The sequence below is a fragment of the Pseudomonas sp. RL genome (assembly GCF_000647775.1).
In the GTDB taxonomy this organism is placed as follows: Bacteria; Pseudomonadota; Gammaproteobacteria; order Pseudomonadales; family Pseudomonadaceae; genus Serpens; species Serpens flexibilis.
This window is the reverse complement of sequence record NZ_JBOY01000040.1, coordinates 1-50110: the sequence shown is the minus strand read 5'-3', so window position 1 is coordinate 50110 and position 50110 is coordinate 1. Positions and strand designations below refer to the sequence as shown.

45 protein-coding genes and 1 tRNA gene are annotated in these 50110 nt (G+C 66.8%); 22 read left to right on the top strand and 24 right to left on the bottom strand.

The annotated features are described in order from the left end of the window. The 7 genes from AS93_RS18915 to AS93_RS18900 all read left to right on the top strand — a co-directional run. Positions 1-1212: chemotaxis protein CheA (locus AS93_RS18915; protein WP_343203269.1), on the top strand; the 1212-nt coding region annotated here is incomplete at its 5' end. 30 nt (positions 1213-1242) lie between these two features. After that, on the top strand, positions 1243-2853 hold the full coding sequence (locus tag AS93_RS0107635; protein ID WP_027590068.1) for a methyl-accepting chemotaxis protein: 1611 nt from the start codon (positions 1243-1245) through the stop codon (positions 2851-2853). Positions 2854-2864: 11 nt separating this feature from the next. Further along, a complete protein-coding gene (locus AS93_RS0107630; RefSeq protein WP_027590067.1) occupies positions 2865-3401 on the top strand; it encodes a chemotaxis protein CheW in 537 nt (178 codons plus the stop codon). A gap of 10 nt (positions 3402-3411) precedes the next feature. Further along, complete coding sequence (locus AS93_RS18910) at positions 3412-4260, top strand: protein-glutamate O-methyltransferase CheR (RefSeq protein WP_051587384.1); 849 nt, start codon at positions 3412-3414, stop codon at positions 4258-4260. Continuing rightward, positions 4260-5294 carry a chemotaxis response regulator protein-glutamate methylesterase gene (locus AS93_RS0107620; RefSeq protein ID WP_037008704.1) on the top strand — a complete coding sequence of 345 codons (1035 nt, stop codon included), beginning with the start codon at positions 4260-4262 and terminating at the stop codon, positions 5292-5294. Before AS93_RS18910 ends, AS93_RS0107620 begins: the two co-directional genes overlap by 1 nt. A 20-nt stretch (positions 5295-5314) precedes the next feature. Next, positions 5315-6571 (top strand): EAL domain-containing response regulator, encoded by a 1257-nt coding sequence (locus tag AS93_RS18905; protein WP_051587383.1) that lies wholly within the window; start codon positions 5315-5317, stop codon positions 6569-6571. Between the two features lie 105 nt (positions 6572-6676). Then, on the top strand, positions 6677-8809 hold the full coding sequence (locus AS93_RS18900) for a response regulator (RefSeq protein ID WP_027590065.1): 2133 nt from the start codon (positions 6677-6679) through the stop codon (positions 8807-8809). A 140-nt stretch (positions 8810-8949) separates the two neighbouring features. Here the strand turns inward: AS93_RS18900 and cysZ are convergent, their stop codons facing one another. The 4 genes from cysZ to AS93_RS0107590 all read right to left on the bottom strand — a co-directional run bounded on the left by cysZ (position 8950) and on the right by AS93_RS0107590 (position 12830). Beyond that, on the bottom strand, positions 8950-9681 hold the full coding sequence (cysZ, locus tag AS93_RS0107605; protein WP_175610507.1) for a sulfate transporter CysZ: 732 nt from the start codon (positions 9679-9681) through the stop codon (positions 8950-8952). A 136-nt stretch (positions 9682-9817) separates the two neighbouring features. Beyond that, a complete protein-coding gene (locus AS93_RS18895) occupies positions 9818-11671 on the bottom strand; it encodes a sensor domain-containing diguanylate cyclase (RefSeq protein ID WP_051587382.1) in 1854 nt (617 codons plus the stop codon). Positions 11672-11939: 268 nt separating this feature from the next. Beyond that, on the bottom strand, positions 11940-12551 hold the full coding sequence (locus AS93_RS0107595; protein WP_027590063.1) for an SOS response-associated peptidase: 612 nt from the start codon (positions 12549-12551) through the stop codon (positions 11940-11942). Between the two features lie 18 nt (positions 12552-12569). After that, positions 12570-12830: a DUF2007 domain-containing protein gene (locus AS93_RS0107590; RefSeq protein WP_027590062.1), complete on the bottom strand. Its 261-nt coding sequence runs from the start codon at positions 12828-12830 to the stop codon at positions 12570-12572. Positions 12831-12955: 125 nt separating this feature from the next. Here AS93_RS0107590 and AS93_RS0107585 point away from each other — a divergent pair, with 125 nt between their 5' ends. Next, positions 12956-14119 carry a 1-acyl-sn-glycerol-3-phosphate acyltransferase gene (locus tag AS93_RS0107585; protein WP_027590061.1) on the top strand — a complete coding sequence of 388 codons (1164 nt, stop codon included), beginning with the start codon at positions 12956-12958 and terminating at the stop codon, positions 14117-14119. Between the two features lie 138 nt (positions 14120-14257). Here AS93_RS0107585 and AS93_RS0107580 read toward each other — a convergent pair whose 3' ends face one another. Both AS93_RS0107580 and AS93_RS0107575 read right to left on the bottom strand, forming a co-directional pair. Further along, the gene (locus tag AS93_RS0107580; RefSeq protein ID WP_027590060.1) at positions 14258-14833 is read right to left on the bottom strand and encodes a hypothetical protein; all 576 of its coding nucleotides are present in this window, start codon (positions 14831-14833) and stop codon (positions 14258-14260) included. Between the two features lie 118 nt (positions 14834-14951). Further along, a complete protein-coding gene (locus AS93_RS0107575) occupies positions 14952-15893 on the bottom strand; it encodes an iron-sulfur-binding ferredoxin reductase (protein WP_027590059.1) in 942 nt (313 codons plus the stop codon). A 214-nt stretch (positions 15894-16107) separates the two neighbouring features. Here AS93_RS0107575 and AS93_RS0107570 point away from each other — a divergent pair, with 214 nt between their 5' ends. Continuing rightward, positions 16108-17631, top strand: a complete 1524-nt coding sequence (locus AS93_RS0107570) for a fumarate hydratase (RefSeq protein WP_027590058.1) — start codon at positions 16108-16110, stop codon at positions 17629-17631. A gap of 59 nt (positions 17632-17690) precedes the next feature. On the opposite strand, the gene AS93_RS0107565 is transcribed toward AS93_RS0107570, so the two are convergent. From AS93_RS0107565 to AS93_RS0107555, 3 genes are all read right to left on the bottom strand, one after another. Then, complete coding sequence (locus AS93_RS0107565) at positions 17691-18272, bottom strand: DJ-1/PfpI family protein (RefSeq protein ID WP_027590057.1); 582 nt, start codon at positions 18270-18272, stop codon at positions 17691-17693. Positions 18273-18367: 95 nt separating this feature from the next. After that, positions 18368-18970, bottom strand: a complete 603-nt coding sequence (locus AS93_RS0107560; protein WP_027590056.1) for a DUF2846 domain-containing protein — start codon at positions 18968-18970, stop codon at positions 18368-18370. 75 nt (positions 18971-19045) lie between these two features. Next, positions 19046-20209, bottom strand: coding sequence for a phosphatidylserine/phosphatidylglycerophosphate/cardiolipin synthase family protein (locus AS93_RS0107555; RefSeq protein ID WP_027590055.1), 1164 nt, complete (start codon positions 20207-20209; stop codon positions 19046-19048). A 258-nt stretch (positions 20210-20467) separates the two neighbouring features. On the opposite strand from AS93_RS0107555, the gene AS93_RS0107550 reads away from it, so the two are divergent. The 4 genes from AS93_RS0107550 to katG all read left to right on the top strand — a co-directional run bounded on the left by AS93_RS0107550 (position 20468) and on the right by katG (position 28118). Continuing rightward, positions 20468-23188, top strand: coding sequence for a cation-transporting P-type ATPase (locus AS93_RS0107550; RefSeq protein ID WP_027590054.1), 2721 nt, complete (start codon positions 20468-20470; stop codon positions 23186-23188). 63 nt (positions 23189-23251) lie between these two features. Next, a tRNA-Thr gene (locus tag AS93_RS0107545) sits at positions 23252-23327 on the top strand. A gap of 440 nt (positions 23328-23767) precedes the next feature. Next, the gene (locus AS93_RS0107540) at positions 23768-25402 is read left to right on the top strand and encodes a methyl-accepting chemotaxis protein (RefSeq protein ID WP_037008701.1); all 1635 of its coding nucleotides are present in this window, start codon (positions 23768-23770) and stop codon (positions 25400-25402) included. Positions 25403-25886: 484 nt separating this feature from the next. Continuing rightward, positions 25887-28118 carry a catalase/peroxidase HPI gene (gene katG, locus AS93_RS0107535; RefSeq protein ID WP_027590052.1) on the top strand — a complete coding sequence of 744 codons (2232 nt, stop codon included), beginning with the start codon at positions 25887-25889 and terminating at the stop codon, positions 28116-28118. A gap of 77 nt (positions 28119-28195) precedes the next feature. Here the strand turns inward: katG and AS93_RS0107530 are convergent, their stop codons facing one another. Continuing rightward, positions 28196-29389: an MFS transporter gene (locus tag AS93_RS0107530; protein WP_051587381.1), complete on the bottom strand. Its 1194-nt coding sequence runs from the start codon at positions 29387-29389 to the stop codon at positions 28196-28198. 95 nt (positions 29390-29484) lie between these two features. After that, positions 29485-29997, bottom strand: a complete 513-nt coding sequence (locus AS93_RS0107525) for an acyloxyacyl hydrolase (protein WP_027590050.1) — start codon at positions 29995-29997, stop codon at positions 29485-29487. A 188-nt stretch (positions 29998-30185) separates the two neighbouring features. Between AS93_RS0107525 and AS93_RS0107520 the strand changes: the two genes are divergently transcribed. Then, positions 30186-30929 carry an IclR family transcriptional regulator gene (locus tag AS93_RS0107520; RefSeq protein WP_027590049.1) on the top strand — a complete coding sequence of 248 codons (744 nt, stop codon included), beginning with the start codon at positions 30186-30188 and terminating at the stop codon, positions 30927-30929. 37 nt (positions 30930-30966) lie between these two features. On the opposite strand, the gene AS93_RS0107515 is transcribed toward AS93_RS0107520, so the two are convergent. The 5 genes from AS93_RS0107515 to AS93_RS0107495 form a co-directional block, all read right to left on the bottom strand. Further along, positions 30967-31206 (bottom strand): DUF2798 domain-containing protein, encoded by a 240-nt coding sequence (locus AS93_RS0107515; protein ID WP_037008699.1) that lies wholly within the window; start codon positions 31204-31206, stop codon positions 30967-30969. Positions 31207-31334: 128 nt separating this feature from the next. Beyond that, positions 31335-31766: an Hsp20/alpha crystallin family protein gene (locus AS93_RS0107510; protein WP_027590047.1), complete on the bottom strand. Its 432-nt coding sequence runs from the start codon at positions 31764-31766 to the stop codon at positions 31335-31337. A gap of 135 nt (positions 31767-31901) precedes the next feature. Further along, positions 31902-33233 (bottom strand): sigma-54 dependent transcriptional regulator, encoded by a 1332-nt coding sequence (locus AS93_RS0107505; RefSeq protein WP_027590046.1) that lies wholly within the window; start codon positions 33231-33233, stop codon positions 31902-31904. Next, on the bottom strand, positions 33230-34861 hold the full coding sequence (locus tag AS93_RS18890; RefSeq protein ID WP_051587380.1) for an ATP-binding protein: 1632 nt from the start codon (positions 34859-34861) through the stop codon (positions 33230-33232). Before AS93_RS18890 ends, AS93_RS0107505 begins: the two co-directional genes overlap by 4 nt. Continuing rightward, positions 34858-35097 carry a PP0621 family protein gene (locus AS93_RS0107495; RefSeq protein ID WP_027590045.1) on the bottom strand — a complete coding sequence of 80 codons (240 nt, stop codon included), beginning with the start codon at positions 35095-35097 and terminating at the stop codon, positions 34858-34860. The genes AS93_RS18890 and AS93_RS0107495 overlap by 4 nt, the downstream gene beginning before the upstream one ends. A gap of 160 nt (positions 35098-35257) precedes the next feature. Between AS93_RS0107495 and AS93_RS0107490 the strand changes: the two genes are divergently transcribed. Beyond that, entirely contained in the window at positions 35258-36895 is a 1638-nt protein-coding gene (locus AS93_RS0107490; protein ID WP_027590044.1) for an NAD+ synthase, read from the top strand. Between the two features lie 74 nt (positions 36896-36969). On the opposite strand, the gene AS93_RS0107485 is transcribed toward AS93_RS0107490, so the two are convergent. After that, complete coding sequence (locus AS93_RS0107485; RefSeq protein ID WP_027590043.1) at positions 36970-38040, bottom strand: LOG family protein; 1071 nt, start codon at positions 38038-38040, stop codon at positions 36970-36972. A gap of 33 nt (positions 38041-38073) precedes the next feature. After that, positions 38074-39477 (bottom strand): MBL fold metallo-hydrolase, encoded by a 1404-nt coding sequence (locus AS93_RS0107480; protein WP_027590042.1) that lies wholly within the window; start codon positions 39475-39477, stop codon positions 38074-38076. Between the two features lie 136 nt (positions 39478-39613). Between AS93_RS0107480 and AS93_RS0107475 the strand changes: the two genes are divergently transcribed. Then, on the top strand, positions 39614-42022 hold the full coding sequence (locus AS93_RS0107475) for a xylulose 5-phosphate 3-epimerase (RefSeq protein WP_027590041.1): 2409 nt from the start codon (positions 39614-39616) through the stop codon (positions 42020-42022). 48 nt (positions 42023-42070) lie between these two features. Here AS93_RS0107475 and AS93_RS0107470 read toward each other — a convergent pair whose 3' ends face one another. After that, on the bottom strand, positions 42071-42481 hold the full coding sequence (locus AS93_RS0107470; RefSeq protein ID WP_027590040.1) for a PA3611 family quorum-sensing-regulated virulence factor: 411 nt from the start codon (positions 42479-42481) through the stop codon (positions 42071-42073). Positions 42482-42592: 111 nt separating this feature from the next. On the opposite strand from AS93_RS0107470, the gene AS93_RS0107465 reads away from it, so the two are divergent. After that, positions 42593-43297 (top strand): tRNA-uridine aminocarboxypropyltransferase, encoded by a 705-nt coding sequence (locus AS93_RS0107465; protein ID WP_027590039.1) that lies wholly within the window; start codon positions 42593-42595, stop codon positions 43295-43297. On the opposite strand, the gene AS93_RS0107460 is transcribed toward AS93_RS0107465, so the two are convergent. Further along, entirely contained in the window at positions 43294-44214 is a 921-nt protein-coding gene (locus AS93_RS0107460; RefSeq protein WP_027590038.1) for a DMT family transporter, read from the bottom strand. The genes AS93_RS0107465 and AS93_RS0107460 overlap by 4 nt on opposite strands. Before the next feature lie 118 nt (positions 44215-44332). Between AS93_RS0107460 and erdR the strand changes: the two genes are divergently transcribed. Continuing rightward, positions 44333-44983, top strand: coding sequence for a response regulator transcription factor ErdR (gene erdR, locus AS93_RS0107455; protein ID WP_027590037.1), 651 nt, complete (start codon positions 44333-44335; stop codon positions 44981-44983). Positions 44984-45000: 17 nt separating this feature from the next. On the opposite strand, the gene AS93_RS0107450 is transcribed toward erdR, so the two are convergent. Beyond that, on the bottom strand, positions 45001-45927 hold the full coding sequence (locus AS93_RS0107450) for a LysR family transcriptional regulator (protein WP_027590036.1): 927 nt from the start codon (positions 45925-45927) through the stop codon (positions 45001-45003). Between the two features lie 115 nt (positions 45928-46042). Here AS93_RS0107450 and fpr point away from each other — a divergent pair, with 115 nt between their 5' ends. After that, positions 46043-46819: a ferredoxin-NADP reductase gene (gene fpr / locus AS93_RS0107445; protein ID WP_027590035.1), complete on the top strand. Its 777-nt coding sequence runs from the start codon at positions 46043-46045 to the stop codon at positions 46817-46819. Between the two features lie 38 nt (positions 46820-46857). Here fpr and AS93_RS0107440 read toward each other — a convergent pair whose 3' ends face one another. Genes AS93_RS0107440 through AS93_RS21075 form a run of 3 tightly spaced genes read right to left on the bottom strand, consistent with a single transcriptional unit; the run spans position 46858 to position 48236 of the window. After that, complete coding sequence (locus tag AS93_RS0107440; RefSeq protein WP_027590034.1) at positions 46858-47160, bottom strand: monooxygenase; 303 nt, start codon at positions 47158-47160, stop codon at positions 46858-46860. Positions 47161-47202: 42 nt separating this feature from the next. Beyond that, positions 47203-47898: a tRNA (N6-threonylcarbamoyladenosine(37)-N6)-methyltransferase TrmO gene (gene tsaA / locus AS93_RS0107435; RefSeq protein WP_027590033.1), complete on the bottom strand. Its 696-nt coding sequence runs from the start codon at positions 47896-47898 to the stop codon at positions 47203-47205. 8 nt (positions 47899-47906) lie between these two features. Further along, positions 47907-48236 (bottom strand): hypothetical protein, encoded by a 330-nt coding sequence (locus AS93_RS21075; RefSeq protein WP_256214719.1) that lies wholly within the window; start codon positions 48234-48236, stop codon positions 47907-47909. Positions 48237-48263: 27 nt separating this feature from the next. Here AS93_RS21075 and AS93_RS21070 point away from each other — a divergent pair, with 27 nt between their 5' ends. The 3 genes from AS93_RS21070 to AS93_RS0107415 all read left to right on the top strand — a co-directional run. Continuing rightward, on the top strand, positions 48264-48398 hold the full coding sequence (locus tag AS93_RS21070) for a hypothetical protein (protein WP_256214718.1): 135 nt from the start codon (positions 48264-48266) through the stop codon (positions 48396-48398). 64 nt (positions 48399-48462) lie between these two features. Then, the gene (locus AS93_RS0107420; RefSeq protein WP_027590031.1) at positions 48463-48690 is read left to right on the top strand and encodes a hypothetical protein; all 228 of its coding nucleotides are present in this window, start codon (positions 48463-48465) and stop codon (positions 48688-48690) included. Positions 48691-48760: 70 nt separating this feature from the next. Next, the coding region (locus AS93_RS0107415; RefSeq protein ID WP_027590030.1) for a cytochrome ubiquinol oxidase subunit I at positions 48761-50110 on the top strand (1350 nt) is incomplete at its 3' end.

Here is a 50110-nt window from a genome sequence, read left to right as displayed (position 1 = left end):
GCCGCCCCGGCAAGCTCCCCCGCGGCGCCGGCCGCCTCCGGGGAGCGCGCTGCGCGGCGCGACGAGCAGAGCATGATCAAGGTCGATGCCCGCAAGCTCGACCAGCTGATCGACGCGGTGGGCGAGCTAGTGACCCGCTCGGCGCGCTGCCGCACCCTCAGCCTCACGTCCGCCCGCGAGACGGTGGAAACCTTCGTCGAGGAAGTGGACGGCTTCATCGAACAACTGCGCGATCGCGCGCTGAAGCTGCGCATGGCGCCGATCAACGAAGTGTTCCAGCGCTTCCCGCGCGTGGTGCGCGACGTGGCGCGCGACCTCGGCAAGGAGGTCGAACTGCAGATCCGTGGCGCCGAGACCGAGCTGGACAAGACCATGCTCGACAAGCTCGCCGACCCGCTGCTGCACATCGTGCGCAATGCCCTGGACCACGGCATCGAGCCGGTCGAGGCGCGCCGCGCCGCCGGCAAGCCGGCCCGTGGTCGCCTGCTGCTCAACGCCTACCACGAGTCCGGCTCGGTGGTGCTCGAGATCAGCGATGACGGCCGTGGCCTGAACGCCGCGAAGATCCGCGCGCGGGCCATCGAGCGCGGCCTGATCGGCGCCGAGACGCTGCTCGACGAACAGGGCATCTTCGCGCTGATCTTCGAAGCCGGCTTCTCCACCGCCGAACAGGTCACCGACCTGTCCGGACGCGGCGTGGGCATGGATGTGGTGCGCCGCAGCATCGAGGCGCTGCGCGGCTCCATCGAGATCCAGTCGACGATGGGGCAGGGCACCTGCTTCCGCATCCGCCTGCCGCTGACCCTGTCGATCATCGACGGTTTCCAGGTGGTCGTCGGCGAAGCCCGCTTCGTCATTCCCCTGGAGCAGGTGGTCGAGTGCCTGGAGCTGCCGAAGAACGCCAGCGCCAACCAGGTGATGAGCCTGCGCGGCACGCCGCTCAGCTACCTGCGCCTGGCCGAACTGTTCGAGCTGCCCCGCGACCCCGCGGCCCGCGAGTGCCTGGTGGTGGTCCAGCACGGCCAGCAACGCACCGGCATCGTCGTCGACCGCTTCGCCGGCGAATTGCAGGCGGTGATCAAGCCGCTCAACCCCATGCTGCGCAACGTGCCGGGCCTGGGTGGCTCGACCATCCTGGGCGACGGCCGCGTGGCGCTGATTCTCGACATCAATTCCTTGCTGGCCACGCCGCGTCGCGTGGAGCACGCCTAATTCTGGTTAGCCTTACCTGGAGCACACCTCATGCAGTGGTATCTCAACCTCAAACTCATGCAGAAGCTGGTGATCGCCTTCTGCGTCGGCGCGCTGCTGACCCTCGCCGTCGGCGTTCTGGCCGTGCTGCGTCTGCAGCAGATGATCGACATCAACCAGGATATGTACGATAACCGCCTGGTAGCCATCGACGCGCTGGGCAAGGCCAATGCGCAGATGCTGACCCATGCGCGCGGCGTACTGATGCTGCCGCTGCTGAACCAGCGGGAGACGCTGGATATGATCCAGCGCCTGGAAGGTTTCCAAAAGCAGGCGGAGGCGCACGTGGGGGTATTTGCCGCCACCGAGATGTCCGGCCAGGAGCGTGAGCTGTTCGAGCGGACCCAGAAGCTCTATGGCGAGTATCTGACCGCCAGCCAGGAAGCTTTCGTCTACGCCCGTGACGAGGATGATGAACGCCTGCTCCGCCAGGCCATGGGTCCGGTGCGCACGGCCTCCTTTGCGCTGAACGCGGCCGTCGATGAACTGGCTGACTACAGTGCTAATGCGGCCGAGCAGGCCAACAAGGACGCACAGGCCACTGCTGCGCAGACCTTCTGGTTGCTGGTTATCGCCATCGCCGTCGCCGTGCTGCTGGCCATCGTCATGGGCCTGCTGCTGTCCCGCCATGTCACCCGCCAGCTGGGCGGCGAACCGGACTACGCCACCGCGATCGCCCAGAAGGTCGCCGCCGGCGACCTGACCGTCGAGGTGCAGATCAGCAACGACAACAGCCTGCTGGCCTCCATGAAGTCCATGGTCGAGCGCCTCACCCAGGTGATCGGCGAGGTGCGTTCCTCGGCCGACGCGCTGGCCTCCGCCTCCGAGCAGGTGTCCGCCGCCTCCACCACGCTGAGCCAGAACTCCACCGAGCAGGCCGCCAGCGTCGAGGAGACCAGCGCCGCCATCGAGCAGATTGCCGCCACTGTGGCGCAGAACGCCGAGAACGCCCAGGTCACCGACAACATGGCCACCAAGTCGGCCAATGAGGCCCGCGAAGGCGGTCGCACCGTGAAGGAAACCGTCAATGCGATGAAGGACATCGCCGAGAAGGTGAAGATCATCGACGCCATCGCTTACCAGACCAACCTGCTGGCGCTCAACGCTGCCATCGAGGCGGCCCGCGCCGGTGACCACGGCAAGGGCTTCGCGGTGGTCGCCGCCGAAGTGCGCAAGCTGGCCGAGCGCAGCCAGGTGGCCGCCCAGGAAATAGGTGAATTGGCCTCCTCCAGCGTGCAGCTGGCGGCCAACGCCGGCCAGGTGCTCGACCAGATGGTGCCGGCCATCGGCCAGACCGCTGACCTGGTCAAGGAAATCACCGCAGCTTCCCGTGAGCAGAGTGCCGGGCTGGAGCAGATCACCGCCGCTATCGGCCAACTCTCGCAAACCACCCAGACCAACGCCGCCGCGTCCGAGGAGCTGTCCGCCACCTCGGAAGAGATGAGCGCCCAGGCCACCCAGCTGCAGCAGATGATGACTTTCTTCCGCTTGCAGGCTGGCGAAACCGGCGCGGCGGCGCCGGTACAGGCCACTGCGGTGCGGCGCAGCGGTTTCAAGCGCAATGGCGGACACATCGATGAATCGGCTTTCACCGCATTCTGAGGAACTGGCCCATGAGTAACGAGCGCAACGTCGGCACGGCCCTGCAGGCCGGGCAGTACCTGATGTTTACCCTGGGCGAGGAAACCTTCGGCTGTCGCATCGCCTGCATTCGCGAAATCATCGAATGCCCGCCGATGACCGCCATTCCCCTGACCCCCGCGTTCCTGCGCGGGGTGATCAACCTGCGTGGCGCGGTGGTGCCGGTGATCGACCTGTCGGTGCGTTTCGAGCGCGGTCGCACCGCGCTCGCCGAGCGCACCTGCATCGTCATCGTCGAGGTCGCCGGCGCCGAGGGTCCGCAACTGCTCGGTGTGATCGTCGACGGGGTGACCGAGGTGCTGGAGGTGGACACCGCCGACCTGGAGATGCGCCCCAGCCTGGGCGGTGGCATTCGCGCCGATTTCGTCGCCGGCATGATCCGCCAGGGCGATCAGTTCGTACTCGCCCTGGATATGGACAAGGTCCTGTCCGGTGACGAGCTGGCGCGCCTGGTGGATATCCAGCAGCAGGCGCGCGGCGAGCAGGCGCGCGAAAGCGCAGTGAACTGACGGGGGCGGCATGTCGGGTGTCTACGGACTCAGCACGAGCGCTTTCCGGCACATTCGCGAGGCGTTCCACCGTGGCAGCGGTATCGACCTGCCGGAGAGCAAGCGCCAACTGGTGGCTGGCCGCTTGTACTGCCGCCTCAAGGCACTCGGCCTGCCGGACTTCGACGCCTACGTCGCGCTGCTCCAGCAGCCGGAGCAGGCGCTCGAGCGGCAGTGCATGGTCGACCTCCTGACCACCAACGAGACCTACTTCTTCCGCGAGCCGGAGCATTTCCGCTACCTGGCCGCGCAGATCCTGCCGACCCTGCGCCAGCGCCCGGTGCGGGTCTGGTGCGCGGCGGCATCCACCGGCGAGGAACCCTACAGTCTGGCGATGCTGCTGCAGGACAAGCTGGGCGACGGTGGCTGGTCGCTGCTGGCCAGCGACCTGTCGACCCGGGTGCTGGAGCGTGCGAGTCAGGGCCTGTACCCGCTGCAGCGCCTGGAGCTGCTGCCGCAGGAATACCTCAAGCGGTTCTGCCTGCGCGGCACCGGTGACTATGAAGGCCAGTTGCTTATTCGCCGCGAGTTGCGCGAGAAGGTGCGCTTCTGCCAGCACAATCTGTTAGATTCCGCCGCCGATTTAGGGCAATTTGACATCATCTTCTTGCGCAACGTACTGATCTATTTCAACGGCGCCACTCGCCATCAGGTGATCCAGCAGGTGCTACGTCAGTTGCGCCCCGGCGGCTGGCTGATCATCGGCCATTCCGAATCGCTGCAGGGCGTGCAGAGCCCCGTGCAACTGGTGCGTCCGTCCGTCTACCGGCTGCCGGCCTCGCTGGCCGCGGTGCGTGCCGACCTGCGCGGAGTCGCCTGATGATCAAGGTGATGATCGTCGATGATTCGGCGGTGGTGCGCTCGCTGCTCAAGGAAATGCTCTCCGGGCAGCCGGACATCCAGGTGATCGCCACGGCGCCCGATCCGCTGTTCGCGCAGCAGAAGATGCGCAGCGAGCGGCCGCACGTGCTGATCCTCGACATCGAGATGCCGCGCATGGATGGGCTGACCTTCCTGCGCCAGCTGATGGGCGAGGCGCCGATCGCCACCATCGTGTTCTCCTCGCTGGCCGAGCAGGGTTCGAGCACGGCCCTGGATGCCCTGGATGCCGGGGCGGTGGGCATCATGACCAAGCCGGCCGGTGGCATGAGCGAGTTCATCGCCGCCCACCAGCGGGACTTCCTGCAGATGATCCGCGACGCCGCCCAGGTGCGCCTGGCGCCGCGCCGGCCGGTTTCCGGTCGCCCACAGGCGGTGGTCGCGCCAGCGCGACCGCTGCAGCGCACCACCGACAGCGTGGTGGCGATCGGCACCTCGACCGGCGGCACCCAGGCGCTGGAACGGGTGCTCACCCGCCTGCCGGTCACCTGCCCGGGGCTGGTGATCGTCCAGCACATGCCGGCCAACTTCACCCGGCTGTTCGCCCAGCGCCTCAATGCCCTGTGCGAGATCGAGGTGCGCGAGGCGCGCAACAACGACCGGGTGCTCAGCGGGCAAGCGCTGATCGCCCCGGGTGGCCTGCACCTGCAGCTCAAGCGCAACGGCGCGCAATACGCGGTGGAGGTGCTGGACGGCCCCCAGGTGTCGCGCCACAAGCCCTCGGTGGACGTGCTGTTCCGCTCGGTGGCCCGCACGGCCGGACGCAACGCGCTGGGCGTGATCATGACTGGCATGGGCGACGACGGCGCCCGCGGTCTCAAGGAAATGCACGAGGCCGGGGCCACGACCCTGGCCCAGGACGAACAGAGCTGCGTGGTCTTCGGCATGCCCAAGGAGGCCATTCGTCACGGCGGGGTCAGCCGCGTCTGCGCCCTCGATGACATCCCCGAACTGATTGCCCGCTTTGGGCGTTGAATCTGCCTGGATACACCCTGATGCAGCTTGCCGAACTTCCCCTGTCCGTGCGCCAGACCCGGGTCCTGCTGGTGGACGACAGCGCCCTGCAACGCGAATGCGCCGCCGAGCTGCTCGAGACCCTCGGCCTGTCGCTGATTGCCCAGGCCGCCAGCGGCCGGGAGGCGCTGACGCTGCTGCGCCGTCTGGCCGAACAGCAACTGCCGCTGCCGCTGCTGATCCTCGACCTGGAAATGCCGGAAATGGACGGCATCGAGCTGCTGCTGCAACTGCATGAGGAGGACCTGTGTCCGCCGGTCGTGCTCTCCAGCGGCTGCGAGGAGGCCTTGGTGGCCACCGTGCTCGACATGATCCGTACCCTGCGCCTGCCCCTGCTGGGCAATCTGCCCAAGCCGCTGTCCGGCAAGGATCTGCACGGGCTGCTGCAGCACCTGCCGAACCTGGCGAGCCCGCCGGTCGAGGAGGCCGTCAGGCCGACCGTCAGCGTCACCGTTCCGAGCCTGCGCGAGGCCTTGCGCCAGGGCCATATGCGGCCCTACTACCAGCCGAAGATCGACCTCAAGAGTGGCCAGCTGCTGGGTTACGAGGTGCTGGCCCGCTGGCAGGATCCACGCCAGGGCATGCTCTACCCGGGTGATTTCATCGCCCTGGCCACGGAAAGCGGCCTGTTGCCGGAGCTGACGTTCCAACTCGTCGAACAGGTGTTGGCCGACGCGGCGCGCCTGCAGCAGCAGGGCTGGACGCCGAGCATGGCGGTGAACATCGATATCAGCATGCTGGCCAACCGCAACTTCGCCAATGAACTGATCGCCCGCGTTCAGGCCAGCGGCGCGCGCGCCGAGCAATTGATTCTGGAAGTCACCGAAAGCGCGCTGATGCACGACACCGCCGCCACCCTGGCTTCGGTAGGCCGCCTGCGTCTGGCCGGCTTCGGGCTGTCCATCGATGACTACGGCACCGGCTTCTCGACCCTGCAACAGCTGACCCGGTTACCGTTCACCGAACTGAAGATCGACCGAGCCTTCGTCACCAGCGCGCACCGTAACCGGCGCAGCCTGGCCATCCTGCAATCGGCCATCGACATGAGTGTGCGCCTGCGATTGCCGAGCATCGCCGAGGGCGTGGAGACCATCGACGAGGTGCGGCTGCTCTGCGGCCTGGGCTGCAGCGCCGCGCAGGGCTACCTGTTCGCCCGCCCGATGCCCGGCGAGGCGCTGCTGGACTGGCATGCCGCGCATGCCGGCAAGGCGTCACTGGAAGACTGGTTCCGGAGCTGAGCAGCTGGAACAGACTTTGCTGCATGGGCACCATTTACAGTCTCGTCAAAAAGCCATCACCGGGTGGGGTGGCTGACGACGCGGCGTCGCTGAAGGACTTCCATCGTGCAGAACCCTCGGCTTGCCCTGGCGCTTTTCATCGTCCTGGTCCTGGCGGTTGTCGTCGTTTTCTGGTGTCTGCTACGCCCGGAGACCCACCCGCTGCTGGCGAGCCTGCCGTTGGTGGTGCTGACCTTCCTGTTCACCCACCTGTGGCACCGGCGCCGGCGCCAGGCGCGCGAGACCCTTTACCAGCAGTTGTTGCGCCAGCTGCCGATTCGTCTGCGCATCCGCGACCGTCGTGGCCGGCTGTTGCTGGACAATCGCCCACACGAACAGGGTGGGCTGGTGTTGCAGGCGCATCTACCGCTGGAGCGCGCGGAACCCCCGGCCACGCTGTCGCCGATCAGTCGGCGCGCCTGGCAGGGATTGCGCGAGGTACTGGCCAGCGGCGAGCGCCAGGAGATGGGCATCGAACTGCCGGCCAGCGCCGAGCATGGCCCCCAGGCGTACCGACAGATTTTCTTCCCGGTTTTCGATGGCAGTCAGCGCATCACCGCGCTGGGCAGCCTGCTGATTGATGAAAGCGATCTGCGCAACACCGCCAACGCGCTGCGCGCGCTGACCGCGGACCTGGAGCACCAGGTGGACGCGCGCACCCGCGAGCTGCTCGAAGCCAAGGAGAACGCCGAGCGCCAGGCCGAACTGCAGGCCGAGTTCATGGCCCATCTCAGTCACGAGATTCGCTCGCCGCTCAGCGCGCTGATCGGTCTCTCCCATCTGGCCCGGCGCAGTTCCCGCGACGCCCGGCTGGACAGCTACCTGGATAAGCTGCGCAAGGCCGCCGAACACCTGCTGGAGATCGTCAACGACGTGCTCGACTTCAGCCGGCTGGATGCCGGCCGGCTGCCGATTGCCCAGGTGCCTTTCAGCCCGACCGAGCTGGTGTGGAACGTGGTGGACATGGTCAGCGAAGGCGCCCGCGAAAAGGGCCTGACGGTCGGCGTGGAGCTGGATGCACAGGTCCCGTCCAGCCTGCACGGTGACCCGCTGCGCGTCTCGCAGATCCTCATCAATCTGGCCAGTAATGCCGTCAAGTTCACCAGCCACGGGCGCATCGACTTCCGCATGCGACTGCTGGAAGGGGGGGCGGAGCGCGTGCGGCTGCGCTTCGAGGTCGAGGACAGCGGCGTGGGAATCGCCAACGAGCACCTGGGGCTGCTGTTCAAGCCGTTCAGCCAGCTGCCGGGCCATGCCGAACGCTCGTCGGGCACCGGGCTGGGTTTGGCGATCTCCGCCCGGCTGGCCAGCCTGATGGGCGGCACGCTGGGCGTCCATAGCGCGCCGGGGGAAGGCAGCCTGTTCTTTCTCGAGCTGGAGCTGAGCCGGATGTCCACCGCACCTGCCGAAGAAACTGCCGCGGCCGCCGGAGATACGGCACAGCGGCGCTTTGCCGGTCACACGGTGCTGCTGGTCGATGACGATCCGCTGATGCGCGAGGTGTCCGCCGAGCTGTTGCAGCTGCTCGGCCTGCAAGTCCGCATGGCTGCCGATGGCCAGCAGGCGCTGGACTGCCTGCGGGCCGAGGCGGACATCGCCCTGGTCTGCATGGATCTGCAGATGCCGGTGCTGGACGGCCTGGAAGCGACCCGCCGCCTGCGCCAGAGCTGGCCTGAGCTGCCGGTGATCGCCATGACCGGCAGCACCCGGGACAGCGACCGGCAGGCCTGCCGCGCGGTGGGCATGAACGACTTCCTGGCCAAGCCGGTGGCTTTGGATCAGCTGGCGGGGGTGCTGGAGCGCTGGCTGCCGGCCGCACCCGCCCCGGTGCCGGAGGCAATGCGGAGCTTGCCGCTCCCGGACATCCACGGACTCGACCAGGCTGCGGCCCTGGAGCGCATGCTCGACAATCAGCCCCTGTACCTGCGCCTGCTGCGGCGCTTCCTGGACGAGAACGCGCGGTTCCCCGAGCAGTTGGTCGAGCGGCTGGCCGCAGGGCAGAGGGCGGAAGCCGCCGATTTGATGCACCGCTTCAAATCCCTGGCGGCCACCCTGGGCGCCGTGGAATTGCAGGCGCAGAGCGGCCGGCTGGAAACGGTGCTGCAGGCGGGGGAGGATTCTGCCGAGGCGCTGGCTGCGTTCGAGGCGGAGTTCCGGCGTCTCTACCCGGCGCTGCGCCAGGCCCTGGAGCACGTGTAGCGGACGGAGCCGGGCGCCGCATCATACAGGTGGAGGCAGATGCTTTGGCCACCCAGCGCCGCGCCACAGCTCGCGAATCAATTCGCTCCCACGGGGGTAGCGCGTCGCTTTCCTCGGAGCGGATTCGTCCGTGAGCCTGCTTAGCCCCGGCCGCCTTCGCGCACCCAGAACACCGTGGCGCCGGCCACGGCGGCGGGCATCATCAGGATGTTCAGGCCGGGCACCAGTAGCGCCGCGTAGGTGATACCGCCAAAGCCCAGGCTCTGCCAGCGGCGGGCGCGTAGCCAGTCGAGCATCTCGTTCCACCCCAGCTTGTTGTTATCGGCCGGGTAGTCGATGTACTGCACCGCCATCATCCAGATGCCGAACAGCAGCCACAGCGGCGCAGCCAGCACGTTGAGGCCGGGGATCAGCGAGAGGATCAGCAGCGCCAGGACGCGTGGCAGGAAGTAGGCCAGCTTGCGCAGCTCGCGGCCCAGGGTGCGCGGCACCATGGCCGCCAGCTCGCCCCAGCTGAAGGCCGGGAAGGGGTCCTGGCCGCGAACCACCACTTCGACCTTCTCGGCGAGGAAGCCATTGAAGGGTGCGGCGATCAGGTTGGCCAGCAGGGTAAAGGTGAAGAATACGATCAGCAGCACCAGCGCCACGAACAGCGGCCAGAGCAGGTATTCGAGAAAGGCCAGCCAGTCGGGCAGGCTGGGCATGAAATAGTCGACCCACTGGCCGAACTGCTGCACGGCCAGGCCGATCAGCACGGCGAACAGGACCAGGTTGATCAGCAGGGGCAACAGGACGAACAGACGCAATCCCGGGCTGAGCACCAGGCTCAATCCTTGGCGCAGATACTGTGGGCCGCTCAGGACGGGTGGCATGGGAATCTCCTGCAAGGGGTGGCGCGCGACTTTACCAGAAGGTGTGCCAGGCATTGCAGCGCGCACTTTTGTAGGAGCGGCTTTAGCCGCGTTGCTTTGTGCGGTTCCCCCCAGAAGCTCGCGACTGAAGTCGCTCCTACAGTTCGTGCAGTGCGGCCTGTTCAGTGGGAGTGGCCTGGCTGACGCAGTGGCCCAGGCCGTCCAGCTTGGCCTGGTACATGGCCTCGTCGGCGGCATTGATCAGTGCGTCCGGGCTGCTGGCGTGCCTGGGATAGAGGGCGATGCCGATGCTGGGCAGTACGAAGTCGATACGCTGGCCGGACAGGCTGTAGGGCTGGGCCAGCGCAGCATGCAGGCGTTGGGCAATGAGCACGGCCTTGTCCGCATCGGCGTCCGGCACGAGCAGGGTGAATTCGTCGCCGCCCAATCGGTAGAGCAGATCGGGCTGGCGCACGGCGGTGCGCATGCGCTCGGCGATGGCGACCAGCAGGGCGTCGCCAGTGGCATGGCCGTAGCGGTCGTTGACTTCCTTGAAGCGGTCCAGGTCCAGATACAGCAGGGCCAGCGAGCGTCCCGTTCCGTGTGCCTCGTCGCAGCAATAGTGGAGCTGCTCGGTGAAGGCCATGCGGTTGCCCAGGCCGGTCAGCGGGTCGCGATGGGCCAGGTCATAGAGCTGCTCCTGGAAGGCGACCTGGTCGCCGATGTCATGCAGGATGCCGCGCAGGCCGCAGTAGCGGCCGCTGGCGTCGCGGATCAGCGAGATGCGGGTCTCGAAATAGCCGATAGCACCGTTACGGCGGCGGATCGGCACGACGAAGCGTGGCGCGACCCTGCCGCCGATGGTCTGTCGGAACTGCTGGCGTAGCCGCTGCAGTTCATCGACGCCGATGATTTCCGCCAGGTTGCGGCCTCGCAGCTCCTCGGCGGTGCAGCCCAGCTGCCGTTCCAGGCCGCGGCTGACCGTGAGGACGCGGCTTCCGGCGTCGATCTCGAAGTAGCCGTCGTCGATGGAATCGAGGATCGCCTGGTCGCGGGACTCGCTGCTGTCCAGGCGGTCGAGCATGCGGTTCAGGGCATGCCCCAGTTGGCCCAGCTCGTCCTGCCCGAGGCGCGTCAGGCGCGACGCATGGGCGTTCAGGCCGATGCTGGCGATCTCCCGGTGCATGAAGCGGATGCGGCGCAGCAGGCAGAACTCCACGCACAGCCCGGCCAGCAGCAGGGCGCCCGCACAGAGAAGCAGTATCCAGTCGATGAAGCAAGCCAGTTCCTGCATGCCTTGCAGGTAGGCCTGGCGAGGCAGGCTCAGCCGCAGGCGCAGGCCGTCCTGCGCTTGCGGGGTATGCAGGTGCAGCTCGGTGTGCAGCTGTGCCGCGGTGCTTTCCACGCCGGTGCCTCGCGCCAGAATCGCCGGGACAGGCGAAGACGCCGGCGATGTTCCGCTGGCCAGGGTTTCGTTGTCCGGCGGCAGCAGTTGCAACTCGGCCCCGGGCGCGATGTGCAGTTCGTCGAGCAGTCGCACCGGGTCGAGCCGCTGGCCGGCGAGCAGCCGGCCCTGTCCGTTCGGCAGCGGGAGGCCGAGCAGGATCAGCGGCTGTTCCTGCCACCAGGCCAGGCTGATGGTCGGCGGCTCGGCTGCGGCCAGGGGCGCATCGAGGGCAAGCTGCGCGAGATCCATGTCCAGTCGGGAAAACAGGCTGAGCGCGGGCTCGCCGTCATCGAGACGCAGGATGAAGTCCAGCTCGGCCGGCGCGGCCGGTACGTCTTCAGTCGCCGAGGCAAGCCGCACGGCGTAGCCGTCCAGGCGGCTGAGCAGATAGCGCCCCTGTTGTTCCAGCGCGTGCTGGACCTGCCCGGAGGCCTGGTGCAGGCGTAGCTGATCCTGTTGATCAAGGTAGGGCAGCAGCAGGCGCTCGCCGAGAACATTGACCGCCAGCAGCACCAGAAGCAACAAGAGAAGGAACAGCCAGGACAGGCGCTTGCGCAGGGTCATTGGTGGATGCGGACAAGGGAGGGTAAAAAGTGGCGCGGATTATGCCTGTTTTGTGATGCGCTTCAAAAATAGGGGTTGACTATGGAAGGCATTGAAACGGGCGATTTTTCCGATCAAGGGCGGTTCCGTACTCTTGCCGCCACGCCAGACAGGCACCTTTTCCCGGAGCCATCCCGTGTTTCGCTTCCCCCGTGTGGGGTGGTTCCGTTTTTATCCAACTCGTTCGCGATGCCAAACGTTCGCGAATGAATTCGCTCCCGCAGGTGGGTCAGGCCGGGGTCAGGCACTCCGGGCCATCCAGGTTCGGGTCGTTGACCAGCCCCGCCAGTGCCCGCTCGCGCAGAGGCGGTACGGGCGCCTGCAGCAGCGCCGTCAGCCGGGCTGCCGTAGTCTCGGCCGCCAGCCAGTCGCGCTGGCCCTCGGCATCCAGCAGCAGTGGCCGACGCAGATCGGCTGCCGGGCGAGTCACCAGCGCCAGACTCAGGTACTCGCGATCCCCGGCCGGATAGACCTCCCACAGAGCCGCGCAATACAGCAGGCCGCCCTCGGCCCCGACCCAGTAGGGCCGTTTGCGCACGCCTCGCCACTCGTAGAAGCCGTTCACCGGCACCAGGCCACGCCGCAGGCGAAACGCCTCGCGGAACATCGGCTGTTCGGCCAGGGTCTCGGCGCGGGCATGGGCGGGTGTACGGGACAGATCGGTCAGCCAGGCCGGGGTCAGTCCCCAGCGCGCCAGGTCGGCGCGCTGGGTCTCGTCATCTGCGCGCAACAGCAACAGCGACGCGCCAGGGGAAAGATTCCAGTGGGGTTGCAGCGCGGGGAAGCCGGGCAGCGCGGCGAGCGAGGCGGGCCAGCGGAACAGGGCAAGACGGCCACTCATGGATCAATCAGCCTTACATCAGCAGAGCAGTTCGCCGGGACCGCCAAGAGGCTCCTCGGCGGGCAGCGGTTCGGCAGCCGTGTAGGCAGCGATCAGCTCCCGGGCGCGTTCGGTGTGTTCATCCTCGACCAGTAGCGCGAGCAGCCCGCCGGCGGGCAGTTCGCCGACGGCGCCCATCAGGTGCTCACCTTGCAGGTAGGCGGCGATGCCCTCGCTGGCCAGCATGTCGCGCAGCAGGTTCGCTTCCAGCAGATCCCAGGGGCGGTGAATGCACTGCATGGGGAGGTATCCTCGCGACAAAACGCCTGACAGCGGGTTGGATGTGACTTGCGAGTATACTTGGCGATCTATTTTCCGCGCCCCTTTGGGTGCTGCATGTTTTTCTCCTCCCGAACGAGACCATGATGGGCACCTTCGACGCCATCCGCCCTTACGCCGACAGCGAGGTTTCCGCTGTGCTGGCGCGCCTGTGCAACGACACCGAATTCCTCGATACCCTGACCCGCTTCCGCCTGCCGAAACTGGCCGGGCTGTTTGGCTGGGCGCTGCGCCCGCTGGTGGCGCGCCGCCTGCGCCGCGAAGTGCAGGGCATCGACAGCGTGGCCAAGCTGCAGGCCCGCATCGAGCCCTATGTGGATCGCACCATCGAGCGGGCCACCGATGGCATCAGCTATTCCGGCCTGGAGCATCTGCACAAGGGTCGCCGCCACCTGTACCTGGCCAACCACCGTGACATCGTCATGGACCCGGCCTTCGTCAACTACGCGCTGTACCACGCCGGCCACCGCACACCGCGCATCGCGATCGGCGACAACCTGCTGCAGCGGCCTTTCGTCAGCGACCTGATGCGCCTGAACAAGAGCTTCATCGTGCACCGCTCGCTGACCGGACGGCGCGAGAAGCTGGCGGCCTTCCAGTTGCTGTCGGCCTACATCAACCAGTCGATCCTCCAGGATGACGAATCGATCTGGATCGCCCAGGCCGAGGGGCGGGCCAAGGACGGTGACGATCGCACCGACTCGGCGATCCTCAAGATGTTCCACATGAGCCGCAAGGACGAGGCATTCGGCCAGGTGATCGACGAGCTGTCGCTGGTGCCGGTGTCGATCAGCTACGAATACGACCCCTGCGACCTGGACAAGGCGCGCGAGCTGCATACCCGCGCCACCACCGGCAGCTACACCAAGGCGCCGGGCGAGGACGACCGCAGCATCGCTAAGGGCATCACCGGCTACAAGGGGCGCGTGCACATTGCCTTCGCCGCTCCGGTGCGCGGCGCCAGTGACGACGCCAAGCAGCTGGCGCAGGAAATCGACAAGTGCATCCTCGGCAACTACCGGCTGTTCCCGGTGCACTACCTGGCCTACGCCATGTGGGAAGGGCGCGAGCCCGAGCTGGCGGTGCCGGCCGCCAACGAACTGTTCGGCGCCGAGGAGCTGGCCAGGGCACAGGCGGAATGGGACCGGCGGCTGACCGCCTGCCCGGCCGAACACCGGCCTTGGCTGGTGGTGCAGTACGCCACTCCGGTGCGTAACCAGTACCGCGTTCGAAACGGTTTGCCGTTGTAAGCGCGCGGCTCCGGCGCAGCAGTCTTTGTGGCAGCGGACGGGGCCGCGAGTTTTTGGTGGAATGAATTTCCCCATCGTTCCTGTGCCGCCCCCGGCTTTTGTGGGAGCGGACTTGTTCGCGAGCGTTTCGGCAGCGGTTTATAAGTTGTTCAGAGCCTCCAGCTTCACCGCCTCGGCGTAGGCCAGCTTGTCGGCCTGTTCAGCGTCGCCTTCCACCGAGACCATGAAGCGGTTGTTGATGATCAGCATGATCTTGCCGTTCTCGTCCTGGATGCCGCGCTGTTTGCCGATCTTCACCGACTTGCCCATGCTGCCGGCCAGCACGGGGTTGGTCATGACCACCATCATCTGCGAGAGCATCGGCGAGTCGCCGACGATCTCCACTTCGATATAGTGGTCGTCCTTGTTGTAGGTGCGCGAAGCCTGCAGGCCGCCGCCGAACAGTGCCGCACCGGCGGAGGAGCTTTGTGCCTCGTCGGCTTCCCAGCCCGGCAGCGGGGCCGGCAAGGCCTTGGTCAGCGCATCGGCACTTTTCTCGTTGAGCAGTTGGGTGGCGTAGCCGAGATTTTCCTTGGTACCGCTCATGTCGCCCTGGTTATAGGCCTTGAGGGCTTCCTCGAGCGCTTCCTTGATGTCATCGGCCTGGGCCGTGCCGGCGCAGGCCAGCAGGGCGGCGAGTCCGAGGGAGGCGAGGGTGCGGGGTGTCCTGTGCATGGCGATCGTCCTTGTTGTCGGTGGATAGCAGGCAGCATATGACCTGTTCGGCCAACTGCAAGGCGCGGTTCGCCATCCTGGTGTTCGTCCGCTGCCAGCGTTGCGCCGGCCGCCTAGGTCACGCCCCGGCTGCCGTGATGTATGGCTCTCGATACAGCTGGCCGCGCGGCAGGCCGGCCAGGTAGAGGGCCCGCGCCAGCGCGTCCACCCGGGCCGGCGCGCCGCACAGCAGCGCCAGGGTGTCGCGGGACGGACGCTGGGCCTGCAGCCAGGCGCCGGCCTGCGAGTGTTCCAGCAACGTCACCTGCAGGTTCGTGTGCCGTTGCGCCAGCCCATCCAGGGCATCGGCGAGGTAATGCTCCGTCGACGAGCGTGCCAGGTGTAGCAGATGGATCGGGCCGGCGTGTCCCTGGCGCAGGGCTTCGCGCAGGATCGCCCACAGCGGCGCCAGGCCGGTGCCGGTGGCCAGCAGCCACAGCGGACGCTCCTGCCATTCCGGTTCATAGCGCAGCGCGCCGCCCTGCAGGCCGCTCAGGCGCAGGGGATCGCCCGGACGCAGCCGGCGCGCGTAGTCACAGAAGCCGCCCCTGCCCGCGCAGTCGATATGAAACTCCAGGAACGCATCCTCCCCCGGCAGGCTCGCCAGCGAGTAGGGGCGGGCAAGGCTGTGGTCATGCCACAGCAGCAGGTGTTGGCCGGCCTGGTAGCGCAGCGGGATCTCGGCTGCGAGACGCAGGCGCAGCACCTCGGGGGCCAGCCAGTCGTGGCCGACCACCTCGGCCGCCAGCGTCTGCTGGGCCGGATCGAACAGCTCGACGCCCAGGTCCTCGCTCACCCGGCACTGGCAGGCCAGTCGCCAGCCGGCGGCGCGCTCGCTGGCCGGCAGGGCGTCGGGCCGGGCGTCCAGCGGTTCGCCGTACAGACAGCGCACCCGGCAGGCGCCGCAACTGCCGGCGCGGCAGCTGTGCGCCACGGATTGGCCGGCCTCGAGCAGGGCATCAAGCAGGTTGCAACCGGGCTCTACCGACCAGTGCCGGTCGCCAACAGAGAGTTCGGGCATGACGTGGAAAGAGAGCTGAAGGAGCCGCGACTGTATGACGGTACGGTCCGTCGGCCAATCGATTCTGACTATCGGACCGAGCGACCAAGGTCGAGGCCGCGCGGCTGTCCGCACTTTCGTCGGCCGCGCTATACTGCCGCGCCTTTTTTGCTGGTGCGCCGGTCCTGGTCCGGCGCTTCCTTCGATGTTCCCGTCTTTAAAGAGGAGCGCACCCATGACCGTGATCAAACAGGATGACGTGATCCAGAGCGTCGCCGACGCCCTGCAGTACATCTCCTACTACCACCCCACCGACTTCATCCAGGCCATGCACGAGGCCTACCTGCGCGAAGCGTCGCCGGCCGCCCGTGACTCCATCGCCCAGATCCTGATCAACTCGCGCATGTGCGCCACCGGTCATCGTCCGATCTGCCAGGACACCGGCATCGTCACCGTGATTGCCAAGGTCGGCATGGACGTGCGCTGGGACGGCGCCACCATGAGCCTGGACGACATGATCAACGAGGGCGTGCGTCGCGCCTACACCCACCCGGACAACGTGCTGCGCGCTTCGGTGCTGGCCGACCCGGCCGGTGCCCGCAAGAACACCAAGGACAACACCCCGGCGGTGATCCACTACCAGGTGGTGCCGGGCAACACCGTGGAAATCCACGTGGCCGCCAAGGGCGGTGGCTCCGAGAACAAGTCCAAGATGGCCATGCTCAACCCGTCCGACTCGATCGTCGACTGGGTGCTGAAGACCGTGCCGGAAATGGGCGCCGGCTGGTGCCCGCCGGGCATGCTGGGCATCGGTATCGGCGGTACCGCCGAGAAGGCTGCGCTGATGGCCAAGGAAGTCCTGATGGACCCGATCGACATCCACGAACTGCAGGCCCGCGGCCCGCAGAACCGTATCGAGGAGCTGCGCCTGGAGCTGTTCGAGAAGGTCAACAAGCTGGGCATCGGCGCCCAGGGCCTGGGCGGTCTGACCACCGTGCTCGACGTGAAGATCATGGACTACCCGACCCATGCCGCCTCGCTGCCGGTGTGCATCATCCCCAACTGCGCCGCCACCCGTCACGCCCATTTCGTGCTGGACGGCTCCGGCCCGGCCAAGCTGGAAGCCCCGGACCTGGACGCCTACCCGGAAATCGTCTGGGAAGCCGGCCCGAGCGCCCGTCGCGTCAACCTGGACACCATCACCCCGGAAGAAGTGCAGAGCTGGAAGCCGGGCGAAACCCTGCTGCTCAACGGCAAGATGCTCACCGGCCGCGACGCCGCCCACAAGCGCATGGTCGACATGCTGAACAAGGGCGAACAACTGCCGGTGGACCTCAAGGGTCGCTTCATTTACTACGTCGGCCCGGTCGATCCGGTGCGTGACGAGGTGGTTGGCCCGGCCGGCCCGACTACCGCGACCCGCATGGACAAGTTCACCCGCCAGATCCTCGAGGCCACCGGCCTGCTGGGCATGATCGGCAAGTCCGAGCGCGGCCCGATCGCCATCGACGCCATCAAGGACCACAAGGCCGTGTACCTGATGGCCGTGGGCGGTGCCGCCTACCTGGTGGCCCAGGCCATCAAGGGCGCCAAGACCATCGCCTTCCCGGAACTGGGGATGGAAGCCATCTACGAGTTCGACGTGAAGGACATGCCGGTCACCGTGGCGGTCGACACCCAGGGCGAGTCAGTGCACATCACCGGCCCGGCGATCTGGCAGAAGAAGATCGCCGAAGCCCAGGTGGTGGAAGTGAAGTAAGCAGTCGTCTGCTGTTGCGAAGAAGCCCGGCCCTGTGCCGGGCTTTTTCGTTGGGGCGATCACAGCTCGATGCGCGTCCCCAGCACCTCGAGAAAACGCGCCAGCCAGGCGGGATGGGCCGGCCAGGCCGGCGCGGTGACCAGGTTGCCATCCACATGCACCGCGTCCACCGGCAGTTCGACATACTCGCCGCCGGCCAGACGGACCTCCGGGGCGCAGGCGGGATAGGCGCTGCAGGTCCGGCCCTTGAGCACGCCGGCGGCAGCCAGCACCTGGGCGCCATGGCAAACCGCGGCGATGGGCTTGTCGGCGTCGGCGAAGGCTTTCACCAGACGCAGCACTTCAGGGTTCAGGCGCAGGTACTCCGGCGCACGGCCGCCGGGGATCAGCAACGCGTCATAGGCCGCCGCCTCGACTTCGGCGAAATCGGCGTTGAGGGTGAAGTTGTGCCCGGGCTTCTCGCTGTAGGTCTGGTCGCCCTCGAAATCATGGATCGCGGTACGCACGGTCTCGCCGGCGACCTTGTCCGGGCATACGGCATGCACGATGTGTCCGACCATGCACAGCGCCTGGAAGGGCACCATGGTTTCGTAGTCTTCGGCGTAGTCGCCGACCAGCATGAGAATCTTCTTGGCGGCCATGAACGGTCCTCCTGACGGAAAATGGCTGGCGATCAGTCGCCGGCAGCTACAGCCTAGTGGCCGTTGTCAGGTTCCGCTGCGCGTGGAGGCGCGGGTCAGATGCCGATCTTGTCCAGCGCCTCGCCGACTCTCTGCCAGAAGCTGCGTTGCGGGCGTTCGTGCTCGGCGGTCAGCTGGATGTCCCGGTCGGGCTGGATGCGGTTGGTGAAGACGATTTCCTGGCGCGCCAGGCTTTCGCCCACCAGGCGCAGCGGGCCGTCGCCCTGCTCGGTCTGGTCCACGTGGTGGGCCGGCAGGTTGAGCTCGTCGTAGCGCAGGAAGTACTGCTTGCCGGGTTCCACCTCCAGGGTAAAGCTGGCGATGCGGTTGAAATCGAAGGGACCGTCGGCGAGCAGGGTCCAGTGCAGGCCGAACAGCGGGCGGCGCATTTCGATCTTGTAGCTGCCGGGCTGGGCCAGCAGGCTCATGTAGCTGTCGCTCGGCAGCCGGCCGATCCGCCGGTTGTCCAGAAACACGCCCGGCGCTTCCAGTTCCTGGCGGGCCCAGTCGCTGGCCGGGCGATAGACATGGATGAGGGCGAGGGTAGGGTCGCTGTCCCGCGACAGGTAGATGGGCCCGTTGGTGGGGCCGAAGAAGGCGCCCGGGGTCGAGCAGCCGGCCAGCAGCAGAAGCAGGGCAAGGGACAGGAAACGGCGCATGACGAGCCTCGTCGGAAAAGTCGCAGCGAGCATAGACGCCTGCCGGTGCGCTCCATCCCTGCCGAAAGGTGGGCCTCAGTCCCGGCGCTGGTCGAGCAGGTTGATGACGATGCGGTCCAGCCAGCCCCACAAGCGCTGGTAGAGGCGCAGGGGCAGCGGACGGTTCTGGAAATCGACGAGGGTGATCTCCTTGCTCTGTGCAAAGTCCTGCTCGAAGCACTGTGCCACCGCCTGGCACAGCGACGGATCGAACGCCTCCAGGTTGGCCTCCAGGTTCCAGCGCAGGTTCCAGTGGTCGAAATTGCACGAGCCGATGCTCACCCAGTCGTCCACCAGCACCATCTTGGCGTGCAAAAAGCGCGGCTCGTACTCGAAGATGCGTACTCCCGCGCGCAGCAGGCGCGGGTAGTAGCGGTGTCCGGCGTAGCGCACCGCCGGATGATCGGTGCGCTGCCCGGTGAGCAGCAGGCGCACGTCGATGCCGCGCCGCGCGGCGCGCATAAGCGCCCGGCGCACCTTGCGGGTCGGCAGGAAGTAGGGCGTGGCGAACAGCACCTGGCGGCGCGACTGCCCCAGGCTGCGCAGCAGCGCACGCAGGATGTCGCGGTGCTGGCGGGCGGCGGCATAGGCCAGTCGGCCCAACCCTCGGCGCTTGGCTGGCGGCGGCGGCAGGCGCGCCGGTTGCAGCGGTTCGACGGGGCGCCAGAAACGGCGCTCACCGCAGCAGCGCCACTGGTACTCGAACAGGCTGCGCCAGTCACCCAGCAGCGGCCCGTGCATTTCCACCATTACCTCGTGCCAGCTGTCCTGCGGCTGATCGGGGTTCCAGAACTCGTCGGTGGCGCCGGTGCCGCCCACATACCCCACCAGGTCGTCCACCAGCAGGATCTTGCGGTGATCGCGGAACAGGTTGCGCAGGCCGCGCCGCCAGCGCACCGGGTTGTACAGGCGCAGCTGCACGCCGGCGTCCACCAGCGCCTGGCGGTTGGCGGGGCTGAGCTTCAGACAGCCGAATGAATCGAACAGGCAGCGCACCTGTACCCCGCGGTGCGCCGCGTCGACCAGCGCGGTGCGCAGTTGGTCGAAGCACTTGCCGTCCTCGACCAGGTACAGCTCCAGCTCCACCTGCCGCTGTGCGGCAGCGATCGCGTCCAGCATGCGCGGGAAGAAGCGGGCGCCGTCCACCAGCAATTCGAAGCGGTTGTCGCCGCGCCAGGGGAAGACCGCGCCGCTACGCATCGCCACCGCTCCGCCAGGCGCCGGGCGCGGGGTGCGCGGCCGGGTCTCGGAAAAGGGCAAGGCGGGACGATGGGTACATGAAGAACTCTCAAGGCCAACGGTGGCGCAACGATAGCCGGGAGCTCTGCGCCGCTCAACCGGGGAAATCCCTTGAAACGGCTTGGCGGCTGGCCCTGCATCGCCCGTTTCATCCAGACTTGCCCGGCATGGATTCCCCGGGCCGGCCAAGTGGTCGCGGCCCCGCGCGCGAGGACGACGATGAGCGAGATGCCCCCCGCCTGGCATGCCCAGGATAGCGAGACCTGCTTCGCCCGCCTGCGGGCCGAGCGCTCAGGCCTGAGCAGCGCCGAAGCCGAAGCACGGTTGCGCCAGTATGGCCCCAACCGCCTGCCGGAGGGTCGCCGCCTCGGCCCGCTGATGCGCTTCCTGCGCCAGTTTCACAACCTGCTGCTCTACCTGATGCTGGGCGCGGCGGCGATCACCGCGCTGCTCGGCCATTGGGTCGATACCTGGGTGATCGTGGCGGCGGTGCTGATCAACGCGGTGATCGGCTTTATCCAGGAGGGCCGCGCCGAGAACGCCCTGGCCAGCATCCGTCAGCTGCTCACCGCCCACGCCACGGTCCTGCGCGATGGGCACGCCCGGGAAATCAGTGCCGAAGGGCTGGTGCCGGGGGATGTGGTGCTGCTCAATGCCGGCGACAAGGTGCCTGCCGACCTGCGCCTCGTGGAGGTGCGCAACCTGCGCATCGAGGAAGCGGCACTCACCGGCGAGTCCCTGCCGGTGGACAAGGATCCCGAGCCGGTGGTCGACCAGGCGCCGCTTGGCGACCGTTTCAGCATGGCCTGGTCGGGCACCCTGGTGGTCAACGGCCAGGGGCGCGGGCTGGTGGTGGCCACCGGCGCGCACACCCAGTTGGGCCACATCAACAGCCTGCTGGCGCGGGTGCAGCAGCTGTCCACGCCGCTGCTGCGGCAGATCGACCGCTTCGGGCGCTGGCTGGCGGTGGTCATCCTCGGCCTGGTGGCCGCCACCTTCGTGCTGGGCGTGCTGTGGCGCGGTCACCCGCCGGGCGACATGTTCATCATGGCGGTGGCGCTGACCGCCTCGGCGATTCCCGAGGGGTTGCCGGCGATCATGACGGTGATGCTGGCGCTCGGCGTGCAGCGCATGGCCCGGCGCAACGCCATTATCCGGCGCCTGCCGGCTGTCGAGGCGCTGGGTTCGGTGACGGTGATCTGCTCCGACAAGACTGGCACCCTGACCCGTAACGAGATGACCGTGCAGCGGGTGGTCAGCGCCGAGGCCGTGTATAGCGTCGAAGGTGTCGGCTATGCGCCGCTGGGTAGCTTCAGCCGTGACGGGGTTGCGCTGGAACCGCGCGCCGAGCCGGTGCTGCAGGCGGCGATTCGCTCCGGCCTGCTATGCAACCACGCCCGCTTGCTGGAGGTCGACGGCGACTGGCGCATCGAAGGCGATCCCACCGAGGGCGCGCTGCTGGTGCTGGCCGGCAAGGCCGGCCTGGACCTGGCCGAGGAGGCCGCCGCCACGCCGCGCAGCGACGCCATCCCGTTCGCCTCCGAGCACCGCTTCACCGCCAGCCTGCACCACGGCGCCGACGGCGCCAGCATCCACGTGGTGGGCGCGCCGGAGCGCATCCTGGAAATGTGCGACCGCCAGCGCGTGCGGGACGGCGAGCAGCCGCTCGACCCCGACTACTGGCGACGCATGTTCACCGACACCGCCGCCCACGGCCTGCGCATGCTGGTGATCGCCGAGAAGGCGGTGGACCCGACGCAACGCCAGCTCGGCTTCGAGGACATGGAGCGCGGCTTCACCCTGCTCGCGCTGGTTGGCATCATTGACCCGCCGCGCAGCGAGGCCATCGAGGCGGTCGCCGAATGCCAGCGCGCCGGCATCCGCGTCAAGATGATCACCGGCGACCATGCCGACACCGCGCGCACCATCGGCGCGCAGCTGGGCATCGGCGTCGGCCGGCCGGCGATGACCGGCGCCGAGCTGGAGATGCTCGACGACCAGGCGCTGCGCAAGATCGTGGGTGAGATCGACGTCTTCGCGCGCACCAGCCCGGCCCACAAGCTGCGCCTGGTGCAGGCCCTGCAGGCCAGCGGCGAGGTGGTGGCGATGACCGGCGACGGCGTCAATGACGCACCGGCGCTCAAGCGCGCCGACGTCGGCGTGGCCATGGGCCACAAGGGCACCGAGGCGGCCAAGGAAGCCGGTGATGTGGTGCTCGCCGACGACAACTTCGCCACCATCGTCAACGCCGTGCGCGAGGGGCGCGCCATCTACGAGAACCTGAAGAAGTTCATCCTCTTCATGCTGCCCACCAATGGCGGCGAAGCGCTGGTGGTGGTCGCCGCCATCCTCTTTCAGCTGGCGCTGCCGCTGACCGCGGCCCAGGTGCTGTGGATCAACATGGTCACCTCCTGCGCCCTGAGCCTGGCGCTGGCCGCCGAGCCGGCCGAACCCGGGCTGATGCGCCGCCCGCCACGCAGCCCGAGCGAGGCGCTGCTTTCCGGCCTGTTCGTCTGGCGGGTGATCATGGTCTCGGTGCTGATGATGATCGGCGCGCTGGGGCTGTTCCTCTGGGAACTGCAGCGCGGCAGCGAGCTGGAAGTGGCCCGCACCATGGCGGTCAACGTGGTGGTGGCCAGCGAAATGTTCTACCTGCTGTGCAGCCGCTCGCTGTTCGCCTCGGTACTCAACCGCCAGGGGCTGCTGGGCAACCCCTGGGTGCTGGTCAGCATCGCCGCCTGCGTGCCGTTGCAACTGCTGTACACCTACGCGCCGCCCCTGCAGAAGGTATTCGGCTCGGCCGCGCTGGATGCCGGCGAATGGGCACGGGTGATCGCCGCCGGCTCGCTGGTCCTGATCGGCTCCGAGCTGGAGAAATGGATACGCCGCCGGATCGACAATCGCCGCGAACGGCCGCATCCACAGACGGTGCACGGATGACCGCGCGCAGAGCCGCTGCGCTGGTTGCTTCGTCGCGACCGGAGTGCTAGCTTACGCGCCGCCGCCGGAATAGCTCAGTAGGTAGAGCAGCGCACTCGTAACGCGAAGGTCGCAGGTTCGATTCCTGTTTCCGGCACCAGAACCCTTCTCCCGCTTACCCCTGAGTAACCCCGGATAAGCGCGGAACCCCAGAGAAACCGGCCCTCGAGCCGGTTTTTTTGTGCGCGGACGTTTCTGCCGGCTCCACAGTTGCCCGTTGTTTCAGGTAGGCGTTTGGGTATATCCCGGTTCGATTCCGGGCGTGCCCATGGCCGCTGTCGGAAAAGCGCACCCTCACAAACCTCTACAACGCCCACCCGGCCTGGCTCGACAACGCCCACAAGGCTCTCGACCAGGCTGTGGCGTACGGCTGGGCGGACTCCACGCTGGCGATGGGTGACGAGTAGATCTCGCTGCCCGCTGGGCTCAGGGTCAATAGTTGTACAAAAATATTAGTCTGTATAGGATTCGCCCGGAGAGCACTCAATACCTGCCGAGGCTCCCGGCGAACGCAGCCCCGATGGGCAAGAGAGTCGATTCATGTCGCAACTGAGCATCGCGCAACGCCTGAGCCTTGGATTCGGGCTGGTTCTGTCGCTAATGGTCCTGATCACTTTTATCGGTGTGCAGCGCGTCGGCTTCATCGACGAGACCCTGACCTCGGTCAGCGAAGGGGCCACGCTCAAACAGCGCTATGCCATCAACTTCCGCGGCAGTGTGCATGACCGCGCCATCGCCATTCGCGATGCGGTTCTGGTGGATAGCGACGCGGCGCTGAACCGCCAGTTGGCGGAGATCCAGCGACTCAAGGACTTCTATCAGGATTCCGCCCAGGCCATGGACCGCCTGCTGCGTGCACAAGCGCCAACCGCCACCGAACAGCGCCTGTTGAACGCCATCCAGGAGATCGAGCGCGGCACCCTGGCCTTGACCGAGCAGGTGATCAGCCTGCGCCGCCAGGGCGATGCCGACTCGGCCAAGCGCCTGCTGATGGCACAGGCCTCGCCGGCCTACAGCGAATGGCTCAAGCGCATCAATGCCTTCATCGATCATCAGGAACAGGACATCGGCAAGGACATTGACGCCGTGCGCAACGCCGCTGGTGGCTTTGGCATGCTGATCCTTCTGGTCACCGCGGCGGCGGTGCTGCTGAGCGTTGGCGTCTCGCTGCTGATCATCAACAAGCTGAAATCCACCCTGGGCGCCGAACCGCATCAGGTGGCCGAGGTCATTCGCCGCCTGGCCGATGGCGAGCTGGGCCAGCGCATCCAGACGCGCTACCCGCACAGCGTCATGGGGGCCCTGCAGGACATGGTCAAGCGCCTGATCGATACCATCACCCAGGTACGCGGTGCCGCCGGTGAGCTGACCTCGGCCTCGGACCAGTTGCTGACCACCTCCGACCGCAACAACCATCAGATCCGCCTGCAGTCCAGCGAGGCCGAGCAGATCGCCACCGCCATCAATCAGATGGCCGCCACCGTCAATGAAGTGGCCAGTTATGCCACCCGTGCGGCGTCCGCCACGCGCAACGCCGATCACGAAGTGGCCACCGTCAACCAGGTCGTCAGCGAGACGGCAAGTGCGATCCAGAACCTGGCGCGTACGCTGGAACGCTCCGCCGAGAGTGTGCAGCAGGTGTCCAGCGACAGCGTGGGCATCGAGAAAATCATCGAGGTGATTACCGCCATCGCCGAGCAGACCAACCTGCTCGCACTCAACGCCGCCATCGAGGCCGCCAGGGCCGGTGAACATGGCCGTGGCTTTGCCGTGGTGGCCGACGAGGTTCGTTTGTTGGCCAACCGCACCCAGGATTCCACCCGTGAAATTCGCGGCATGATCGGCACGCTGCAGGAGAATGCCGGCAAAGCCGCCGAGGTGATGCACCATAGCCGTCAACTGGCGCAGCAGACCGTCGAACAGACCAATCAGGCTGAACAGGCGCTGAACAAGATCCGGAGCGAGGTGACCGCCATCAACGATATGAACGCCCATATCGCCAGTGCCGCAGAAGAACAGAGCGCGGTCGCCGAAGAGGTCAATCGGCATATAACGCATATACACAGCGCCACCCTGGAAACGTCGGCCGGCTCCGAACAGATGGCGGTCTCCAGCCATGAATTGGCGACCCTGGCCAATCGTCTGACCGACAAGGTGAGCTTCTTCAAGCTCTGACCGGGAGCAGCCGGTCAATGCATCGAGCCAGCAACGGATTTTCGCTTACGTCCCTGACGCATTGTCAGGGAACGGGCGGTCAAAAAACGGGGACAGATTTATTTTCCTCCCGCCCTACAGATTACGGTGGTTAAACGATACTGGCCGTCAGCTAGTGGTCGATCCCGTATCCTTTGGGATACGGAGGGCGGCCCAAGGCGCAATTTCCCTGCAAGTGGCAAAGGGGACTACCCAGCTGACAGCTGCCACCCCGTTCTTCCCGGCCCTCCAACATCACAGTCCTGTAGACCCTGGTTCCTGATTGGCAACCCAGCAGGTCGCGAGTCTTGATCATGTCCAGAAGGCCGGAGTCGTTTCCGTTCCATGCAGCGTGTTTATCAGCGCCATTAAGCGCTGCTCCAATCGTCCTCCCGCACCGAGTGCTAGGTTTTTCCTACGCGCTACATCACCAATGCGCTTTGCATCCCGAGCGGAGGATGAATCCATGAACGTAGAAACCGGAGGAAATGCCGCGGGAAGCGGTTGCCCGTTTGGCCAGGAAAAGCCGCACAAGGGGCACCGCGGCAATCGCGACTGGTGGCCGGAAAACCTGAGCCTGACCCCGCTGAACCAACACTCGCCGCGCTCCAATCCCTACGGCGGGGACTTCGACTACGCGGCGGCTTTCAACTCCCTCGACCTGAACGCGGTTATCGCTGACCTGCACGCGCTGATGACCGATTCCCAAGACTGGTGGCCGGCGGATTTCGGTCACTACGGCGGCCTGTTCATCCGCATGGCCTGGCACAGCGCCGGCACCTACCGGATCACCGATGGGCGCGGCGGCGCCGGTGGCGGGCAGCAGCGCTTCGCGCCGCTCAACAGCTGGCCGGACAACGCCTCGCTGGACAAGGCGCGCCGCCTGCTCTGGCCGATCAAGCAGAAGTACGGCAGAAACATTTCCTGGGCCGACCTGTTCGTGCTGACCGGCAACGTCGCGCTGAAGTCGATGGGCTTCAAGACCTTCGGCTTCGCCGGTGGTCGCGCCGACACCTGGGAACCGGAAGAACTGTTCTGGGGGCCGGAGGGCACCTGGCTGGGCGATGAGCGTTACAGCGGCGAGCGCCAGCTACACCCGGGTTTGGGGGCGGTGCAGATGGGGCTTATCTATGTGAACCCCGAGGGCCCGAACGGCAAGCCCGATCCCAGGGCCGCGGCCATCGACATTCGCGAAACCTTTGCGCGCATGGCCATGAACGATTACGAAACCGTGGCGCTGGTGGCGGGTGGTCACTCCTTCGGCAAGACCCACGGCGCGGGCGATCCGTCCATGCTGGGGCCGGAGCCGGAAGGGGCGGTGATCGAGGATCAGGGCCTGGGCTGGCGCAGCAAGTTCCAGACCGGCATCGGCGCCGACACCATCACCTCCGGTGTGGAAGTGATCTGGAGCCAGACCCCGACGCGCTGGTCCAACTACTTCTTCGAGAACCTGTTCAATTTCGAATGGGAGCTGACCAAGAGCCCGGCGGGCTGCTTACAGTGGGAAGCCAAGGACGCGCCGGCGATCATGCCCGACCCGTTCGACCCCAACAAGAAGCGCAAGCCGACCATGCTCACCACGGACCTGGCGCTGCGTGAGGACCCCATCTACGAGAAGATTTCCCGGCATTTTCTCCAGAACCCGGACGAGTTCGCCGACGCCTTCGCCAGGGCCTGGTTCAAGCTCACCCACCGGGACATGGGGCCGCGTGGTCGCTACCTCGGGCCGCTGGTGCCCCAGGAACAGTTGATCTGGCAGGACCCGATTCCCGAGTGCGACCACCCGCTGATGGATGAGGCGGATATCGAGGCGCTCAAGCAGAAGCTGCTGGGCCTGGGGTTCAGCGTGCCGCAGCTGGTGTCGGTCGCCTGGGCGTCGGCCGCCACGTTCCGTGGCTCGGACAAGCGCGGCGGCGCGAACGGCGCGCGGATCCGCTTCGCGCCGCAGAAGGACTGGGAAGTGAACAATCCGCCGCTGCTGGCCAGTGTGCTGCAGAAGCTGGAGCAGGTGCAGGCCGAGTTCAACGCCTCGGCAACCGGTGGCAAGAAGGTCTCCATGGCCGACCTGATCGTGCTCGCCGGCTGTGCCGCGGTGGAAAAGGCGGCGCGGGATGGCGGCGTCGATATCAAGGTGCCGTTTACCCCGGGGCGCATGGATGCCCTGGAGGAGTGGACGGACGCCAAGTCCTTCGAGGCCCTGCGCCCGGTCGCCGACGGCTTTCGCAACTACGACCACGAGGCCAACTTCATGTCCCCGGAGGAGGCGCTGGTCGACAAGGCGCAGCTGCTGCGTCTCAGCGTCCCGGAAATGACCGTGCTGGTCGGCGGCATGCGGGTACTGGGCACCAACGCCGACGGCGGTTCGGAGGGGGTGTTCACCCAGCGGGTCGGCACGCTGTCCAACGACTTCTTCGTCAACCTGCTGAACATGAAGAACGAATGGATGGCGACCGAGCACAAGAACCGCTTCCAGTGCCGGGACCGCAAGACCCACCAGCCCACCTGGACGGGAACCCGCGTGGACCTCATCTTCGGTGCCCACTCGGAGCTGCGCGCGCAGGCCGAGGTGTTCGGCTCGGCCGATGGCAACGCGTTCTTCGTGCGCGAGTTCGTGAAGGCCTGGGACAAGGTGATGAACGCCGACCGCATGGACGTCGGCCACCCTGCCGACACCTTCAGCCAGAAGCTGTCGGCGTAACCGCAGGGGCGGTCGGCGCTTTCCGGCCGGCCGCCGATGCGGCTTGCATGATGCTTTGCCTGGCGGCCGAGGGGCCGTCACTCACGAGGCGGCTGCATCAGCGGATGCCGCTGGAAGAGCAGCGCGACGGTCACCGCGATCAGCGTGGCAAAGGTGCAGAAGGTGCACAGGGCGGCGCTCATGCCCCAATGGTCGGCAATCCAGCCGATGCCCATCATCGGCACCATGCTGCCGATGTAACCGATCACCAGGTAGCTGGAAAACAGGCCGGCGCGGGTATCCGGCGTGGCGATGCGGCCCACCATGTTCATGCCGGCCAGCTGGCTCAGGCCGTGGCCGATGGCGGTGAGCGCCACACCCAAGGCAAACAGACTGGCCGATCCCGCCCACAGGTTCGCCATCAGCAGAAGATTGCTCACGCCCAGTGCGACCAAACCCAGGCTGCCGCCCCAGTGGGTGGACAAGCGCCCGCTGAGAATCTGGGTAAACGCCGAGCCGAACAGGATCGCGGCGATGGCGGTGCCGCTGACCACCGGGCCGTGCCAGGGCACCAGCTGGTCAAGGAATAGCGGCGACAGGGACGCGTACAGGCCGAAGCTGGCGAAGGCCAGGAAGGCCAGGCAACTGGTGAGGATGAAGGCGAAGGAAGCGCTGGGGGCGGGCCAGGTCAGCCGCGGCAGGGCGTATCGCCACTGGAAGGGCTGGCCGGCATCATCAGGCACTTCCAGGCGGAGGAAGATGGCCAGGGCCAGGCTGCACAGCACCAGGGTGGGCAGGTAGGTGGTGATCAGCGGATGTGGCACCCACTGCCCGAACAGGCCGCCCACCAGCGGCCCCAGGCCGAAGCCGAACACCATCACGATGCTGGTGATCATCGCCAGGCGCGGCTTGCGGTGCGCCGGCACCAGCCGGGCCAGGCCCAGCGTGGCGCTGGTGGTCAGCAGGCTGGACGCGATGCCGACCACGAAACGCCCGGCGCACAGGCTGACCAGGTCCCAGGCGGCGAGGGTGATGAGGGTGCCCAGCAGGGCGAGGATCAGCCCCAGCCGCAGCATGGGGCGAAAGCCCAGGCGATCGGGCAGGCGCCCCAGAAACAGCAGGCCACAGAGCGCGCCGGCCATGTAGATCACATAGATCAGCGAGATATCGCTGGCCTTGAGCTGCCAGGCGTCCTGGTAAAGGGCGTAGAGCGGGCTGATGAGCGCGGTGCCCATCACACCCACGACCATGGCGAAGCTGACCCAGAAGAAGGGTGAAGCCTTTGCTCTCATTGGCGATCCGTGGCGGCTGATCTGTTTGCGTGCGAATTATTGTGCGCCTAATCACTGCACCGAAATAGCCAGCTTCGCGTCGCGGCCGTACGCCGTTACAGCGGCTGGCTGATGAACAACGCGTAGCTCTCGATGCCCTCGTTGGGCATCTTCAAGCCGGCGTTGGAGTAGTGGATGGCCCGCACGCCCAGACGGGTACCGCTGGCCAGCTGCACGCCGGCGCCCAGGCGGTCTTCGAAATGGAAGCCCGAGCTCATGTTGCGGTGACCGACCCGGGTGCTGGAAAACAGCGAGACACCCACACCCGCTTCGATGAACGGGCGGGCGCCTTCGCCGGTGAACTGGTAGACGAACACCGGGCTGAAGGACAGGGTATGCGCTGCGCGGTGCTCGCCGGCTGACCAGTGGGTGTAGCCGGCATCCCAATAGCCGGTCAGGGACCCCGTTTCGCTGGCCAGCCATTGCCGATTCCAGTCCCGGGACATGCCCAGGCGATAGGTCAGCTCGCCCTGCGCGGTGGTGCCCAGGGCAGCGGACAGGTCCAGCGCGAACGCCGACGGCGCGAGCAACGTGGTGGCCAGGGAGGCGGAGAAAAGCAGGCGGGTCATTTCGGCTCCTTCACATCGCAGCGCCGAGGCGCAAGCATAGTATCACTATGCAGGTCGCTGTATCATGATGCGGAATTTAATGATCCGGATGGCCGAGCGTCAACCGCCTGCTCTGCGCCGAGGGTTTGCCGGAACGCCTGAAGGGTTATTACAGTAGGCGCCCTATCAGTACCCGTATGTGAACCAGCATGAATGTTTCCGATGAGGCCTCGGACTGCGGCCGGCAGTCTGGGATCCAGGTCATCGCACGCTCCGCAGCCATCATGCGCGCCCTCGGCGAAAACCCGCAGGGGCTCAGCCTGGCCGCCATCGCCCAGCGCGTGGGGCTGCCGCGCTCCACGGTGCAGCGCATCATCAACGCGCTGCAGGAGGAACTGCTGGTCGAGCCCATGGGACCCGCCGGCGGCTTTCGCCTGGGCCCGGCGCTGGGGCACCTGATCAACAAGACCCAGTGCGACATCATCAGCCACACCCGGCCCCTGCTGGTGGAGCTCTCCGACCAGTTGGGCGAAACGGTCTGCCTGTGCCGGCGTTCCTACGATCAGGTGCAGATCATCGAGCGCATCGTGGCCGAGCGGGAGTTGCGGGTGGTGGTACCCATCGGCGCCCATGGCCCGGCGGTGCAGACCGCCTCCGGCCAGGTGTTGCTCGCCCTGGAAGCGCCTGAATGCGTGGAAGCGCTGGTCGGCGACATGAACGTGGAGTGGCGAGCGCGGCTGGGCGCCATACGCGCCCAAGGCTGGGCCAGCGGGTTCGATGAGGTGGTGCCCGGCATCAGTTCCTGCGCCATGGCGGTGGATACCTACCTGGGCATGTTTGCCATTGCGGTGGTTGCGCCGACGGTGCGGGCCCGTGATCACCAGGACGCCTTCCGCGCTGCGCTGCAGGCCTGCAAGCGCGGCATCGAGCGCGCCATAGGCCGCCAGGGCTGAGCAGCGAATCACCCCGGCGCAAGGCCGGGGTTGTCCATTACGACTTGCGCACCGTCCATTCCACCAGCTTGCCGACGATGGGACGTACCAGCAGTACGCTGCAGAACGCCACTGGCATGGTCATCGCGTACACCTTCAGCACCGTTTCCAGGTAACCCGCGCCGAGGCCGCGGTTCAGCGCGGTGATCACGCAGGTCATCACCGCAGCCATCAGGCCAGACATGTAAAAGGCGAACACATAGGGGGCAAGGCGCAGGGGAAGCTTGGGAAGTTTCATGGCGGACAGCTACAGCGTGAAAAAAGGTGCGACAGGGTAGCAGAAGCTCGCCCCGAGCCGAGCGGTCAGGGGACGTCGAAGGACGAGAGAGGCGGCAGGCGCCGATCGAAGCGCCTGCCTGGAAGGGATTACTCGATGGTCAGCTGCTGGGACGAGCCGTTCTGCTTTTTCGGCAGGCTCAGCTTCAGCACGCCGTTCTCGTAGCGTGCCTTGCACTGGCTCGTGTCAATCTCCGCCGGCAGCTGGAAGCTGCGCGACACCGAGCCGAAATAGCGTTCCGAACGCAGTACCTTCTCGCCTTCCTTCTGCTCGTCGAGCTGCTGGACCTCGGCGCGCAGGCTGACCTGGTTGCCTTCCACGGACACCTGGATGTTGTCCTTGCTGACGCCGGGAATCTCCGCCTCGACGTTGTAGCCTTCGGCGGTCTCCTTCACGTCGACCTTGATCTGCGAGGGGGAGGGGAGCGCGTCCCCGTGCAGCGGCTGGACGAAGTAGCCGGGGGATGCGAACTCCTTGAAGAACTCATCGAACAGGTTTCCGCGTGTCATCAGTGATTTCATGCTGGAGCCTCCTCTGTCGGTGGGATGCGGCCCGCTCGCTGAACAGTCCGGGCCTGCATTCCATATGAGCCTGGTTTGGCGCAATTCAAGGGCCGATCCGACGGGCGACCCGACCCCACCAGAATGGAGTGAACCTCAGTCCAGCCCCAGCTTCTTCAGCCGGTAGCGCATCGAGCGGAAGGTCAGGCCCAGGCGCTGGGCAGCGGCGGTGCGGTTCCAGCGGGTTTCCTCCAGGGCCTGGAGGATCAGGTTGCGCTCGATGGTTTCCAGGTAGTCCTCCAGGTCGGTCACCTGGGTCAGACTGCCGCCGACGGGGTCCGTCGCGGCGGGGGCGTCGGCGAAGCGCAGGTCGCTGGCGCGGATCGCATCGGCCTCGCAGAGGGTGTAGGCGCGCTCGAGGATGTTCTCCAGTTCGCGCACGTTGCCCGGGAAGCGATAGCCGCGCAGTTTTTCCAGCGCGTCCGGATGCAGGCGCGGGGGCTGGCCGCTGCCTTCGGCCAGGCGCTGCAGCATGCTGTCGGCCAGCAGGCCGATGTCCTCGCGGCGCTCGCGCAGGGGCGGCACGCGTTGTTCGATGACGTTGAGGCGGTAGTACAGATCCTGGCGGAAACGTCCGGCGGCGACTTCGGCGGCCAGGTCCTTGTGGGTGGCGCTGAGGATACGCACGTCCACCGCGATCTCCTGCTGGCCACCCACCGGGCGCACGGCCTTTTCCTGGATGGCGCGCAGCAGCTTGACCTGCATGGCCAGCGGCAGGTCGGCCACTTCGTCGAGGAACAGGGTGCCTCCGTTGGCGGCCTGGAACAGGCCCTGTTTGTCCTCGATGGCACCGGTGAAGCTGCCCTTGCGATGGCCGAAGAATTCACTCTCCATCAGCTCGCTGGGGATGGCGCCACAGTTGACCGGCACGAACGGCCGGTCGGCCCGCGGCCCCAGGTCGTGGATCTGCCGGGCCACCAGCTCCTTGCCGCTGCCCGATTCGCCGCTGATGTACACCGGCGCCTGGCTGCGCGCGAGTTTTTCGATCTGCCGGCGCAAGGCCTTCATGGGCGGCGAATCGCCGAGCAGGCGGGTGTCCACCGGGCGCTCGGCCGGGGCGGCCTGCAGGCGAAGCGCAGTGTTCACCAGCTCGCGCAGGCGAGCCAGGTCCACCGGCTTGGTCAGGTAGTCGAAGGCACCGGCCTTGAGGGCATTGATGGCGGTGTCCAGGCTGCCGTAGGCCGTGATCATGGCTACCGGCACCTGCGGGTGACGCTGCTGGATGTACTGCACCAGCTCCATGCCGGTGCCGTCCGGCAGGCGCATGTCGGTCAGGCACAGGTCGATCCGCTCGCGGGCCAGGCAGTCGCGGGCTTCCTTGAGGTTGCGCGCACTGCAGGTGTCGAGCTTCATGCGCCCGAGGGTGATCTCGAGCAGCTCGCGGATATCGGGTTCGTCGTCGACGATCAGGGCTTTCTGGCGACTCATGGACTGGTCTGGCTCTTGTTGTTAAGGCTGGGCGTTGGCGTCCAGCTCATCTTGCGGGGATGGGCAAAGGTGATTCGGAAACAGCTACCCCCCTCGGGGCGCGGGTAGTAGGCGAGGTGGGCCTGGTTGCTCTCGCAGAGTTCGCGGGAGATGTACAGGCCCAGCCCGGTGCCCTTGCTGTCGGTGGTGAAGAAGGGTTCGAAGATGTGCAGTTGCTGGTCGCTGCCCACGCCGGGACCGTCGTCGAGCACGTCCAGCACCGGCAGGTCGCTGTCCGGATCACGGTACAGGCGCATCCACACCTGGCCCTGCGGGTTGTGCCGGGCACTGTAGCGCAGGCCATTCTGCACCAGATTACTGAGGATCTGTGTCAGTTGATGGGGATCGAAGCGGGTCTGGATGCTGCCGCTGGCGGTTTGCAGGTGCAACTGCTGTTCGGATGTAACGCTTTGGCGGAATTCGCTGGCGAAACGGTGCAGCCAGTACTTGAGGTCCAGCAGCTGCGGCGCGGCCTGGCGGCGCCGCGACAGCTGCAGCACGTTCTCGATCACGTGGTTCATGCGCCGCGACTGGTCCTGGACGATCTGCGCCAGGCGTCGGTCGGGCGGCGGCAGCTCCTCGGATTCGAGCAGCAGTTGCGCGGCGTGGCTGATAGCACCCAGCGGATTGCGGATCTCGTGGGCGATGCCGGCGGTCAGGCGGCCGAGGGAGACCAGTTTCATTTCCTGGGCGTGCTGGGTGATCTCGGAAATGTCCTCTATGAACACCAGGGTGTTCAGCGCCTGGCCGTGTTGCAGGCTGGCGAAGCTCGGCTGCAGGGTGCGTGCGTCCTCGCCGAGGCACAGGCTCTGCGGGCGGCGGGTGGGGTTGTAGCTCCACTGGCGAAGGCGTTCCAGCAGCTCGGGGCAGATATCCGCCAGGGGCTGGCCGGCGGCTGACTGGCCGAGCATCTGCGTGGCGGCGGGGTTGGCCAGCAGCACCTGATGCTGTGGGTCGAGCACCAGGATGCCGGTGCGCATGCGTTGCAGGATAAGACTGTTGAGCGCTTCCAGGTTGGCCACGTCGTCGGCGCGCTGGCGGGCCAGCCGTTCGCTGATCTGCAGGCGGCGGACCAGGCTTTGCACGGTGAGCGCAACGGCGAAACACAGGGCGCCCAGCGCGCCGGCCTGGATGAACTGGCTGCTGGCCGCCGGCTGGCTGAGGCTCAGCTGGAAGGTCAGCAGCACGGTGGACAGCGCGGCCACGGCGGCGATCAGCAGCCCGCTGCGGCCATTGAGCAGCAGGTTGGCGATGGCCACGGCGATGATCATCAGGCTGGCCAGGCCGCTGGGCATGCCACCGGCGGCGTAGAACAGCGCCCCCAGCAGCAGGATGTCGAGCAGCGCCAGGGCAAAGAACTGCTTGCCCCGGGCACGTTGGATCAGCAACGTGGCGACGATGTTGATGATCAGGTAGGTCCAGCTGCCGAAGCGGAACAGCCGCACGTGGGCCAGGTCCAGCAGACGGTCGTCCAGGTTGCTGGAGATCAGCAGCACCAGCAGCAACCCGACGCTCAGGCGATATAAGTGGTACAGGCGTAGCGCCCGTTGGCCGGGGTCAAGGCCAAGCGTGACGCCAAGCGCAATCACGGCTGACGGCGATCCTGTTCCAGGTGGGCCTGGCTGCAGAACCAGCGGTCACCGTCCTCCAGCGCCTGGGACTGCGGCACATGCGTCTGGCAATGGGTGCAGCGCACCATGGGGCGGGGATCGGGAGAAGGCGGCGTCTGTTTCTGTGCGCGCAGGGCGGGACGGATGTAGCGACGCCACAGCCAGAAGGCCGCGACGAGCAGGGCAACGAACAACAACAGGCGAACCAGACCCATGAACTTTCTCGATGAACGCGGAATGCGTGAAGTGTATCCAAGCTGAAGGTGCAGGCACAGCGGCCAATGGCCACGTTGTGCGTTGTTTCCAGGGTCGGCGTTGCGGGACAATGCCGGCCACGGCGCCGGCCGGTGCCGGGATCTTTGGATGGAGACGGCCATGAGCCAAACCCTGCGGGTCGTGATGGCCCAGCTGAACCTGCGCGTGGGTGATATCCACGGCAATGTCGAACGCATCATCGAGGCGGCGATCAGCGCCCGCGACCAGCGTCAGGCGGACGTCATCCTGTTTCCCGAGCTGGCGCTGTGCGGCTATCCGCCGGAGGATCTGCTGCTGCGCTCGAGCATGCAGCTGCGCATCGAGGCGGGCCTGCGCCGCCTGCGCGACGAGGTGCGCGGCATCTACCTGGTGGTCGGTTATCCCTGGCTGGAAGACGACAAGCGCTACAACGCGGCGGCGGTGATCGCCGACGGCGAGCTGCTGGCCACCTACTACAAGCAGCAGTTGCCCAACTACCGGGTGTTCGACGAGAAGCGCTATTTCGAGCCGGGCCACGAGGCCTGCGTGGTGGACATCAAGGGCGTGCCGGTGGCCATCAGCATCTGCGAGGACATCTGGTTCCCCGGGCCGATGGCCCAGGCGCGCGAGGCCGGCGCGCAGCTGATGCTCAGCCTGAACGCCTCGCCGTTCCACCTCGACAAGCAGCGCGAGCGCGAGGAGATCCTCGCCCAGCGCGCCCGCGAGGGTGGCATGCCGGTGGTCTATGTGAACCAGGTGGGTGGCCAGGACGAGCTGGTGTTCGATGGCGGCAGCTGCGTGGTGGATGCCGATGGTCGCGTCTGCCAGCGCGCGCAGATGTACGAGGAATGCCTGTTCCCGGCGGACCTGCGCTGGGACGGCACCGGCGTGGCGGTGCACCAGAGCCATCCGGCGCCGCTGCCGGAGCTGGAGGCCAGCGTCTACCAGGCACTGGTGGTCGGCGTGCGCGACTACGTGGCCAAGAACGGTTTCAAGGGCGTGGTGCTGGGGCTGTCGGGCGGCATCGACTCGGCGCTGACCCTGGCGGTGGCCGTGGACGCGCTGGGCGCCGAGCGGGTCGAGGCGGTGATGATGCCCTACCACTACACCGCGCAGATGAGCCTGGAGGACGCCGAACAGCAGGCGCGCACCCTGGGCGTCACCTATCGCGTGCTGCCCATCGCGCCGATGGTCGAGGCCTTCATGGCTGGCCTGGCACCCGTGTTTGCCGGGCTGGGTCGCGACACCACCGAGGAGAACCTGCAGGCGCGTTGTCGCGGCACGCTGCTGATGGCGATCTCCAACAAGAAGGGCAGCCTGGTGCTGACCACCGGCAACAAGAGCGAGGTGGCGGTCGGTTACTGCACGCTGTACGGCGACATGGCCGGCGGTTTCGATGTGCTCAAGGACGTGCCCAAGACCCTGGTGTTCCGCCTGTGCGAGTACCGCAACAGTCTGGGGCAGGGCGAGATCATCCCGCAGCGGGTCATCGACCGGCCGCCGTCAGCGGAGCTCGCGCCCGGGCAGAAGGACGAGGATTCGCTGCCGCCCTATCCGGTGCTCGACGAGATCCTCAAGCTGTACATCGAGTACGACCTGTCGGCCAACGCCATCATCGCCGAGGGCTTCGACGCCGACACGGTGCGGCGCGTGCTGCGCCTGGTCGACCTCAACGAGTACAAGCGCCGCCAGGCCGCCGTCGGCCCGCGCATCACCCAGCGCGGCTTCGGCCGTGACCGGCGTTACCCGATCACGTCGGGGTGGCGGCTGGGGGATTAGTCGCCCAGAAGCTCGCGAATGAATTCGCTCCCACAAGGTGCCGGTTCTGTTCCTGTGGGAGCGAGGGCCTGCCGTCAGGCCCAGTTCGCCTTGTCGTTGACCACATCCAGCAGCTCGCGCAGGCGGCCGTGGTCGCGGGCGTTGAAGGTGAACACCAGGCGCGGCAGGCGGCACAGCTCGGCGTCGTCCTCGTCGGTCTGGCAACCGTCCTGCTGTTCGAAGCCGCCGCTCAGGCACAGGTCGGCGAACTCCTCGTGCAGGCGGCCCAGCGCCGCGTCGCTCAGGGCGTGGTTCATGCGCAGGATGTACTGCCCCTTGAGCCAGCGGCTGGAATGGTAGTTGCCGTAGAAACGGGCGATTTCCTCCACCGCGTCCTCGGCACTGTGCACCAGGCGCATCAGGTGCATGTCGCTGGGCAGGATGTAGCGATGCCCCAGCAGCTGGCGCTGCATGAAGCCCATGGCGTCCTGCCAGTAGGTACCGCCCGGCTCGTCGAGCAGGATCACCGGCACCAACGGGCTCTTGCCGGTCTGGATCAGCGTGAGCACCTCCAGCGCCTCGTCCAGGGTGCCGAAGCCGCCGGGGCAGAGCACCAGTGCATCGGCTTCCTTGACGAAGAACAGCTTGCGGGTGAAGAAGAAGTGGAACGACAGCAGGTTGTCGGTGCCATCCACCGTAGCGTTGGCGTGCTGTTCGAAGGGCAGGGTGATGTTCAGGCCAATGCTGTTTTCCAGCCCGGCGCCCTCATGGGCAGCGGCCATGATGCCGCCGCCGGCGCCGGTGATCACCATCAGGTCGCGCTTGGCCAGCAGCTCGCCCAGCTTCACCGCCAGGGCGTACAGCGGGTGGTCGACCGGCGTGCGCGCCGAGCCGAACACGGTGACCTTGCGGCGTCGCTTGAACTTGTCCAGCACGCTGAACGAGCGCTCCAGCTCGCGCAGCGTCTGGGCCATGATCTTGGCGTCCCAGCGGTTGCGGTCGGCCTGCGCCATGCGCATCACGGTGGTGAGCATGCCCTTGTACAGCTCCAGGTTGGGACTGGACTCGGGCACGATCAGGCGGGTCAGTTCATCCACCTTGGCACTCAGGTCGATGCCGCTGGCGCGGAACGGGCGGGACAGGTAATCGTCCGATTCGAAAGCCATTGAAACTCTCCGTTGCGAATTCGGGTGGGGCCGTTAAAGGGCGATGCGGTCGCCGGGTTCGGGAATGCTGGCCTCCCAGCCCAGGCGATGACGCAGCGCGCCCTGTAGGGCCAGCATCTTTTCCAGCTCGCCGTGCACCAGGTGCAGTTCCGGCCGCTGGCTGAAATGGCTGGCCCAGTTCAGCAGTTGCGACTGGCCGGCGTGGGCGGAGAAGCCGCCCAGGGTGTGTACCTTGGCCTTGACCATGATTTGCTGGTGCAGCAGGCGCACGCGGTCGGCGCCGTCGACGATGGCGCGACCCAGGGTGCCGCGCGCCTGGAAGCCGGTGAACACCACGTGGCATTCCGGGCGCCAGAGGTTGTGCTTGAAGTGGTGCAGGATGCGTCCGCCGTTGCACATGCCGCTGCCGGCGATGATGATCGCGCCGCTGGTCACTCGGTTGATGGCCATGGACTCCTCGGGCGTGGCCGTCGAGCGCAGGATCGGCAGCAGATCGGCGACCTTGTGCACGCCCATGCCACGCAGGCGCTCCAGTTCTACGGGGTCGAGCTGTTCGAGGTAGCGACTGTAGATGGCGTTGGCGCGGATCGCCATCGGGCTGTCGAGGAACACCGCCTGCTGCGGCAGGCGGCCTTCGTGGTAGAAGCGCCCCAGGTGGTAGATCAGGTCCTGGGTGCGGCCGATGGCGAAGGCCGGGATCAGCACGTTGCCGCCATCCTTGTGGGCCTGTTGCAGGACGCCGAGAAATTCTTCGAGCGTGTCGTCGCTGCAGCGGTGGTCGCGGTCGCCGTAGGTGGACTCCATCAGCAGCACGTCGGCCTGTTCGAGAACCGCCGGGCTGCGCATCAGCGGCGTGCAGTCGTTGCCCAGGTCGCCGGAGAACACCAGGCGCCGAGTGCGGCCCAGGTCGTTGACATCCAGCTGGACGATGGCCGAGCCGAGGATGTGGCCGGCGTCGTGAAAGGTCAGGCGCACGCCGGGCACCACCTCCTCGCTCTGCTGGTAGCTCAGCGGTCGGCACTGGCGCAGCACCTGGTCGGCGTCATCGCCGGTGTACAGCGGGGCGATGGGCTTCTGGCCGCGCCGGGCGCGCCACTTGTTCTCCCACTCGGCGTCCTTTTCCTGCAGGTGCGCGGCATCGTGCAGCATCAGCTCAAGCAGCGCGCAGCTGGCCTCGGTGGCGAAGATCGGGCCGCGATAGCCTTCCTTGGTCAGGCGCGGCAGCAGTCCGCTATGGTCGATATGGGCGTGGGAAATCACCACCGCGTCGATGTCTTTCGGACGAAAGGGAAAGGCTCGCCGGTTGTTGCTTTCCTCCTCGCGCCTGCCCTGGTGCATGCCGCACTCAAGCAGGACACGCTTGCCTTCGTGGGTTTCCAGCAGGTAGCAGGAACCGGTGACCTGCCGGATGGCGCCGAGAAAACTGAGTAGAGCCATGATGTGAACCTATTCCTTGCCTACAGGGTTACAGTCTGTGCGGAGCGAGGCCGGGCGGTCTTGATACATGTCAGCCCCTCCGGCGCGGGCGCCCCTTACACTAACCGAACTTGACGAGATGACGGAGCCTGTTGCCATGCATCAACTTCTGCCGAGCCCTGCCGAGCTGGCCGAGCATGCCCGGAACGAGCCGGAATTCGCCCGCTGGAGCGAGGGTTATGGTCCCTTCACGCACAGCGATGAAACCCGCGCAGCGGCCTTCCGGATGGCCCATCAGCTGGTGCAGGCCGGCCTGCAGCCGGACCTGGCCAGCGTATACCGGCTGCTGCAGGGCCTGGACCGGCTGAGCGCCGCCGGGCTGTGGCTGGTGGTGCACATGACCTACGCCCGCCGCGTGCGCCTGGACGGTACGCCGCTGGGCGAGGACGATTTCAAGGCGCAGCCCGAAGGCCATACCGGCGGCGCGCTGAACATGGTGCCGGCCTATGCCGGCTATCTGGGCCTGAACGCGCTGACCGGCCAGACCCGCGGCTGGATGATGGGCCAGGGCCACTGCGTGGCCGCCATCGAGGCGATAAACCTGCTGGTGGGCAACCAGCACCCCGAGCAGGCCGAGCGCTACAGCTTCGACGAGGCGGGCATGAGCCGTCTGGCTGCCGACTTCTACAGCTATGCGCAGACCCCCGAGGGCCTGCCGGGCGTGCCGCTGGGCAGCCACGTCAACCCGCACACTGCCGGCGGCATCGCCGAGGGCGGCTACCTGGGCTTTGCCGAGCTGCAGTACGCGCACATGCCGCTGCCGGGCGAGACGCTGGTGACCTTCCTCTCCGACGGCGCCGCCGAAGAGCAGCGCGGCAGCGACTGGATTCCGCGCTGGTGGCGCGCCGAGGACTGCGGCACCGCCCTGCCGGTGATGATCGCCAACGGCCGGCGCATCGAGCAGCGCACCGAGCTGGGCACCCACGAGGGCCTGGAAGGCTTCGTCCAGCACCTGCGCCGCTGCGGCTTCGACCCCATGCGCCTGGACGGCCGCGACCCGGCCGCCTTCGTCTGCACTCTGTGGGAAATGGAGCAGCGCCTGGCGCGCCGCGTGGACGAGAAGAACCGGGGCATCCTGCGCTACCCGCTGCCGATTCCCTATGCCATCGCCGAAACCACCAAGGGCTTCGGTTTCTACGGCGCGGCCAGCAACGCGGCCCACAACCTGCCGTTGCCGGGCAACCCATCCCGCGACGAAGCCGCCCGCGCGCTGTTCAACGCGCATGCCGCGCCGCTGCATGTGCCCTTCGACGAGCTGGACCAGGTCCGCGCGCTGTTCGCCGCACGTGGCCAGCGCCCGCTGGAGCGCGACCACGCCCTGGCAGTGCGCCATCCGGCGACCCCGACGATCCCCGAATTGCACTACCGCGACGACACCTGTTCGCCGATGGCCGCGCTGGATCGCTTCTTCGTCGACCTGACCGCCGCCAACCCGCAGCTGCGCCCGCGCGTCGGCAACCCGGACGAGCTGGCCAGCAACCGCCTGGGCGGTGTGCTCAAGGCGCTCAAGCACCGGGTCAGCGAGCCGGAAGGCGAGCTGGAGGCGGTGGACGGCAAGATCATCACCGCCCTCAACGAGGAAGCCGTGGTCTCCGCCTGCCTGGCCAACCAGGGCGGCCTGAACCTGGTGGCCAGCTACGAGGCGTTCTGCGTGAAGATGCTTGGCGCGGTGCGCCAGAGCCTGATCTATGCGCGCCAGCAGAAGGAAATCGGCCGCCCCGCCGGCTGGCTGGGCTTCCCGGTGGTGGCCACCTCGCACACCTGGGAAAACGGCAAGAACCAGCAATCGCACCAGGACACCACCTTCTGCGAGGCGCTGCTGGGCGAGATGAGCGACGTGTCCCGGGTGCTGTTCCCGGCCGACCACAACAGCGCCCTGGCGCTGCTGCCCGGCATCTATCAATCGCGTGGCCAACTGGCCTGCATGGTCATTCCCAAGCGTGACCGGCCGACCTACTTCAGTCGCGCCCAGGCCGAGCAGTTGGCCCGTGACGGCGCCATCGTCGTCGAGGAGGTTACCGGCAACGATCCGCTGCTGCTGATCGCCAATGGCAGCTACCAGTTGGGCGAGATGCTGCGCGCCTGCCAACGCCTCAAGGAAGCGGACTGCGCCTATCGGCTGGTCTATCTGCAGGAACCGGGACGCTTCCGCGCGCCCAGGGATTCCTGGGAACTGGAGGCCATGGCCGACGCCGAGCTGTTCGAGCAGCTGTTCCCGGAAAGTCACCCGCGGCGCATCCTGCTCACCCACATGCGCCCGGAAGTGGCGCGCGGGGTACTCTGGCCGCTGTTCCCGGACACCCGCCTGAGCGGCGTGCTGGGCTACCGCAACCGCGGCGGCACCTTCGACGAGCCCGGCATGCTGTTCGCCAACCGCAGCACCTGGGCCAACGTGCTGGCCTCCTGCGCCCGGGTGCTGAACATGCCGCGTACCGCACTGCTGACCAGCGAGGAAGCGGCGACCCTGGCCGGCAAGGGCGATCCGCAGGTGCTGCGCCCGAACTGATGCACGACCTGCAGGAGCGGTCAGCCGCGATGCCTTTTGGCCGCGCGGCTAACGCCCCTCCTGCCGATCGGCGCAATCCTCGGCCATGAAGCTTTCGCTGGCCACCGGCCAGTTGCTGCCGTCCTCGCTGAACTGGTAGCGCAGCACGGCGCCGTGGGACAGCAGCAGGCGGAAGTTGGCATTGGTGCAGACACTGGTCGCCAGCTGGCGCCGCACCGCGGCCGGATTGCGGCGCATCTGTTCGGCATGCGCCGGACGCACACTCAGGTGGTTGATCAGCGTGCGCCCGTCCACGGTGAAGCCCTGGTCGGTGATGTCCGGACTGATCACCCGCGGTGTGCCCTGGTTGCTGTCGCGGGCAATGCGCTGCAAATCGCGGATCAGGCGCTCCTCCGCAGGCGTGGCGGCCTGGGCAGGCAACCACGCGGCCAGCAGCAGAACCATCAGCAGGACAGGCATCGCACAGCTCCTCGACCGGACCCGCTCATTCGACCCGGGCGGACAACGGGCGTTCGGCACCATCTGGTAGACTGCGCGCCCTTCGAACCCAGCGATAGCCGATCCCCACCCATGCATGCCGTAGCCCGACTGCGCGCCGAGCGCCTGGCGCGCAGCCTGAAACCCTTCGTCGCGCGCGGCTCGCGCATCGAGCGCTGCCCGCGCTGCCGGGTCGCCCCCGCATACTGCCTTTGTCCCTGGACGCCGCACGTAGCGACCCAGGCCGGCATGTGTCTGGTGATGCACGACATCGAGGCGCTCAAGCCGACCAACACCGGCTGGCTGATCGCCGACGTGGTGCCGGACACCTTTGCCTACGGCTGGTCGCGGGTGGACGTGGATGCACGCCTGGAAGCGTTGCTGGCCGATCCCCAGTGGCAGCCCTACGTGGTGTTCCCCGGTGAATATGCCGAGCCGGGCAGGGTGGTCGAGGCGGTGGAGCCGCAGCCCGGCAAGCGACCGCTGTTCATCCTGCTGGATGCCACCTGGACCGAGGCGCGCAAGATGTTCCGCAAGAGCCCGTATCTGGACCACCTGCCGGTGCTCAGCCTGCAGCCGGAGCAGCTGTCACGCTACCGGCTGCGCCGTTCGACGCGCGCGGAGCACCTGTGCACCGCCGAGGTGGCGGCGCTGTGCCTGGAAGTGTCCGGGGATTCGGCGGCCGCCGAGGCGTTGGGCGACCACTTCGAGCTGTTCACCGAGCATTACCTGGCGGCCAAGCATCACCGGGGGGTGAACCCCGATGATGCGTTGCATCGCCGCCTGCGCGAACGCTAGCGGGCGTCGGCCGTACCGGCGATGGCTTGCTGCGGCTTGTGGTGCGGCCAGAGCTGTGCCAGCAGCATGCCGGCCAGCATGATGGCGGCACCCAGGTAGCTCTTGAGGGTCAGGCTTTCATCCAGGAACAGCCAGCCGGCAATGGCGGCGAACACCGCCTCCAGTGACAGGATGATGGCCGCGTGGGAGGGAATCGCGTCCTTCTGCGCCACCACCTGCAGGGTGTAGCCGACGGCGACCGCGAAGCAGCCGCCATACAGTACGGCCGGCGCGGCGGCGACGATGGATGCCCAGACGATCGGCTCCAGCGCCAGGGCCAGCAGCAGGCTGACCACGGCGCAGACCAGGAACTGCAGGATGGACAGGCGCAGCGGGTCGTAGCGGCTGGCGAAGAAGCCCACCAGCAGCACGTGCACGCCCCAGACGAAGGCGCCGGCCAGTTGCAGCCAGTCGCCGGAGGCCACTTGGAAGTCCTCGCCTACGCTGAGCAGGAACATGCCGAACACGGCCAGCAGCGCGCCCAGCCAGATGCCCAATCCGGCGCGCTGGCCAATGAACAGGCCGAGTAGCGGGACCACGATCACGTACAGCCCGGTGATGAAGCCGGAGTTGGTCACCGAGGTGAACAGCAGGCCGACCTGCTGCAGGTTGATGCCCACAGTCAGGGCCAGGCCCATCAGCACACCGCCCAGCAACAGTGGCCGGTGTGCGAAACCCGGCCCCCGGACCTGGCCGAGCGATCGCCGTTGCAGAAGCAGCAGGGGCATCAGCACCAGCGCCCCCAGCAGGAAGCGCAGGCCGGTAAAAAGGAAGGGTCCGATGTTGTCCATGCCCACGCGCTGTGCGACGAAGGCGGTTCCCCAGATCATGGCAGTGATCAGCATCAACAAATCGGCGCGCAGGGCTTTGGATTGCATACGGACATCTCGAAAAAAAAGGCGCAAACTTTGCCGCAAAGTGTGACGCTTGACCACTCCCCCCGGGGGCGGCATGCTTCCCGCCTGCCCGAACCAGCATAAAAAATAGGGACTTGCAGTGGCTGCCTACGACATTCTCATTGCTGATGATCACCCGCTGTTCAGGAGCGCGCTGCACCAGGCTCTTTCGCTCGGACTGGGTAGCGAGGCCCGGCTGGTGGAGGCGGCCAGCATTGCCGAGCTGGAAGCCCAGCTCTCGGCCAAGTCCGACTGGGATCTGGTGCTGCTCGATCTGAACATGCCCGGCGCCTATGGCTTCTCCGGTCTGGTGCTGCTCCGCGGCCAATACCCTCAGGTGCCTGTGGTGATGATTTCCGCGCAGGAGGAGGCCGCTGTGGTTGCCCGCTCGCGCGAGTTCGGCGCCAGCGGCTTCATCCCCAAGTCCAGCTCCCTGGAAACCATCCAGGAAGCCGTGCGTGCGGTCCTTGATGGCGATGTGTGGTGGCCGAACCTCGGCGAGGAGCCGGTGGCCGTCTCCGCCGAGGAGCGCGAGGCCAGCGCCGGCCTGGCGAGCCTGACGCCCCAGCAGTTCCGGGTGCTGACCATGGTCTGCGAAGGCCTGCTGAACAAGCAGATCGCCTACCAGCTCAACGTTTCCGAGGCCACGGTGAAGGCCCACGTCACCGCCATCTTCCGCAAGCTCGGCGTGCGTACCCGCACCCAGGCGGCGCTGTTGCTGCAGCAGCTGGAAACCCTGCCGGGACAGTAGTCCGGCGACTCCTCGCCTCAGGCGACCGGCGGCAGCTGAATCAGGTCGCTGCGGGCCACGCCTTCGGTCAGCTCTCGGCACTGCTCGATGAATTCGCGCATCGCCGCGCTCTGGTGCTTCTGGCGATGCCAGACGAAGCAGAACTGCCGGCGCAGGTCCAGCTCCGGCACCTCCACCGCCACCAGGCTTCCGCGCCGGAAGGCATCGCGCAGGGCCAGGCGCGAGATGCAGCCGATGCCCAGCCCGGATTCCACCGCGCGCTTGATCGCCTCGGTATGTTCCAGCTCCAGGCGCACGTTCAGATTGCCGTGCTGCTGGCGCAGCGCCCGGTCGAAGCTGGTGCGCGTCCCCGAGCCCTTTTCGCGCAGGATCCACGCCTCGCCGCGCAGGTCTTCCAGCGTGGCCTGGCCGCGGCGCGCCAGCGGGTGGCTGGGGGCGCAGAACACCACCAGCTCGTCCTCTACCCAGGGAGTGACTTCCAGGTCCGGGTGTTGGCAGTCGCCCTCGATCAGGCCGAGATCCAGCTCGAAATGGGCGACCATCTGCACGATCTGCACGGTGTTGTGCACGTGCAGGGCCGCGCGGCATTCCGGATGACGCTGCAGGAAGCGCCCGAGCAGCAGGGTGGCCAGGTAGTTGCCGACCGTCAGGGTGGCGCCCACCTCCAGCGAGCCGAAACCGGTGTTGCCGTTGAGCAGGCTCTCGATTTCCTGCGCCCGCGAGAGCAGCGCCACCGCCTGGGGCAGCAGGGTGTGGCCCAGGGCATTGAGTTTCAGGCGTTTGCCCAGGCGGTCGAACAGCTGACAGTCGAACTGGCGTTCCAGCTCGGTCAGCGAGGTGCTGGCCGCCGACTGGGACAGGGCCAGCGATTCGGCTGCACGGGACACGCTCTCGTGCTGGGCAACCGCCACGAAGACTTCCATTTGCCGCAATGTGAAGCGCATATCTATATAACCAATAAGTGTTATCTCGATAATCAATTTAACAGATATTTGCGGCGTCGCTAGAATCCCGCGCATTCCTGCCCGCCTGGCTGTCGGTATCACTTCGAGGAAGACCATGAGCAATCTGAACGTCGAGCGTGTGCTCAGTGTTCATCACTGGAACGAAACCCTGTTCAGCTTCAAGACCACCCGGGACCCCGGGTTGCGCTTCGAGAACGGCCAGTTCGTGATGATCGGCCTCGAAGTGGAGGGCCGCCCGCTGATGCGCGCCTACTCCATCGCCAGCCCCAACTACGAGGAGCAGCTGGAGTTCTTCAGCATCAAGGTGGAAAACGGCCCGCTGACCTCGCGCCTCCAGCATCTGAAGGAAGGCGACAGCATCATGATCAGCAAGAAGCCGACCGGCACCCTGGTCCTCGATGACCTGCGCCCCGGCAAGCACTTGTATCTGCTGAGCACCGGCACCGGCCTGGCGCCGTTCATGAGCGTGATCCAGGACCCGCAGACCTACGAGCGTTTCGAGAAGGTCATTCTGGTGCACGGCGTGCGCTACGTGAGCGAAGTGGCCTACGAAGACTTCATCACCCAGCAACTGCCGGAGAACGAGTACTTCGGCGATGCCGTGCGCGAGAAGCTGATCTACTACCCCACCGTGACCCGCGAGCCGTTCCGCAACCAGGGCCGCCTGACCGACCTGATGCGCAGTGGCAAGCTGTTCGCCGACATCGGCCTGCCGCCCATCAATCCGCAGGATGACCGCGCGATGATCTGTGGCAGCCCGAGCATGCTCGAGGAAACCAGCCAGGTACTGGACAGCTTCGGCCTGCAGGTTTCCCCGCGCATGGGCGAGCCCGGCGACTACCTGATCGAGCGTGCCTTCGTCGAGAAGTGACGGACCCGGCGGCCCTCGCCGAGGGCCGCTACGCCCGCCTACAGCGGGGCGCGATCCAGCGCCGAGAGCTCCACGTTCACCTCGAACAGCTTGGCGTTGATCTTCACGAAGCCTTCGGCGGCGAGCCGCTCGCGGTGTTTCTCCAGGTACATCTCCGCCGCATCCAGCGTCTCGAACAGGTAGATGCCGCCGGCCTCGCCCAGCTCGCGACTCTCCGTCCATATCTTCCACTTCAGGCCCGGCTCGACCGAGATGTTCTCCGCCATGTGGCGGAAGTCGGCGGTCATTTTCGCGCCCCAGGGGCCGGGGTAGGGAAAGTCGATCTGCAGCAGCACGGGCATGGGGACATCCTCCGGAAACGGGTTGCCCCCCAAGCGTAGTCGCTACGCCGTGGGTACCACCTCGAGCACCCGGATCAGTCCTGGTTGCGGGTAATGCCAGCGCACCTGCACGTCCCACAGGCCCACGCCGTAACGCCGTTCGGGCTGGGGCTGCTGGTAGGCGGGGCGGGGGTCCTGTGCCAGGCACTGCTCGATCAGCGCCACCAGCGGTTCCGCCAGGCGCTGCCCGTGCCATTCGGCCTGCTGGCGCGCTTCGGGCGTCCAACGCACTTCGATGGTGGCGGGCGCGTCGGCGGCAATGGCGTTCACCGCTTCGGGCCGGCTGTCGGCGTAGGGTACGTAGGGTTTGATGTCCAGCACCGGCGTGCCGTCCAGCAGGTCTATGCCGGACAGCCACAACCGCCCTGGCTCCACCTTGTCCAGTCGCACTACCGACTGACCGATGCCGTTGGGGCGGTGCGTGGCGCGCGTGGCGAACACGCCGAGGCTGCGGTTGCCGCCCAGGCGTGGCGGTCGCACCTTCAGGCGCGGCGTGTCTTCCAGTGCCTGATGGAACAGGAACAGCAGCCAGACATGGCTGACCTGTTCCAGGCCATCGACCGCTTCCGGCTGATCGAACGGCGGCAGCAGCTCCAGCACCCCGCGGGCAGCCGGCGCCAGGTGGGGCTGGCGCGGAATGGCGAATTTCTCCCGGAAGCAGGAACGCAGGATGCCGACGGGGCTGACCTGGTAGGACATGGGCGGACTCATCGCGTCGGATAGGGCGCCGCGCGACAGGCGGCGTTGCGGTAGGGTCCGGCGACCTTGCGCCAGGCTGCGCCCGGACTGGTCTGCGCACAGACCCGGTGCTCACTGGACGGGCTGGCCCAGACGTACCAGGGCGCCGGAGCAGCCTCGACGGGCGGGACCGCCAGGGCGAAGAGCAAGGGCAGGGCGAACAGCATGACGGTATCCGGTGGGTGCGACCGGGCGATGATACCAGCCGGCTCGCCCGGACCGTTCGCCCCATGCCGGGAATTCCGCGCGCCGGCGAGGCTCTGAGCTGAACCCGCCAGGCCGATCCGACCTGCGGTCATCGTTCCGAATGCCGGGAGGAGGGCGTCATGATCCTGAACCGTTTTCCGCCAGTGACCCTGGGCGATCCGGAGGAACCTGGCAAGCCGCCGTTGCCCAACCAGCCGGGGGAGCCCGGCGAGCCGACCCTGCCCGACCGCGCGCCGCCCGACCCGGTGGCCTGACAGTCCGGCGGGAGCAACTAGTCTTGTCAGGCATCCTGTCGTGCATCCACCAAGGAGATCTGCCATGACACGTTGGGTCATCACCTACAACAAGGACAACAACACCTCGACGTTGGAAATCGAAAGCCCGAACAAGCCCAGCATGGAACAGGCCGTGCGCCACACCCTGAAGATGGCCCGCCAGCGCTATGAAGAACAGGAGCCCAGTGAAGTGGATGAGGACCTGCGCGGGCCTGCCGTGCTCCTGGCTGAACGCTTCGGCATCACCATAACCGGCATTACCCAGGCGTGACCCGCCGACCGGCTCCTGCCCGTGCGGGAGTCGGCCGGACGCGGGTGCGGCCACTGACGAGGAGTCGTGCATGTTCGGTCTGGATGCACTAGAGCTCGCGCGAATCCAGTTCGCGTTCACCGTGTCCTTCCACATCCTGTTCCCCGCCATCACCATCGGTCTGGCCAGCTACCTGACCGTCCTCGAGGCGCTGTGGCTGAAGACCGGACAGACCGTCTATCGCGACCTCTATCATTTCTGGCTGAAGATCTTCGCGGTGAATTTCGGCATGGGCGTGGTGTCCGGCCTGGTCATGGCTTACCAGTTCGGCACCAACTGGAGCGTCTTTTCCGACTTCGCCGGCAGCATCACCGGACCGCTGCTGACCTACGAGGTGCTGACCGCCTTCTTCCTCGAAGCCGGCTTCCTGGGCGTGATGCTGTTCGGCTGGAACCGCGTCGGGCCGGGGCTGCATTTCTTCTCGACCGCCATGGTGGCGCTGGGCACGCTGGTGTCCACCTTCTGGATCCTGGCTTCCAACAGCTGGATGCACACGCCCCAGGGCCACGAGATCGTCGATGGTCGGGTGATTCCGGTGGACTGGCTGGCGGTGATCTTCAACCCTTCGTTTCCCTACCGCCTGACCCACATGGTCATTGCCGCCTTCCTGGCCACCGCCTTCTTCGTCGGCGCCTCGGCCGCCTGGCACCTGTTGCGCGGCAACAACACCCCGGAAACCCGCACCATGCTGTCCATGGCCATGTGGATGGCACTGATCGTCGCCCCGATCCAGGCGTTGGTAGGCGACTTTCACGGCCTCAATACCCTGGAGCACCAGCCGGCCAAGATCGCCGCCATCGAGGGCAACTGGGAAAGTACGCCGGGCGAGCCCTCCGGCTTGGCGCTGATCGGCTGGCCGGACATGCAGCGCGAGGAAACCCGTTTCAAGGTCGAGGTGCCCTACCTGGGCAGCCTGATCCTGCGCCACAGCCTCAGCGAGCCGATTCCGGCGCTCAAGGACTACCCGCCCGAAGACCGCGCCAATTCCACCCTGGTGTTCTGGACGTTCCGGCTGATGGTAGGCCTCGGCGTTCTGATGATCGTTGCCGGCGTGTGGAGCCTGGTCCTGCGCCGGCGCGGGCGGCTCTACGATTCGCGTCCCTTCCTGCGCTTCGTGCTCTGGATGGGCGCGTCCGGGCTAGTGGCCATCCTGGCCGGCTGGTTCACCACGGAGGTGGGGCGCCAGCCGTGGGTCGTGCAGGGACTGCTGCGCACGGCGGATGCCGTGTCGCCCCACGGCGTGGCGCAGATGAGCCTGTCGCTTGCCCTGTTCGTCGTCATTTATTTCGCGGTGTTCGGCGTGGGCTTGCTGTACGTGCTGCGCCTGGTGGCGCGCGGCCCGGTCAGCGACACGGGCCGCCCGGCCGAGGGCGGTGGCCCC

Excerpts from the sequence above, each read along its gene's own strand:
- AS93_RS0107635 (WP_027590068.1), top strand. The coding sequence starts at position 1,243 with ATGCAGTGGTATCTCAACCTCAAACTCATGCAGAAGCTGGTGATCGCC.
- AS93_RS0107630 (WP_027590067.1), top strand. The coding sequence starts at position 2,865 with ATGAGTAACGAGCGCAACGTCGGCACGGCCCTGCAGGCCGGGCAGTAC.
- AS93_RS18910 (WP_051587384.1), top strand. The coding sequence starts at position 3,412 with ATGTCGGGTGTCTACGGACTCAGCACGAGCGCTTTCCGGCACATTCGC.
- AS93_RS0107620 (WP_037008704.1), top strand. The coding sequence starts at position 4,260 with ATGATCAAGGTGATGATCGTCGATGATTCGGCGGTGGTGCGCTCGCTG.
- AS93_RS18905 (WP_051587383.1), top strand. The coding sequence starts at position 5,315 with ATGCAGCTTGCCGAACTTCCCCTGTCCGTGCGCCAGACCCGGGTCCTG.
- cysZ (WP_175610507.1), bottom strand. The coding sequence starts at position 9,681 with ATGCCACCCGTCCTGAGCGGCCCACAGTATCTGCGCCAAGGATTGAGC.
- AS93_RS18895 (WP_051587382.1), bottom strand. The coding sequence starts at position 11,671 with ATGACCCTGCGCAAGCGCCTGTCCTGGCTGTTCCTTCTCTTGTTGCTT.
- AS93_RS0107595 (WP_027590063.1), bottom strand. The coding sequence starts at position 12,551 with ATGAGTGGCCGTCTTGCCCTGTTCCGCTGGCCCGCCTCGCTCGCCGCG.
- AS93_RS0107590 (WP_027590062.1), bottom strand. The coding sequence starts at position 12,830 with ATGCAGTGCATTCACCGCCCCTGGGATCTGCTGGAAGCGAACCTGCTG.
- AS93_RS0107585 (WP_027590061.1), top strand. The coding sequence starts at position 12,956 with ATGGGCACCTTCGACGCCATCCGCCCTTACGCCGACAGCGAGGTTTCC.
- AS93_RS0107580 (WP_027590060.1), bottom strand. The coding sequence starts at position 14,833 with ATGCACAGGACACCCCGCACCCTCGCCTCCCTCGGACTCGCCGCCCTG.
- AS93_RS0107575 (WP_027590059.1), bottom strand. The coding sequence starts at position 15,893 with ATGCCCGAACTCTCTGTTGGCGACCGGCACTGGTCGGTAGAGCCCGGT.
- AS93_RS0107570 (WP_027590058.1), top strand. The coding sequence starts at position 16,108 with ATGACCGTGATCAAACAGGATGACGTGATCCAGAGCGTCGCCGACGCC.
- AS93_RS0107565 (WP_027590057.1), bottom strand. The coding sequence starts at position 18,272 with ATGGCCGCCAAGAAGATTCTCATGCTGGTCGGCGACTACGCCGAAGAC.
- AS93_RS0107560 (WP_027590056.1), bottom strand. The coding sequence starts at position 18,970 with ATGCGCCGTTTCCTGTCCCTTGCCCTGCTTCTGCTGCTGGCCGGCTGC.
- AS93_RS0107555 (WP_027590055.1), bottom strand. The coding sequence starts at position 20,209 with ATGCGTAGCGGCGCGGTCTTCCCCTGGCGCGGCGACAACCGCTTCGAA.
- AS93_RS0107550 (WP_027590054.1), top strand. The coding sequence starts at position 20,468 with ATGAGCGAGATGCCCCCCGCCTGGCATGCCCAGGATAGCGAGACCTGC.
- AS93_RS0107540 (WP_037008701.1), top strand. The coding sequence starts at position 23,768 with ATGTCGCAACTGAGCATCGCGCAACGCCTGAGCCTTGGATTCGGGCTG.
- katG (WP_027590052.1), top strand. The coding sequence starts at position 25,887 with ATGAACGTAGAAACCGGAGGAAATGCCGCGGGAAGCGGTTGCCCGTTT.
- AS93_RS0107530 (WP_051587381.1), bottom strand. The coding sequence starts at position 29,389 with ATGAGAGCAAAGGCTTCACCCTTCTTCTGGGTCAGCTTCGCCATGGTC.
- AS93_RS0107525 (WP_027590050.1), bottom strand. The coding sequence starts at position 29,997 with ATGACCCGCCTGCTTTTCTCCGCCTCCCTGGCCACCACGTTGCTCGCG.
- AS93_RS0107520 (WP_027590049.1), top strand. The coding sequence starts at position 30,186 with ATGAATGTTTCCGATGAGGCCTCGGACTGCGGCCGGCAGTCTGGGATC.
- AS93_RS0107515 (WP_037008699.1), bottom strand. The coding sequence starts at position 31,206 with ATGAAACTTCCCAAGCTTCCCCTGCGCCTTGCCCCCTATGTGTTCGCC.
- AS93_RS0107510 (WP_027590047.1), bottom strand. The coding sequence starts at position 31,766 with ATGAAATCACTGATGACACGCGGAAACCTGTTCGATGAGTTCTTCAAG.
- AS93_RS0107505 (WP_027590046.1), bottom strand. The coding sequence starts at position 33,233 with ATGAGTCGCCAGAAAGCCCTGATCGTCGACGACGAACCCGATATCCGC.
- AS93_RS0107495 (WP_027590045.1), bottom strand. The coding sequence starts at position 35,097 with ATGGGTCTGGTTCGCCTGTTGTTGTTCGTTGCCCTGCTCGTCGCGGCC.
- AS93_RS0107490 (WP_027590044.1), top strand. The coding sequence starts at position 35,258 with ATGAGCCAAACCCTGCGGGTCGTGATGGCCCAGCTGAACCTGCGCGTG.
- AS93_RS0107485 (WP_027590043.1), bottom strand. The coding sequence starts at position 38,040 with ATGGCTTTCGAATCGGACGATTACCTGTCCCGCCCGTTCCGCGCCAGC.
- AS93_RS0107480 (WP_027590042.1), bottom strand. The coding sequence starts at position 39,477 with ATGGCTCTACTCAGTTTTCTCGGCGCCATCCGGCAGGTCACCGGTTCC.
- AS93_RS0107475 (WP_027590041.1), top strand. The coding sequence starts at position 39,614 with ATGCATCAACTTCTGCCGAGCCCTGCCGAGCTGGCCGAGCATGCCCGG.
- AS93_RS0107470 (WP_027590040.1), bottom strand. The coding sequence starts at position 42,481 with ATGCCTGTCCTGCTGATGGTTCTGCTGCTGGCCGCGTGGTTGCCTGCC.
- AS93_RS0107465 (WP_027590039.1), top strand. The coding sequence starts at position 42,593 with ATGCATGCCGTAGCCCGACTGCGCGCCGAGCGCCTGGCGCGCAGCCTG.
- AS93_RS0107460 (WP_027590038.1), bottom strand. The coding sequence starts at position 44,214 with ATGCAATCCAAAGCCCTGCGCGCCGATTTGTTGATGCTGATCACTGCC.
- AS93_RS0107450 (WP_027590036.1), bottom strand. The coding sequence starts at position 45,927 with ATGCGCTTCACATTGCGGCAAATGGAAGTCTTCGTGGCGGTTGCCCAG.
- fpr (WP_027590035.1), top strand. The coding sequence starts at position 46,043 with ATGAGCAATCTGAACGTCGAGCGTGTGCTCAGTGTTCATCACTGGAAC.
- AS93_RS0107440 (WP_027590034.1), bottom strand. The coding sequence starts at position 47,160 with ATGCCCGTGCTGCTGCAGATCGACTTTCCCTACCCCGGCCCCTGGGGC.
- tsaA (WP_027590033.1), bottom strand. The coding sequence starts at position 47,898 with ATGTCCTACCAGGTCAGCCCCGTCGGCATCCTGCGTTCCTGCTTCCGG.
- AS93_RS21075 (WP_256214719.1), bottom strand. The coding sequence starts at position 48,236 with ATGACCGCAGGTCGGATCGGCCTGGCGGGTTCAGCTCAGAGCCTCGCC.
- AS93_RS21070 (WP_256214718.1), top strand. The coding sequence starts at position 48,264 with ATGATCCTGAACCGTTTTCCGCCAGTGACCCTGGGCGATCCGGAGGAA.
- AS93_RS0107420 (WP_027590031.1), top strand. The coding sequence starts at position 48,463 with ATGACACGTTGGGTCATCACCTACAACAAGGACAACAACACCTCGACG.